Origin of the sequence: Streptomyces sp. NPDC020681 (assembly GCF_044334895.1) — a bacterium.
Taxonomy (GTDB): domain Bacteria; phylum Actinomycetota; class Actinomycetes; order Streptomycetales; family Streptomycetaceae; genus Streptomyces.
Genome location: NZ_JBIRTX010000001.1, coordinates 738,052 through 794,655 on the forward strand (window position 1 = coordinate 738,052; position 56,604 = coordinate 794,655).

56 protein-coding genes (2 of these 56 cut by a window edge) are annotated in these 56,604 nt (G+C 70.6%); 25 read left to right on the top strand and 31 right to left on the bottom strand.

All coding sequences use genetic code 11. The features are described 5' to 3' along the window. Positions 1–102, top strand: partial view of a CoA-binding protein gene (locus ACH4YL_RS03075; RefSeq protein ID WP_398504196.1) — the end only. Its footprint begins 306 nt before the window's first position; only the last 102 of its 408 coding nucleotides appear in the window; its start codon lies off the left edge, out of view; its stop codon occupies positions 100–102. Between the two features lie 72 nt (positions 103–174). Here the strand turns inward: ACH4YL_RS03075 and ACH4YL_RS03080 are convergent, their stop codons facing one another. Next, complete coding sequence (locus tag ACH4YL_RS03080) at positions 175–729, bottom strand: YbaK/EbsC family protein (RefSeq protein WP_398504198.1); 555 nt, start codon at positions 727–729, stop codon at positions 175–177. Positions 730–773: 44 nt separating this feature from the next. Further along, the gene (locus tag ACH4YL_RS03085) at positions 774–1,346 is read right to left on the bottom strand and encodes a helix-turn-helix domain-containing protein (protein ID WP_398504200.1); all 573 of its coding nucleotides are present in this window, start codon (positions 1,344–1,346) and stop codon (positions 774–776) included. Between the two features lie 109 nt (positions 1,347–1,455). Between ACH4YL_RS03085 and ACH4YL_RS03090 the strand changes: the two genes are divergently transcribed. After that, positions 1,456–2,322: an EamA family transporter gene (locus ACH4YL_RS03090; protein WP_398504202.1), complete on the top strand. Its 867-nt coding sequence runs from the start codon at positions 1,456–1,458 to the stop codon at positions 2,320–2,322. Between the two features lie 19 nt (positions 2,323–2,341). Here the strand turns inward: ACH4YL_RS03090 and ACH4YL_RS03095 are convergent, their stop codons facing one another. Beyond that, positions 2,342–3,079 (bottom strand): acyltransferase, encoded by a 738-nt coding sequence (locus tag ACH4YL_RS03095; protein WP_398504204.1) that lies wholly within the window; start codon positions 3,077–3,079, stop codon positions 2,342–2,344. A gap of 427 nt (positions 3,080–3,506) precedes the next feature. Between ACH4YL_RS03095 and ACH4YL_RS03100 the strand changes: the two genes are divergently transcribed. From ACH4YL_RS03100 to ACH4YL_RS03120, 5 genes are all read left to right on the top strand, one after another. Beyond that, positions 3,507–5,180: an ATP-binding protein gene (locus tag ACH4YL_RS03100; protein ID WP_398504208.1), complete on the top strand. Its 1,674-nt coding sequence runs from the start codon at positions 3,507–3,509 to the stop codon at positions 5,178–5,180. An 89-nt stretch (positions 5,181–5,269) separates the two neighbouring features. Then, positions 5,270–5,689: a roadblock/LC7 domain-containing protein gene (locus ACH4YL_RS03105; RefSeq protein WP_398504389.1), complete on the top strand. Its 420-nt coding sequence runs from the start codon at positions 5,270–5,272 to the stop codon at positions 5,687–5,689. Further along, positions 5,686–6,045, top strand: a complete 360-nt coding sequence (locus ACH4YL_RS03110; protein ID WP_398504210.1) for a DUF742 domain-containing protein — start codon at positions 5,686–5,688, stop codon at positions 6,043–6,045. Before ACH4YL_RS03105 ends, ACH4YL_RS03110 begins: the two co-directional genes overlap by 4 nt. After that, positions 6,026–6,643, top strand: coding sequence for a GTP-binding protein (locus ACH4YL_RS03115; RefSeq protein ID WP_398504212.1), 618 nt, complete (start codon positions 6,026–6,028; stop codon positions 6,641–6,643). The genes ACH4YL_RS03110 and ACH4YL_RS03115 overlap by 20 nt, the downstream gene beginning before the upstream one ends. Next, positions 6,640–7,899 (top strand): cytochrome P450, encoded by a 1,260-nt coding sequence (locus ACH4YL_RS03120; RefSeq protein WP_398504214.1) that lies wholly within the window; start codon positions 6,640–6,642, stop codon positions 7,897–7,899. Before ACH4YL_RS03115 ends, ACH4YL_RS03120 begins: the two co-directional genes overlap by 4 nt. 64 nt (positions 7,900–7,963) lie before the next feature. Here ACH4YL_RS03120 and ACH4YL_RS03125 read toward each other — a convergent pair whose 3' ends face one another. Both ACH4YL_RS03125 and ACH4YL_RS03130 read right to left on the bottom strand, forming a co-directional pair. Next, a complete protein-coding gene (locus ACH4YL_RS03125; protein ID WP_398504216.1) occupies positions 7,964–9,190 on the bottom strand; it encodes a cytochrome P450 in 1,227 nt (408 codons plus the stop codon). A 369-nt stretch (positions 9,191–9,559) separates the two neighbouring features. Further along, positions 9,560–12,388 (bottom strand): LuxR C-terminal-related transcriptional regulator, encoded by a 2,829-nt coding sequence (locus ACH4YL_RS03130; RefSeq protein ID WP_398504218.1) that lies wholly within the window; start codon positions 12,386–12,388, stop codon positions 9,560–9,562. A gap of 140 nt (positions 12,389–12,528) precedes the next feature. Here ACH4YL_RS03130 and ACH4YL_RS03135 point away from each other — a divergent pair, with 140 nt between their 5' ends. Further along, positions 12,529–13,080 (top strand): ATP-binding protein, encoded by a 552-nt coding sequence (locus ACH4YL_RS03135; RefSeq protein ID WP_398504220.1) that lies wholly within the window; start codon positions 12,529–12,531, stop codon positions 13,078–13,080. 119 nt (positions 13,081–13,199) lie between these two features. Here the strand turns inward: ACH4YL_RS03135 and ACH4YL_RS03140 are convergent, their stop codons facing one another. From ACH4YL_RS03140 to ACH4YL_RS03150, 3 genes are all read right to left on the bottom strand, one after another. Beyond that, positions 13,200–13,721 carry a gamma carbonic anhydrase family protein gene (locus ACH4YL_RS03140; RefSeq protein WP_398504222.1) on the bottom strand — a complete coding sequence of 174 codons (522 nt, stop codon included), beginning with the start codon at positions 13,719–13,721 and terminating at the stop codon, positions 13,200–13,202. Continuing rightward, on the bottom strand, positions 13,718–14,386 hold the full coding sequence (locus ACH4YL_RS03145) for a DedA family protein (protein WP_398504224.1): 669 nt from the start codon (positions 14,384–14,386) through the stop codon (positions 13,718–13,720). The genes ACH4YL_RS03140 and ACH4YL_RS03145 overlap by 4 nt, the downstream gene beginning before the upstream one ends. Positions 14,387–14,488: 102 nt before the next feature. After that, positions 14,489–14,926: a DUF4442 domain-containing protein gene (locus tag ACH4YL_RS03150; RefSeq protein WP_398504390.1), complete on the bottom strand. Its 438-nt coding sequence runs from the start codon at positions 14,924–14,926 to the stop codon at positions 14,489–14,491. Positions 14,927–15,033: 107 nt separating this feature from the next. Between ACH4YL_RS03150 and ACH4YL_RS03155 the strand changes: the two genes are divergently transcribed. Together ACH4YL_RS03155 and ACH4YL_RS03160 are read left to right on the top strand one after the other, a co-directional pair. Beyond that, the gene (locus tag ACH4YL_RS03155) at positions 15,034–16,050 is read left to right on the top strand and encodes a hypothetical protein (RefSeq protein WP_398504226.1); all 1,017 of its coding nucleotides are present in this window, start codon (positions 15,034–15,036) and stop codon (positions 16,048–16,050) included. A 48-nt stretch (positions 16,051–16,098) separates the two neighbouring features. Continuing rightward, on the top strand, positions 16,099–17,403 hold the full coding sequence (locus ACH4YL_RS03160) for an MFS transporter (protein WP_398504228.1): 1,305 nt from the start codon (positions 16,099–16,101) through the stop codon (positions 17,401–17,403). On the opposite strand, the gene ACH4YL_RS03165 is transcribed toward ACH4YL_RS03160, so the two are convergent. The 5 genes from ACH4YL_RS03165 to ACH4YL_RS03185 all read right to left on the bottom strand — a co-directional run bounded on the left by ACH4YL_RS03165 (position 17,365) and on the right by ACH4YL_RS03185 (position 21,355). Beyond that, positions 17,365–18,210 (bottom strand): spermidine synthase, encoded by an 846-nt coding sequence (locus tag ACH4YL_RS03165; protein ID WP_398504230.1) that lies wholly within the window; start codon positions 18,208–18,210, stop codon positions 17,365–17,367. The two genes, ACH4YL_RS03160 and ACH4YL_RS03165, sit on opposite strands and share 39 nt — an antisense overlap. Positions 18,211–18,231: 21 nt before the next feature. Continuing rightward, positions 18,232–19,080 carry a patatin-like phospholipase family protein gene (locus ACH4YL_RS03170; RefSeq protein WP_398504232.1) on the bottom strand — a complete coding sequence of 283 codons (849 nt, stop codon included), beginning with the start codon at positions 19,078–19,080 and terminating at the stop codon, positions 18,232–18,234. A 94-nt stretch (positions 19,081–19,174) separates the two neighbouring features. Then, positions 19,175–20,347: an elongation factor Tu gene (gene tuf / locus ACH4YL_RS03175; RefSeq protein ID WP_398504234.1), complete on the bottom strand. Its 1,173-nt coding sequence runs from the start codon at positions 20,345–20,347 to the stop codon at positions 19,175–19,177. A 117-nt stretch (positions 20,348–20,464) separates the two neighbouring features. Further along, entirely contained in the window at positions 20,465–20,590 is a 126-nt protein-coding gene (locus tag ACH4YL_RS03180) for a hypothetical protein (protein WP_398504236.1), read from the bottom strand. 66 nt (positions 20,591–20,656) lie between these two features. Continuing rightward, a complete protein-coding gene (locus tag ACH4YL_RS03185; RefSeq protein ID WP_398504238.1) occupies positions 20,657–21,355 on the bottom strand; it encodes a DNA alkylation repair protein in 699 nt (232 codons plus the stop codon). A gap of 49 nt (positions 21,356–21,404) precedes the next feature. Between ACH4YL_RS03185 and ACH4YL_RS03190 the strand changes: the two genes are divergently transcribed. The 11 genes from ACH4YL_RS03190 (at position 21,405) to lnt (ending at position 35,781) form a co-directional block, all read left to right on the top strand. After that, positions 21,405–22,109, top strand: coding sequence for a TVP38/TMEM64 family protein (locus ACH4YL_RS03190; RefSeq protein ID WP_398504240.1), 705 nt, complete (start codon positions 21,405–21,407; stop codon positions 22,107–22,109). Positions 22,110–22,316: 207 nt separating this feature from the next. Continuing rightward, a complete protein-coding gene (locus tag ACH4YL_RS03195) occupies positions 22,317–24,197 on the top strand; it encodes an ABC transporter ATP-binding protein (RefSeq protein WP_398504392.1) in 1,881 nt (626 codons plus the stop codon). A gap of 121 nt (positions 24,198–24,318) precedes the next feature. Beyond that, positions 24,319–25,194, top strand: coding sequence for an undecaprenyl-diphosphate phosphatase (locus tag ACH4YL_RS03200; protein WP_398504242.1), 876 nt, complete (start codon positions 24,319–24,321; stop codon positions 25,192–25,194). Positions 25,195–25,247: 53 nt separating this feature from the next. Further along, positions 25,248–25,421 carry a hypothetical protein gene (locus tag ACH4YL_RS03205; RefSeq protein ID WP_398504244.1) on the top strand — a complete coding sequence of 58 codons (174 nt, stop codon included), beginning with the start codon at positions 25,248–25,250 and terminating at the stop codon, positions 25,419–25,421. A 64-nt stretch (positions 25,422–25,485) separates the two neighbouring features. Further along, complete coding sequence (locus ACH4YL_RS03210; protein ID WP_398504246.1) at positions 25,486–26,643, top strand: methyltransferase; 1,158 nt, start codon at positions 25,486–25,488, stop codon at positions 26,641–26,643. Between the two features lie 162 nt (positions 26,644–26,805). Further along, positions 26,806–27,174, top strand: coding sequence for a hypothetical protein (locus ACH4YL_RS03215; RefSeq protein ID WP_398504248.1), 369 nt, complete (start codon positions 26,806–26,808; stop codon positions 27,172–27,174). Positions 27,175–27,324: 150 nt separating this feature from the next. Beyond that, entirely contained in the window at positions 27,325–31,218 is a 3,894-nt protein-coding gene (locus ACH4YL_RS03220; protein WP_398504250.1) for a helix-turn-helix domain-containing protein, read from the top strand. A gap of 222 nt (positions 31,219–31,440) precedes the next feature. Beyond that, positions 31,441–32,319, top strand: a complete 879-nt coding sequence (locus ACH4YL_RS03225; protein ID WP_398504252.1) for an NlpC/P60 family protein — start codon at positions 31,441–31,443, stop codon at positions 32,317–32,319. A gap of 157 nt (positions 32,320–32,476) precedes the next feature. Beyond that, positions 32,477–33,472 carry an aldo/keto reductase gene (locus tag ACH4YL_RS03230; RefSeq protein ID WP_398504254.1) on the top strand — a complete coding sequence of 332 codons (996 nt, stop codon included), beginning with the start codon at positions 32,477–32,479 and terminating at the stop codon, positions 33,470–33,472. 51 nt (positions 33,473–33,523) lie between these two features. Then, positions 33,524–33,982 (top strand): nuclear transport factor 2 family protein, encoded by a 459-nt coding sequence (locus tag ACH4YL_RS03235; RefSeq protein ID WP_398504256.1) that lies wholly within the window; start codon positions 33,524–33,526, stop codon positions 33,980–33,982. Between the two features lie 179 nt (positions 33,983–34,161). Beyond that, the gene (gene lnt, locus ACH4YL_RS03240; RefSeq protein WP_398504258.1) at positions 34,162–35,781 is read left to right on the top strand and encodes an apolipoprotein N-acyltransferase; all 1,620 of its coding nucleotides are present in this window, start codon (positions 34,162–34,164) and stop codon (positions 35,779–35,781) included. On the opposite strand, the gene ACH4YL_RS03245 is transcribed toward lnt, so the two are convergent. Together ACH4YL_RS03245 and ACH4YL_RS03250 are read right to left on the bottom strand one after the other, a co-directional pair. After that, positions 35,705–36,610, bottom strand: coding sequence for a Gfo/Idh/MocA family protein (locus ACH4YL_RS03245; protein WP_398504260.1), 906 nt, complete (start codon positions 36,608–36,610; stop codon positions 35,705–35,707). The genes lnt and ACH4YL_RS03245 overlap by 77 nt on opposite strands. A gap of 23 nt (positions 36,611–36,633) precedes the next feature. Further along, a complete protein-coding gene (locus ACH4YL_RS03250; protein WP_398504262.1) occupies positions 36,634–37,836 on the bottom strand; it encodes an FAD-dependent monooxygenase in 1,203 nt (400 codons plus the stop codon). Positions 37,837–37,927: 91 nt separating this feature from the next. Between ACH4YL_RS03250 and ACH4YL_RS03255 the strand changes: the two genes are divergently transcribed. From ACH4YL_RS03255 to ACH4YL_RS03265, 3 genes are all read left to right on the top strand, one after another. Then, positions 37,928–38,575: a TetR/AcrR family transcriptional regulator gene (locus ACH4YL_RS03255; RefSeq protein WP_398504263.1), complete on the top strand. Its 648-nt coding sequence runs from the start codon at positions 37,928–37,930 to the stop codon at positions 38,573–38,575. Next, positions 38,562–39,071, top strand: coding sequence for a DinB family protein (locus ACH4YL_RS03260; protein WP_398504265.1), 510 nt, complete (start codon positions 38,562–38,564; stop codon positions 39,069–39,071). Before ACH4YL_RS03255 ends, ACH4YL_RS03260 begins: the two co-directional genes overlap by 14 nt. Positions 39,072–39,145: 74 nt before the next feature. Then, positions 39,146–39,562 carry a hypothetical protein gene (locus tag ACH4YL_RS03265; RefSeq protein WP_398504267.1) on the top strand — a complete coding sequence of 139 codons (417 nt, stop codon included), beginning with the start codon at positions 39,146–39,148 and terminating at the stop codon, positions 39,560–39,562. Between the two features lie 17 nt (positions 39,563–39,579). Here ACH4YL_RS03265 and ACH4YL_RS03270 read toward each other — a convergent pair whose 3' ends face one another. The 16 genes from ACH4YL_RS03270 to ACH4YL_RS03345 form a co-directional block, all read right to left on the bottom strand. Next, positions 39,580–40,050 (bottom strand): hypothetical protein, encoded by a 471-nt coding sequence (locus tag ACH4YL_RS03270; protein WP_398504269.1) that lies wholly within the window; start codon positions 40,048–40,050, stop codon positions 39,580–39,582. Positions 40,051–40,238: 188 nt separating this feature from the next. After that, positions 40,239–40,922, bottom strand: coding sequence for a uracil-DNA glycosylase (locus tag ACH4YL_RS03275; RefSeq protein ID WP_398504271.1), 684 nt, complete (start codon positions 40,920–40,922; stop codon positions 40,239–40,241). A 79-nt stretch (positions 40,923–41,001) separates the two neighbouring features. Next, entirely contained in the window at positions 41,002–42,582 is a 1,581-nt protein-coding gene (locus ACH4YL_RS03280; protein WP_398504272.1) for an ABC transporter substrate-binding protein, read from the bottom strand. A 119-nt stretch (positions 42,583–42,701) separates the two neighbouring features. After that, the gene (locus tag ACH4YL_RS03285) at positions 42,702–43,460 is read right to left on the bottom strand and encodes an SDR family oxidoreductase (RefSeq protein WP_398504274.1); all 759 of its coding nucleotides are present in this window, start codon (positions 43,458–43,460) and stop codon (positions 42,702–42,704) included. 16 nt (positions 43,461–43,476) lie between these two features. After that, positions 43,477–44,238, bottom strand: coding sequence for a 3-oxoacyl-ACP reductase FabG (fabG, locus tag ACH4YL_RS03290; protein WP_398504276.1), 762 nt, complete (start codon positions 44,236–44,238; stop codon positions 43,477–43,479). Positions 44,239–44,404: 166 nt separating this feature from the next. Then, positions 44,405–44,788, bottom strand: a complete 384-nt coding sequence (locus ACH4YL_RS03295; RefSeq protein ID WP_398504278.1) for a DUF3037 domain-containing protein — start codon at positions 44,786–44,788, stop codon at positions 44,405–44,407. Further along, a complete protein-coding gene (locus ACH4YL_RS03300; protein WP_398504280.1) occupies positions 44,785–45,612 on the bottom strand; it encodes a HipA family kinase in 828 nt (275 codons plus the stop codon). The genes ACH4YL_RS03295 and ACH4YL_RS03300 overlap by 4 nt, the downstream gene beginning before the upstream one ends. A gap of 9 nt (positions 45,613–45,621) precedes the next feature. Next, positions 45,622–46,347 carry a 4'-phosphopantetheinyl transferase family protein gene (locus ACH4YL_RS03305; RefSeq protein WP_398504282.1) on the bottom strand — a complete coding sequence of 242 codons (726 nt, stop codon included), beginning with the start codon at positions 46,345–46,347 and terminating at the stop codon, positions 45,622–45,624. Then, entirely contained in the window at positions 46,348–47,922 is a 1,575-nt protein-coding gene (locus ACH4YL_RS03310; RefSeq protein ID WP_398504284.1) for a GMC family oxidoreductase, read from the bottom strand. Positions 47,923–47,924: 2 nt separating this feature from the next. Next, positions 47,925–49,166: a cytochrome P450 gene (locus tag ACH4YL_RS03315; RefSeq protein WP_398504286.1), complete on the bottom strand. Its 1,242-nt coding sequence runs from the start codon at positions 49,164–49,166 to the stop codon at positions 47,925–47,927. Positions 49,167–49,198: 32 nt separating this feature from the next. Next, entirely contained in the window at positions 49,199–50,629 is a 1,431-nt protein-coding gene (locus ACH4YL_RS03320) for a flavin monoamine oxidase family protein (protein ID WP_398504288.1), read from the bottom strand. A gap of 39 nt (positions 50,630–50,668) precedes the next feature. Continuing rightward, positions 50,669–51,568, bottom strand: coding sequence for an NAD(P)-dependent oxidoreductase (locus ACH4YL_RS03325; RefSeq protein ID WP_398504290.1), 900 nt, complete (start codon positions 51,566–51,568; stop codon positions 50,669–50,671). Positions 51,569–51,668: 100 nt separating this feature from the next. Beyond that, positions 51,669–52,847 carry an acyl-CoA dehydrogenase family protein gene (locus ACH4YL_RS03330; RefSeq protein WP_398504292.1) on the bottom strand — a complete coding sequence of 393 codons (1,179 nt, stop codon included), beginning with the start codon at positions 52,845–52,847 and terminating at the stop codon, positions 51,669–51,671. Positions 52,848–53,094: 247 nt separating this feature from the next. Continuing rightward, positions 53,095–53,940, bottom strand: coding sequence for a BTAD domain-containing putative transcriptional regulator (locus tag ACH4YL_RS03335; protein WP_398504294.1), 846 nt, complete (start codon positions 53,938–53,940; stop codon positions 53,095–53,097). A gap of 152 nt (positions 53,941–54,092) precedes the next feature. Then, positions 54,093–55,208 carry an IS701 family transposase gene (locus ACH4YL_RS03340; RefSeq protein ID WP_398504296.1) on the bottom strand — a complete coding sequence of 372 codons (1,116 nt, stop codon included), beginning with the start codon at positions 55,206–55,208 and terminating at the stop codon, positions 54,093–54,095. A 407-nt stretch (positions 55,209–55,615) separates the two neighbouring features. Beyond that, a complete protein-coding gene (locus ACH4YL_RS03345) occupies positions 55,616–56,254 on the bottom strand; it encodes a ScbR family autoregulator-binding transcription factor (protein ID WP_398504298.1) in 639 nt (212 codons plus the stop codon). A 125-nt stretch (positions 56,255–56,379) separates the two neighbouring features. On the opposite strand from ACH4YL_RS03345, the gene ACH4YL_RS03350 reads away from it, so the two are divergent. Further along, on the top strand, positions 56,380–56,604 hold the start of the coding sequence (locus ACH4YL_RS03350) for a ScbA/BarX family gamma-butyrolactone biosynthesis protein (RefSeq protein ID WP_398504300.1). 678 nt of this gene lie beyond the right edge of the window; 225 of the gene's 903 nt are visible here — the first part of the coding sequence; it begins with the start codon at positions 56,380–56,382; the stop codon falls past the right edge of the window.

The following is a 56,604-nucleotide window of genomic DNA, read 5'->3' on the forward strand; positions in this document are numbered from 1 at the left end:
CTCGGCGTCATCGACGAGGAGGCGTACGAGCGCACGCGTGCGGCCGGTCTCGACATGGTGATGGACCGCTGCCCGGCGATCGAGATCCCCCGCCACGGCTGAACGGACCGGCAGCCAGGGCCTGATCCGACAGATCAGGCTCTAGGGCCTTTCGCCTGATCCAGACGACAGCCTCTAGATCCCGAGGGCTTCGATGACCACCGCGCCCGGCAGCTGCGCGAACGCCTTGCCGGGGAGGATCAGCTTGCCGCGCCTGCGGCCGCTGCCGACGAGCACCCACTGCGTGTCGACCACGGCCGAGTCCACCAGCAGCGGCCAGTCGGCGGGCAGTCCGATCGGTGTGATGCCGCCGTACTCCATGCCGGTTTCGCCGGTCGCCGTGTCCATCGACGCGAACGAGGCCTTGCGGGCGCCGAGTTGCTTGCGTACCGCGCCGTTGACGTCGAGGCGCGTACTGGACAGCACGACGCAGGCGGCGAGTGTGGACCCGCCGCCGCGCTTGCCCGCGACGACCACGCAGTTCGCCGACTCTTCGAGGAGGTCCCGCCCGTAGTGCTCCACGAAAGCGGCGGTGTCCGCGATCTCCGGATCAGTGTCGACGTAGATCAGCTGCTCGGCGGGGACGTCGCCGCTCCAGGCGCGTACGGCGTCGGCCACCGGCGCGGTGAGCACGTCGAGGCAGTCGGTGGCGGGGCGGGCGTCGTCGAAAGTGCCGATGGGAGCGCGCATACGCGCCACGCTAACAGCGGCCGGACGCCTGCGGACCGGCCGTCTCAGCGGACGGGCGGGATGGAGACGGCCATCGTCATCTCGACCGTCTCCTTGCCGTCGTTGCGGTAGCCGTGCGGGACATTGGCCTCGAAGGTGGCGGAGGTCCCGGCGGGCAGGGTGTGCGGTTTGCCGTCGACGACGAGCGTGAGTTCACCGGCGGCGACATGGAGCAGTTCGACCGTGCCCTCGGGATGCGCGTCCGACTCGCTGGAGTCCCCGGGCATGAGCTGCCAGGCCCACAGCTCCAGCGGTCCGCGCTTCTCGGTGCCGACCAGCAGGGTCGTATGGCTGCCGGTCGATGTGGACCACATCCGTACGGCCTGCTCGGGAGGTACGAGGCGGACCTGCGAGCCCTGTTCGTAGTCGAGGAGCGTGGTGATGCTGACGCCGAGCGCGTCGGCGAGTTTCACCGTGGTGCCGACGCTCGGGTTCGTCCGCGCCTGCTCGATCTGGATGATCATGCCGCGGCTGACTCCGGAGCGGGCCGCGAGCGCGTCGAGCGTGAGCCCTCGCTCGCTGCGCCAGCGCTTGAGATTGCGGGCGAGCGACTGGGTCAGCTGGTCGAGGTCCGACACATTCCGTCCACTATGCGGGCCGTCCAAAATATTGGATGGCACAGTTGAATATATTGCACTACCGTGTGGTGCACTCCACCGTTCACCGCACTGTACTGCGAGGCTCGCCATGACCGCACTCTTCGCCCTGGCCACCAGCCTCCTGTGGGGGCTGGCCGACTTCGGCGGCGGACTGCTGACGCGACGCACCCCGGCGCTGACGGTCGTCGTCGCCTCGCAGACGGTCGCGGTGGTCGTGCTCGGCGCGATCGTGCTGGCCACCGGCGCTCTGCACGAGACGGGACCGCAGCTCTGGTACGCGGTGGCGGCGGGCGTGGTCGGCCCGGTGGCGATGCTCTCCTTCTACAAGGCGCTCGCTCTCGGACCGATGGGCGTGGTCTCCCCGCTCGGATCGCTGGGCGTCGCCGTGCCGGTCGGCGTCGGTCTGGTACTCGGTGAGCGGCCGGGACTGCTCCAGTTCGCGGGCATCGCGGTGGCCGTCGCGGGCATCGTCCTGGCCGGCGGGCCCCAGCTGCGCGGCGCGCCCGTGCAGCGTCAGGCGATACTGCTGACGCTGCTCGCGGCCTTCGGCTTCGGCGCTGTGATGGCGCTGATCGCGGAGGCGTCGACCACGATCACCGGGCTCTTTCTCGCGCTGTTCGTCCAGCGCGTCACCAATGTCACGGTCGGCGGCGCGGCTCTGTACGTGTCGGTGAAGCGCGGCGGGCGGGCCCTGCCGGAGGACGGCGGGATGCGCGTCATCTGGTCCTCGCTGCCGGCGCTCGCCTTCGTCGGACTGGCGGACGTGGCCGCCAACGGCACGTACTCCATCGCCGCGCAGACCGGTCCCGTCACCGTCGCCGCCGTGCTCGCGAACCTCTATCCGGTGGTGACCGTGATCGCCGCGCTCGTCCTGCTCAAGGAACGGATGCGGGTCGTGCAGGCGACGGGCGCGGGCCTCGCGCTGGTCGGCACGGTCCTGCTGGCCACCGGCTGACCGGCCCGGCGGCCCCCGGTCAGCTCTCCTCGAGCTCCGCGAGGGCCAGCAGCTGCTCCGGAGTGATGCCTTCGGGGATCGGCACGGGCGGCGGCGTACGCAGCGGGGGCTGCCAGCCGCGGACCGGGTCCCAGCTCCTGACGACACGGGCCGGAGCCCCGGCCACCACCGAGTGGTCGGGCACCTCGCCCCGTACGACCGCTCCGGCGGCGACGACCACATTGCGGCCGAGCCGCGCGCCCGGCAGTACGACCGAGCCCGTGCCCAGCCAGCAGCCGGCCCCGATCTCCACCGGCTCCATGCGCGGCCACTGCTTGCCGACCGGCTCGTGCGGATCGTCGTAGCTGTGGTTGGTCGAGGTGATGTACACGTACGGACCGCAGTACGTGTCCGGGCCGATGGTCACGCGAGTGTCGGCGATGACATGGCTGCCGCGGCCGAGGACCACGCCGTTGCCGAGCGTCAGGATCGGGTCGGCGCCGAGATCGAGGCCCGGCATCATGCCCGCGGTGAGCGTGACCTGTTCGCCGATGATGCAGTGGTCGCCGAGCTCGATCCACGGCTCGCCGAAGACGGTGCCCTGCGGGAAGGCGAGCCGGGTGCCCTTGCCCAGGCGACGGAAGCGCAGCCGCCCGGGGTGCTCGGCGGTGACGGCGCCGGCTTCCTGCACCCAGCGCCAGCCGCTGTGGACCGCACGTGCGAGAACGCCTCGCCACCAGGCAGCAGGCGATGAGAACGTGTTTCTGTTCTTGGGCACCCGCTCACGGTAGTCGGCCGTGCGTGGCGTGATCGGAACGGCGTCCTGTGATGTTCGCCCCACCCGCCCCCACGAGACGGATGGCCGAAAACAGCCGCCCCATCGCGTGATCGAGTTTCGTCGAATGTCATTCGGTCGGCCGTTTTTCCACCGCGGGCACCTCGACCGCTCCCCACCCGAGTCGGTCACCTCGCCGATCAGCAGCCCGCCGGCGGCCCATCAGCGCCCCCATCAGCGGTCCGGCGGAGAGCTCCTGCAGCAAACGCTGTCTATCACGATGGCCCACGGGTGACAGTGAGTTCGGGACTAAGTACGCCGTTGCCTGGTCGGCCAAGCCAACCGCACTCCTGGGGCCTCGGCGCGTGACTAGCATGAGCCGCGCATGCGTGCGGAAGATCACCGTCAACTTGCAGCGAGGGATCGCGGAATGCCAGTGCCAGTCGCCCCGAAACCGCACCGAACACGCACGCCACGACGGTTGCCCCCAGTGGTACCGCCGGCCTCGGTCGTGGTCGCAGCGGCGGTCGGCGGCGGAGTGATCGCGGCAGCTCCGAACGCGGCACGCGTCTGGGTCGCGGCCACCGTCGGGGCCGCATGGCTGTGGGTGGCGGTGACGGTCGCCGCGACCACACTCTCCTCGCGTCGGCTGCATGCCGCCGCAGCCAACGCGAGCGCCGAACTGCGCGCCGTACAGGCCAAGTCGGCGCAGACCGGAGCGGAGTCCGCGCATCTGGTGAATGTGACCCTCCCTTCGGTGGTCAAGCGGCTGCGCGACGGCGAGAGCGCCGAGGACACGCTCGCCTCCACGCCGTCGCCGTCCGATCCCCAACTGCGCCGGGTGCTCCAGGTGTTCGCCGGCGAGGTGAGCAGCAGTGAGCAGCGGGCCGAGAACTCGGCGGTCAACAGCGCTTCGTCCGTACGGCAGTTGACGCTGGCGGCCGACGATCTGGACCGGCTGACCACCGTCACGCTGCCCGCCGCGTTCGAGCACCTGCGCCGCGGAGCATCCGCCGACACTGTGCTCGCCGAGCTCGAACAGCCCACGGACGCAAGGCTTCGCGTCGTCCTCGACACGGTGGTACGCGAGTTCGCCACCAGCGAGCGGCGTGCGGCCGTGGCCCAGGGCGCGAGCGCCAAGGCTCTGAGCCGGGTGCAGGCCAAGGCCGTGAGCATGCTCGCCGATCTCCGGGAGATGCAGGACCGTCACGGCGAGGAGGTGTTCGGCGATCTGCTCAGGCTCGACCACAACACCTCCCAGCTGGGTCTGCTCACCGACCGGCTGGCGCTGCTGATGGGCGGCCGTTCCAGCCGCGCCTGGAACAAGCCGATCGGCATGGAGAGCATCCTGCGCGGCGCCGTCGGCCGGATCGCCGCGTATCAGCGCGTGCGGCTGCACTCGTCGAGCACCGCGGCGATCGCCGGGTTCGCCGCCGAAGGCGTGATGCATCTGCTGGCCGAACTGATGGACAACGCGGCGAACTTCTCGCCTCCCATCGACGAGGTCCATGTCTATGTCGAGGAGCGCACCGCCGGACTCGTCGTCACCATCGAGGACAGCGGTCTGAAGATGGCCGACGCGGCCATGCGGCGCGCCGAGGAGGCCGTCTCGGGTCAGGTCACCGACCTCGCCGCGCTCCAGGGCACCCGCCTCGGGCTCGCCGTCGTCGGCCGGCTGGCCGCGAAGTACAACATGAGCGTGAACTTCCGGCCCTCGTCCCGGGGCGGCACCGGCGTCGTGGTGCTGTTCCCGCCCCAGCTGCTGGCCCAGCGGCGCAGCGTGGTCGAGGAGCCGGTGACCCGCCCTCCGCTTCCCGACCCGGTCCGTGTACCCGACACCCCGGCCGCCGTGACCACGCCTTCGGCAACCGCTCCCGGGACGGCGATCCCGCCCCAGGCCGGACCGCGGCCGGCGACTCCGAACGGGCTGCCGGTGCGGCCGCCGGGGCGCACGATGGCCGCGGCCGACCGCGGCCGGCCGGAGCCCGGCGAAGAGGCCGAGACCACTGAACCGCCCGCCCGTGACGCGGGCTCGCAGTTCGGCGCGTTCCACCGTGCGCTCAAGGCCGTTGAGGACAAGCGCGGGACGTCGACCGAGCAGTGACCTCATGGCACCACTACCCGTACGAACCGTTCGACAGGAGGCACGGGCCGGTGACCGGATCAACCGGAAACACCCGCCCCACGCAGACGATGCAGACCACTGACAACAGCCTGACCTGGCTTCTGGAAAACCTTCTTGAGCGCACCCCCGGAACCAGGCACGCCCTGGTCCTGTCGCGCGACGGTCTGAAGCTGTGCTGGAGCCGGCACCTCACGGTCGACCAGGCCGATCAGCTCGCCGCGATCTGCTCGGGCATCCAGGCGCTGGCCCAGGGAGCGTCGGCCGAGTTCGGCAACGGCAGCGGCGGCGTACGGCATTCGATGACCGAGTTCCACGGTGGACTGCTGTTCATCGTGGAGGCGGGCGACGGCGCGCATCTGGCCGTCGTGGCCGAGGACGGCGCGGATCCCGGCGTCGTCGGCCATCAGATGACCGAGATGGTCGAGCAGATCGGCGAGCATCTGCGGGCCGAGCCGCGCGCGACATCCGCGGAGAGCCCGCTCTCATGACCCGCCGCCCCGTCGACACGGGAGATCCGGACCGGCTCTATACGGTCACCGGCGGCCGCAGCCGCGCCGACGACGACATGTTCGACCTGGTCACGCTGATCGTCAGCGAGTGCGAGCCGACGCCGGGCATGCAGTCGGAGAATGTGCGGATCCTCGAGATCTGCCGCCATCCGACCTCGGTCGTCGAGCTCTCCGCGGAGCTGAAACTGCCGGTGACGGTGGTACGGATCCTGCTGGGCGATCTCCTCGCGACGGGGCGCATCACGGCCCGCCATCCGCGGGCCGCCAAGTCGCTGGCCTCGCTGCCCGACTCGGCCCTCTTGAAGGAGGTGCTCCATGGACTCCGCAACCTCTGAACTTCCGTCGCGCACCCCGCTCGGCGACTCCGTCGAGACCGGACTGAAGATCGTGATCGTGGGCGGTTTCGGGGTCGGCAAGACCACTCTGGTCAAGTCGGTCAGCGAGATCCGTCCGCTCAACACCGAAGAGGTGATGACGCAGGCCGGCGTCGGCGTCGACGACAAGGCGGGGCTTGCCGCCACCAAGACCACCACGACGGTGGCCTTCGACTTCGGCCGGATCAGCCTCAACGACCGGATGGTCCTCTACTTGTTCGGCGCGCCGGGCCAGGAGCGGTTCTGGTTCCTGTGGGACCGGCTCTTCGCCGGCACGCTCGGCGCGGTCGTCCTGGTCGACACGCGGCGGATGAGCGACTCCTGGTACGCGATCGACCGGCTGGAGCACCACAAGACGCCGTTCGTCGTCGCGGTCAACCGCTTCGACGGCGACATGGCCACGTTCTCGCTCACCGAGATACGCCAGGCCCTGTCGCTGTCCGCACACGTGCCGCTGATCGACTGCGACGCCCGGGTCCGCTCGTCCGGGAAGCGTGTCCTGATCAGCCTTGTCGACCACCTCCACGAACTGGCCGTGGCCCGGGAGATGACACCATGACCGACCCCGCCCTCCCTGCCCGGTCCGCCCCGGCCGGCTGCCCCGCGCACGTCGGCGCGATCCCGCTCAGCGGACTGGAGTTCCAGCAGACCCCGTCGGAGATCTACCGCACCATGCGGCGGGAGCACGGCGCGGTCGCGCCGATCCTGCTCGACGGCGACATACCCGCCTGGCTGGTGCTCGGCTATGCCGAGGTCTCCTATGTGACCAGCCACGACGAGCTGTTCGCCCGGGACTCCCGGCGCTGGAACCAGTGGGAGTCGATTCCCGCGGACTGGCCGCTGATGCCGTTCGTCGGCCATCAGCCCTCCGTGCTGTTCACCGAAGGAGCCGAGCACCAGCGGCGCGCAGGTGTGATCACCGAGGCGCTGGAAGCGGTCGATCAGTACGAACTCGCCCACTGGAGCCGGAAGATCGCCGAGCAGCTCATCGACGACTTCGCCGGCAGCGGCCAGGCCGAGCTGATGTCCGCGTACGCGCACGCGCTGCCGATGCGCGCCGCCGTCCAGATGTGCGGAATGCCCGCCGGCGGCACCGACACCGAGGATCTGGTGCGCGATCTGCGGATCTCGCTGGACGCGGCCGAGGGCGACGATCCGGTCGCCGCGTACGTACGGGTCCAGGAGCGGATCCAGCGGCTGGTCAAGGACAAGCGGGGCACGCACGGCCCGGACGTCACGTCGCGGATGCTGGCGCATCCGGCCGGCCTGACGGACGAGGAGATCGTCCAGGACCTCGTCTCGATCATCGCCGCGGCCCAGCAGCCGACGGCCAACTGGATCGGCAACACGCTGCGTCTGCTGCTGACGGACGACCGGTTCGCGCTGAACGTCTCCGGCGGCCGCCTCAGCGTCGGTCAGGCGCTCAACGAGGTGCTGTGGCTGGACACACCGACGCAGAACTTCATCGGGCGGTGGGCGGTGCGCGACACCCAGCTCGGCGGCCGGCACATCAAGGCCGGAGACTGTGTGGTGCTGGGTCTTGCCGCGGCCAACACCGATCCGCAGATCTGGCCCGAGGGACACATCGGCGCCGAGAACTCCGCCCATCTCTCCTTCAGCAACGGCGAGCACCGCTGCCCGTACCCGGCGCCGCTGCTGGCCGACGTGATGGCCCGTACGGCGGTCGAGACGCTGCTGGAGCGGCTGCCGGACGTGGTGCTCGCGGTGGATCCGGCGGAGCTCACCTGGCGGCCGTCGATCTGGATGCGGGGCCTGACCTCGCTTCCGGTGCGCTTCACACCGTTCGTGCAGTGAAGGGTGCGGCGCCGAGGGCGAGCGGGAGCGCCGGGGCCTGAAGCACCAGGCCCCGGCCGCAGGCTCAGCCGCTGACGGGAGTGAACCGTACGGGCAGCGACTTGGGCCCGCGGGTGAAAACGCCCTGCTCGGACGGTTCGAAGCCGTCGGCGAGCCGCATGTCCGGCATGGCGTCCAGCAATTGGCCGACACCGGTCTCGACCTCTGCCTTGGCGAGCAGCGCGCCGACGCAGAAGTGCCGGCCGAGCGCGAAGGCCAGATGGTCGGCGGCCGCGGAGAACGCGGTGGTCGAGGTGAGATCGTCGCGGAAGATGTCGAAGCGGTCCGGGTCGCTGTACCGCTCGCCGTCGCGGTTCGCGGCGCCAATCAGACAGGTGACCGTGGCGCCTGCCGGGATGGTGCCGCCGCTGACGGTGACGTCGGCGGCGGTCTGCCGCATGATCATGTGGACCGGCGGCGTGTAGCGCAGCGTCTCCGCGAACGCCCGGTCGATCAGGCTCCGGTCCTCCCGCACGGCGGCCAGTTGCTCGGGGTTGACCAGCAGATTGGCGAAGATGCTGGCGATGGCCTTGTCGGTGGTCTCGCCGCCGGCCGCGAGCAGCAGACTGCAGAAGGCCTTGATGTCCTCGTCGTTCATCCGTACGCCGTCGACCTCCGCCGCGCACAGCGAGGACAGCAGGTCGTCGCCGAGGTGTTCGCGGCGCTCCTGGATGATCGGGATCATGTACTCGGCGAATTCGACTCGGGTGCGCTCGCCGGCCGCGGCGATCTCCGGGTCACCGGCGAGATTGCCGAGAAAGGCGATGACGCTCGTGTACCAGCCGTGGAAGCGGGCGTGGTCGGCCTTGTCGAGGCCCAGCATGTCGGCGATCACATTGACCGGAAAGGGGGTGGCGAAGGAGTCCACCAGGTCGGCCTCGCCCTTGTGCCGGATGCCGTCGATCAGTTCGCGCGCATTGCGCTCGATGACCGGCAGGAACTTCTCCTGGAGATCGGTGCCGCGGAACGCCGGCGCGACCAGCGCCCGGCGCACCGCGTGCTCCCGGCCGCTGAGCTGCAGGATCGTCCTGCCGTGCACGGGCTCGATCTGCCAGTCGTAGTTGTCGGTGGTGTAGACCGACTCCTTGTCCTTGAACGCGCGCTCGACGTCCTCGTAGCGCGAGATGAGGTAGCTGTTGGTGGGCTCGTGCCAGATCAGGGGGGCGCTCTCCCGCATGACGCGGTAGGCCGGATACGGGTTCGCGGCGAACTCCGGCGACAGAATGTCGGGGACCTGCTGAGCAGTGGCCATGAAGCTCCCTCAAGCGGCAATGGGCAAGTCGCTCAAGGTTATTGACCCTTCAAAGACCGAAACAGTCGGCTCTTGGCCGAATCTGATGCCCTGTTGTCGCTGCCGTACGTCACGCCGCTCAACCAGGGGCCGTACAACCGTGCCCGGGGCCGGACCCCCCTGCCTGGGCGGGCGGGAGCCACCGTGGTGGGGGATGTGGCGCACACTCGCCCTTCGTTCCGGCCACCGGGCACAGCACCGAGGGCGGGCACTCGGGTCACCGCATTCCGGACACGGTAACGGTGCATTCCGCTTTCGGTGAGAGGACGCTATGACCGTGTTCCGTCATCGTGCTATCCGGTTGCCGCGATCTACGGATACGCAAGAAATTCAGCCCGACCCCTTGTTGCGTGACCGGTTCAGCTGCTGGCGCGACTGCGACTCGAGCTTCCGCCTGGCCCGCGAGACATGTTGTTCCACCGTGCGCGGCGACAGATGCAGCGTCGCGGCGATCTCCCGGTTGGTGAGCCCTCCGGAGGCCAGATCGATGACCTCCTGCTCGCGCGGCGAGAGCTGGTCGCCGTAGCTGGGGCGGCCGCGGGGCCGCTGTTCGGCGGCCGGCTGGTGCGCGCGCAGCGTCGCCCGCACGCGTGCCGCGTCCCATCCGGCGCCGAGGTCGGTCAGCTGCTGTACGCAGGTGCTGAGGGACTCCACGGCGGTTGCCAAGGCCTCGGGTTCGGCGTCGTCGCCCGCTGCGAGAAGGCAGGACGCGGCCGCCTCGGCCGCGAGGACCGCGGCGTACGGCCTGGGCATCTCGGCGTACTTGTCGGCCGCGTCCCTGAAGTGCGGTACCGCTTCGGCCGGTTTGCCGGCGGTCTCCAGCAGGATGCCGCGGCACCAGTCGAGTGCGGCCGAGGCCGACGGCATGACATCGCTCTTCAGGCCCGCCTCGTACTCCTCCGTCATCCGCTCCGCGACCTCGTGGCGGCCCGCTCTGGCGGTCGCCTCGACGGCCCACGGCGCGAGTTCGGCCGCCCAGGGCCACACGCCCTTGTCGCGCAACCGGTCCCAGGCGGCGGCCGCCTCCGACGCGGCGGTGTCGGTGTCGCCGCGGGCGAGCGCCGTCCGCACGAGCGCGCCGGCCGCCGCGGCGACATGCGGCAACGGCGAACCGACGGGCAGCGGATGACCCTCGCCGGACAGCCAGGCCGCCATCTGCTGCCACTCCCCCTGCGCCAGCGAGAGCATGCCGAGGACTATCCGGGCGTCGGCGGCGGGGCCGGGCATGACACCGGTCTCCGCCACAAAGGCGCGCGCCCGCACCGCAAGTCCCTCCCACTGGCCCGTCACCCAGTCCAGCAGCAGCCCGGTCCCGCGGCCGTCCTGCTCGACATACGACGCTCCGCCGCGGGCCGCCAGATCAACGCCCTCCTCCAGCAGTTCGGCGACGCGCGGCAGATGACCGAGCCACAGCGCGGCGTCGGCCGCGTTCACCAGCCCGCGGGCCACGTGCGGGAGCAGTTCGGCGTGATCGGCCTCGCCGCGCAGCCGGTCCAGTACGTCCCAGGCCGACGAGTCGCCGGTCTCCAGCATCACGGCGACGCAGTTGGCGGCGACCGCGGCGCGCGCCTCCTCGTCGTGGCTCTCGGCCGCCACCTTCTGGACCCGCTCCAGCCAGTGCAGATTGCGTTCCAGCGGCACCGCCGACATCACCGGCATGGCCAGCGCGGACATCGCACGGGCGGCGAGCGCGGGCCGTTCGGCGGCCAGTTCGTCGACCGCCTGCTCCAGCTCCACCCAGCCTTCGAGGCCCATGCCGGCCTGGTTGTACAGAACCAGGCCGAGGTCGAGCCGGATCTGGCCGCGGACGGTCGGCGGCAGCGACTGCTCGTCGAGGATCTGCCGCAGCACCTGCACGGTCTGGTCGGTGTGCAGGCCCAGTACGGCGCTGTGGGCGAGCAGCCGGGCCAGCCGGGCGCGCGTGTCGCGCGGGACGGCGGGATACGACAGCGCCTGTTCCAGCAGGTCGATCGCCGTCTGGTGCTCGCCGGCCTCCGCGCACTGCAGAGCGGCCCGCTCGACCGCCTTCAGCCAGCCCCGGACCTGGCCGCCGCGGTACCGGTGCGCCGCCAGCCGGGCCCAGGGCACCGGCCGGCGGTGGGCGAGCACATCGGCGGCCCTGCGGTGCATGTCCTGCCGCAGCGGACCCGGTACCTCGCGGTAGACCGCGGCGCCGGCGAGCGGCGACGGGAAGCCGTACAGATCGCGGCCGCGCTCCTCGAGCACGGCGCCGCGCAGGGCGGCTATCAGGGCCTGGCGACCGTCGTCGGTGGGCAGCGCGCCGACGGCGTACAGCTCGTCGGCGCTGCTCGGCCCATCCAGGACGGCCGCGGCGCGGGCCACGGCCCGGTCGTGCTCCGGCAGCGCGGCCAGGCGGCCGATGATCAGCTCGGCGAGCCGTACGGGCGTGCCGGTCGCGTCCACGTCCTTGGCCGTGTACCGCTCCCGCGGGCCGTACGCGTCCTCAAGCTGGCGCACCAGGTCCACCACGACCTGTGGCACCCCGGCCGAGCGTTCATGGATCCGGGTGATGAGCTCGGGCGGGCAGCACTCGGGGCCCAGCCGGTCCTCCACCATCCGCCGTACGTCTTCCACGTCGAGCGGTTCGAGGCATATCCGCAGCACAGAGAGCCCGGCCGGATAGGCCACGGACCGCCCGAGCACCAGTCCGGGCTCCTCAAGATCCTCGGGACGGTAGGCGAGTACGGCCGCGAGACCGGTGGGCGGTCTTTCGAGCAGCCGCCTGAGCAGATCCCCGCTGCCCCGGTCGGCGCGGTGCACATCGTCGGCGACCAGCAGCACCGGGCCACCGGTCTCCAGCAGCGGAGCCAGATCCTCGGCGAGCGCCGCGGGCTCCTGGTACAGGCGCGGCGGCAGCGCGGGTGCTTCGAGGCGGGTGCGGCCCGCGGCCGGGCCGCCGCTCGGTTCCGGACGCGGCAGACGGGTCGCGTGGTGTGTCAGGGCGATACCGGAGGAGGTGAACGTCAGCACGACGCGTGGCCGGGGTCCGGGCTCGGCGAGTTCGAGCAGCCGGTCGACCAGTCTGGTCTTGCCTGTTCCGGCCCGCCCTTCCACCAGCAGAAGCGCGGGCTGCTGGGCGGTGTGCGCGAGTCGCTGATTCAGCCACCGTTCCCAGACTGCGTCACTGAGCGTGCTCACCGGCTCACTCTCCTCGACATTTCCGGGCATTTCATTTCTTTACGTATCCGTACTTCAGTCTCCCCAATTGCGCCGAGCTTGCCGCGACAGCGAGCGTAGTCGTGCTGGCCCAGGCGTCCACCTGGGCAGAAGGAGCCGACGTGATCGCATCAGAGGAGCCCTCCCAATCTCCGCCCACCGTCCATATGGCGCACGGCGGAAATGAGGGTCTCGCGCAGTGTGCGATGTCGGCGACTCCGGAATCAGCCCGGGTGCTGCGCCATTTCGCGCGCGCCGTGGCCCGCCGATGGCGGCTCCACGACGAGTGTCACGAGGCGCTTTCGGTGATCGTCACCGAGTTGGTCAGCAATGTTGTGCTGCACAGCGGCAGCACTTGGGTCGCGCTCGCCATCAAGGTCCGCGGGAACACGCTGACGACCGAGGTCAGGGACGGCGGCCGGTGGAAACACCGGCATACCCGACGACAAGAACCGCTGGACGCGCACGCGGAACTCGGCCGGGGTCTGCGGCTCGTGGACGCGTTCGCCACGCGCACGATGACGCGCCGGCATCCGGCGGGCAGTGTGGTCGCGGCGGAGATCGTCATGCCCGTGCGCACCGGCGGCGGCAGTGCATGGGGTGTGGGGCGTCAGCCCATGGCGGGCAGCGAACGGTTTCCGGACCTGGCGACCGAGCCGGATGGCTGTATCTGACAACGTTTCCCGGAGGGTGCGCCCTTCGGGCGCTGCTGCGCGCGCCTGAGCCGCGCAGTTCCGGGGCGGCGCCGGACGAGGTGCCTGGGCGGAGCCCGGCAAGATCCGGACGACAGGCCCTAGACCTCGCGGTGGCCCTTCGCCAGCTCGACATACGCCGCCGCGTTCAGCTTGATGCCCTCCCGCTCCTCCTCGGTCAGCTCACGCTTGACCTTCGCGGGCACGCCCGCGACGAGCGAGCCCGGCGGGACATGCATCCCCTGCGGGACGAGCGCCTGCGCCGCGATCAACGAACCCGCCCCGATGTGCGCGCCGTTGAGGACCGTGGCTCCCATGCCGACCAGCACGTCGTCCTCGACGGTGCAGCCGTGGAGCACGGCGTTGTGCCCGACCGAGACTCGTGCGCCGACCGTGACCGGGAAGCCTGGGTCGACATGGACCGTGCAGTTGTCCTGGATGTTGGAGTCGGCTCCGAGGACGATCGGGCCGCAGTCGGCGCGCAGCACGGTCTGGTACCAGACGCTGGAGCCCGCGGCCATGGTGACGTCACCGAGCACGACGGACGTCGGAGCGGCGAAGGCGTCCGGCGCGATGCTCGGCTCCTTGCCGCCGACGCCCGCGATCAACGCCCGCGACGTCATCGGACCGGCTCCGGCTCGGGCTCCGCAGCGGCCGCGGCCGCCGCGGTCGTCTCCGCCTGCGCCGCGGCCTTCTTCGCGCGGTTCTTCAGCACCAGCATCGACGTGAGACCGACCAGGACGGCGAGTACGAGGCCCATCCAGGAGAACCGCTTGAGCCAGGCCTCGGCGACGACGCCCACGGAGTAGATGACGGCGGTGGTGCCGCCGGCCCAGAGGATCCCGCCGAAGATATTGGCGATGAGGAACTTCCAGTACGGCATGCGCAGCACGCCCGCGAGCGGCCCGGCGAAGATGCGCAGCAGCGCGACGAACCGCCCGAAGAAGACGGCCCACATGCCCCACTTCTCGAACGAGCGCTCCGCCATCGCGATCTGGGCTTCGCCGAAGTGTTTGGGGAACCTGCCGCCGAGCCAGGCCAGCAGAGGCCGGCCGCCCTTGCGTCCGATGGCGTAGCCGATCGAGTCGCCGATGATCGCGCCGGCCGTGGCGCAGGCGCCGAGGATGTACGGATTGATCTCACCGTGCTGGGAGGCGAGCAGTGCCGAGCTGACGAGGACGATCTCACCCGGCAGCGGGATGCCGAGGCTCTCGAGCCCGATGACCACCCCCACCAGGATGTAGATGCTGACCGCGGGAACGGTCTCGAGCCACTCCTGGACGTGCAACGCCGGTTCCTCCCGTGTGTGCAGATACCGCTGCCCGGCGTGCGCCCCCTGCGGCGCACGCCGGGCAGCCTACCTGGTCGATCCACGGGCTCCGGACGAGGCTCAGGCGTTGGGGCGCAGCGTCCAGACGATGGTCATCTCGCCGGTCACCGCCCCGTCCGCGCGCTGGATCTCGATGTTGACGGGGAACTCCGGGCGCTCGCCGGCGTCCAGCTCCGCGACGACCTCGGCGACCGGCCGGCCGATGGTGGCGGTCGCGGTGACGACGCCCATCGCCAGCTTCTTGTAGCCGATTTCCGCCTTGACGGCGAGCGGCACGGCCCGCGACAGCTGGTCGCCGAAGGCGGCGAGGACGATGGCGCCGCTCGCGGACTCGGCGAGCGTGAACATCGCGCCGGCGTGCGGGCCGCCGACGTGGTTGTGGAAGTCGGGCTGGTCCGGCATGCGCAGCACCGCACGCTCGGCGGTGGTCTCCAGGAACTCCAGGTTGAGGGTCCGGGCCATGGGAACCGTGGCGGCGAGCATCTCGCCGACGGACATCTGATCAGCGCTCATGCCGCGATGTTACCCACGAGTAGCACGCTTGGGAATCCCCAGGCGGGGGCGGACGTGGAAGTGAACACGCCACACCTCTATCGTTACTCGCCATGTGGCCAGGACAGCAGCCGCCCGGGGGCGAGCAGAACCCGCAGGACCAGAACCCGTACCAGCAGCCGGGTTACCAACAGCCGAATCCGTACCAGCAGCCGGGGTACCAGCAGCCCAACCCGTACCAGCAGCCGGACTATCAGCAGCCGACCGCTCCGTACGGCATTCCCGGGCAGCCGCCCGGCGGGCCGCAGCCGCCGCAGGACGACAAGAAGAAGACGACGATCGTGGCGATCGTCGCGGCCACGGCGGTCGTCGCTGCAGCGGTTGTCACCGGTGTGATCGTGCTGAAGGACGACGACAAGAAGACGACGGCCGACGACGGCAAGGTCAGCGCCTCGAAGACGCCGTCGCAGACGCCCAGCCAGCCTCCGGCGTCGCCGACGGAGAACCCGCGCGGCGGCGAGGACGCCAAGCCGACGATCGCGGGGTGGAAGGTCGTCACCAACCCGAAGCACGGCACGCAGTTCGACGTGCCGCCCGGCTGGGAGGTGTCGGGCTCGGGCGTGAGCACCTTCTTCGAGGACGAGAAGAAGGGTGACGGCTCGCCCGTCGTCGTGATGTCGGCACCGGCGCACTACAAGTCCAAGTGGTGCACCTTCGACACCGACAAGGACGGCGACCTCGAGGAATGGGGCATGAGCACCGTCGGCACCAAGGGCGGCAAGGGCGCGAAGGACGCCTCGACGGCCGCGTACAACGAGGCCGGCAACTGGGTCTGGGCCGGTTACGCCCAGACCGAGCCCAAGGGCACGGTCAAGGTCAACAAGGCGACGCCCTACACCACCAAGTCGGGGCTCGCCGGCAGCATCGCCACGGCCACCGCGATCGGTGTGAAGAAGGACAACAAGTGCGAGACCGACGGCAAGGCGATCGCCTTCTCCTTCAAGGACGCCGCCGGTGAGTTCAAGTCGTGGGTCCTCTACTCCAACAAGGGCGTCCCGGACGAGGTCCCGGATGCGACGATCCAGCAGATCCTGAGCACGGTTCGGCTGGCGAAGACGTCCACCGGCTGACGCCGAGCCGGTTTGGCAAGTCGGCCGGGCGGCGGGGATAGTCCCCAGGTGAACAGTCCCGCCGCTCCGGCCCGCCGCCCCCGCCGACGTCCCGAGTGGGCGGGGCGCAACTACACCCTGCTGACCGCCGCCGCGGTCGTCACCAACCTGGGCAGCCATGGCGCGCTCATCGCGGCGGCGTTCGCGGTGCTCCAGTTCGGCGGGGACGCCGGCGACGTCGGTCTGGTCGCGGCCGCCCGCACGCTGCCGCTCGTACTCTTCCTGCTGATCGGCGGCGCGGTGGCCGACCGGCTGCCGCGGCATCGAGTGATGGTCGCCGCCAACGCCCTCAACTGTGTGTCGCAGGCCGTCTTCGCCGTCCTCGTCCTGGCCGGCGAACCGCAGCTGTGGCACATGATGCTGCTCAGCGCGCTCGGCGGCACCGGTCAGGCGTTCTTCAACCCGGCCGCCGAGGGCATGCTGATGTCCAGCGTCAGCGGCGAACAGGTCAGCCGGGCCTTCGCACTCTTCCGGATGGCGATGCACGGCGCGGCCATCGGCGGCGCGGCACTGGGCGGTGCACTGATCGCGGCCCTCGGGCCCGGCTGGGTGCTGGCCGTGGATGCCGCGGCGTTCGCCGTCGCCGGCGCCCTGCGCGGATTCCTCGACGTCAGTCATATCCGGCCGCGCAAGCCCGGCGGCGGACTGCTGTCCGATCTGCGCGAGGGCTGGCAGGAGGTCAAGGGCCGGCCGTGGCTCTGGGCCGTCGTCGCGCAGTTCTCGGTGGTCGTCGCCGTCGTCGGCGCCGCCGAGTCGGTGTACGGGCCGCTCGTCGCGCGGGACGAGCTCGGCGGCGCCGGCCCCTGGGGCGTGGCGCTCGCCGCGTTCGGCGTGGGCACGCTGGGCGGCGCGGTGCTGATGATGCGCTGGAAGCCGAGGCGGCTGCTGTTCGCCGGAACACTCTGCGTCTTCCCGCTCGCCGCGCCCTCCGCCGCACTCGCCGTGCCGCTGCCCGTCGCGTGGCTGGCGGTCGTGATGCTGCTGAGCGGTGTGGCGATCGAGGTGTTCGGGGTGTCCTGGATGACCGCGCTGCATCAGGAGATCCCTGAGGACAAACTCTCCCGGGTCTCCGCGTACGACTGGTTCGGCTCGGTGGCGATGCTGCCGCTGGCCACCGCGCTCGCCGGACCCGCGGAGGGCCTGTTCGGGCGGCGCGAGTCGCTGTGGGGATGTGCGGCGCTGGTGGTGCTGGTCACCGCCGCGGTGCTGTTCGTGTCCGACGTACGGAATCTGACCCGGCGCACCAAGCAGGTCGCGGGCGCCGCGGCGACGCCGTCAGCCGATGCTGAAGGCGCCGTCGGGCGGCTCGGGTGACGCCTGCGCGTCCGTGTCCCGTACCGGCGTCGCCGCTCCGATGAGCCGCCTCAGCGCAGGACCGTGCTCGACACGGGCCGGGAAGGCGTCGGCTGAGGTCAGGCGGGCCAGTGTCGCGATGTCGATCGGGGCGTGGGAAGCCAGCAGCAGCGCGTTGCCGAAGCGACGGCCGCGCAGTACCGCCGGCTCGGCGATCAGCGCGAGCTCCTCGAACACCGCGGCGAAGGTGGCGAGTTGGGAGCGGAGGAAGGCGAACGGCGCGCTGTCGGCGAGATTGGCGGCGTAGATTCCGACCGGCCGCAGAACGCGTTCCGCCGCCTGCGCGTATTCGAGCGAGGTGAGGTGGGCCGGGACGCGCGAGCCGCCGAAGACATCGGCGATCAGCACGTCCGCCGAGTCCGCGGGGGCCGCCTCGACCCAGGCGCGGGCATCCGCGCCGTGCACCTCGATGCCCGAGTCCGCGGGCAGCGGCAGATGCTCGGCGACCAGCCGGAGCAGTCCGCGGTCGGCCTCCACGACGTCCTGCCGTGAGCCGGGGCGGGTCGCGGCGGCATAGCGCGGCAGGGTCATCGCCCCGCCGCCCAGGTGCAGCAGATCGAGCGGCTCGCCCTCGTCCGCGAAGCTGTCGACGACATGCGCGAGCCGCCTCGTGTACTCGAACTCCAGGTGCGTGGGCGCGTCCAGATCGACGTACGACTGCGGCGCGCCGTTCACGGTCAGCAGCCAGGCCCGCTCGCGGTCGACGTCGGGCATCAGCTTGGCGGTGCCGCTGTCCAAGGCGCGCGTCACGGGTATCGGCTCGTCCACGGCTCCATTGTTTCAGCCGTTTCAGGAAGGTCCCCAGACGGCAGCGACCTGCTCCGCGTGCGCGGCGGCCTGCGCCAGGCCGGCCCGCGCCGCCGGAGCGCGCCGGGCCGGGTCCAGGACATTGCGGCCGAAGGCCTTCCGGGCCGCGCGGTCGGGCGTGATGAGGACGACCTTCGCGCCCTTGGCCCGCAGCTTCGCGGCCTGGACGCGGGGTGCCGGAATGGGCCCGCCGCCGACGGCGATCGGCGCGACGATGATCACCTTGCCGTGTCCGGCGGCGAGATCGGCGTTCGCCGACGAGCGCACTCCCCCGTCTATGAACCGCCGGCCGTCGATCGCGACGGGCGGCCAGATACCCGGCACCGCGCAACTGGCGGCCACCGCGTCGACGAGTCCGACGCCGCTGTCCCGGTCGAAGGCGTGGAACTCGCCGGTGGCGGCGTCGAGAGCCGTCACGACGAGCCGTCGCCGCACCGGCCACTCGTGGGACAGCAGCCGCCCTGCGATCACGTCCCGGCGGACGGACTGCTCCGGGGCGCGGGCATCGAGCGCCATGCGGCCCATCCGAACTCCGTAGGTCTGCGCGTTCTTCGAGCGCAGCACGATCCATGCGTACCTCGCGAGCATGGCCGGTCCCATGTTCGCGGCCATCTCCCCGTCGGGCGGCACGAGTTGGCGTGCGTAGAGTTCGTCGATGCCGAGCAGCCCGGAGGTGAACTGCGCGCCGACGACGGAGCCCGCGGAGGTGCCGATCACCGTGTCGGCGGTGCCGAGGTCCACTCCGGCCCGCGCCAGGCCGTGCAGGATGCCGACCTCCCAGCCGATGCCGGTGAGCCCGCCGCCACCGAGTACGAGTGCCGTGTCGCCCATCCCCGCCGCCTTCCGCCGTGGTGTGGTGGCAGCAGCGTAGGCACAGGCGGCTGTTCCACGTACCGATGAGTACGTGGAACAGCCGCAGGGCTCTCTAGCCGACGACCTCGGTCACCGTGCCCGCGCCGACCGTGCGGCCGCCCTCACGGATCGCGAAGCCGAGCCCCGGCTCCAGCGGGATGTCGCGGCCGAGCTCCACGGTCATGCCGACCGTGTCGCCGGGCCGGGCGACGGCGCGCTCGCCGAGGTCGACGTCGCCGACGACGTCCGCGGTGCGGATGTAGAACTGCGGCCGGTAGCCGGTGGAGACCGGCGTCGTACGACCGCCCTCACGGCCCGAGAGGACGTACACCTGCGCGGTGAAGCGCCGGCTCGGCGTGATGCTGCCGGGCGCGGCAACCACATGGCCGCGGCGCACCGCGTCCCGCGACAGACCGCGCAGCAGCAGCGCGACGTTGTCACCGGCCTCCGCGGACTCCATCGGCTTGCCGAAGGTCTCCAGGCCGGTCACGACCGTCTCGACGTCCGCGCCCAGCACCTGGACCCGGTCGCCGACGCGGACGGTGCCGCGCTCGACGGCGCCGGTGACGACCGTGCCGCGGCCGGTGATGGTGAGCACGTTCTCCACCGGCAGCAGGAACGGCGCGTCCGTGTACCTGACGGGCATCGGCACATAGGTGTCGACGGCGTCCAGCAGCGCCTCGATCGCGGCGGTCCAGCGCGGGTCGCCCTCCAGCGCCCGAAGCCCGGAGACCCGGACGACCGGCACGGCCTCGCCGCCGTAGCCGTGGGCGCTGAGCAGCTCGCGCACCTCCAGCTCCACCAGGTCGGTGAGCTCGTCGTCGCCCGCGTCCGCCTTGTTGAGGGCGACGACGATGTGGTCGACGCCGACCTGGCGGGCGAGCAGGACGTGCTCGGCGGTCTGCGGCATGACGCCGTCCAGCGCCGAGACGACAAGGATCGCCCCGTCGAGCTGCGCCGCCCCGGTGACCATGTTCTTGACGTAGTCGGCATGGCCCGGCATGTCCACATGCGCGTAGTGCCGGGTGTCGGTCTCGTACTCGACGTGCGCGATGTTGATGGTGATGCCCCGCTGCGCCTCCTCCGGCGCGCGGTCGATCCGGTCGAACGGCACGAACGTGCCGGTCCCGCGCTCGCTGAGGACCTTGGTGATGGCGGCGGTCAAGGTGGTCTTGCCGTGGTCGACGTGGCCCATGGTGCCGATGTTCAGGTGCGGCTTGGTGCGCACGTATGCCGTCTTGGGCATGGTTCTTCCTCGGAATTCGAAGCGTGATCTCGGCAGACGAGATCTCGAAGCGTGCTGAGGACCCCTGGGCCTTGCCGACCCTCCCCCTGCGGGGTCCGCCGGACGATCCGGGAAGGGTCAGCTTCGGGCGCCGCCGAGCAGCGCCGCTGCGGCGGCTGCGGCCGCTGCGATGAAGAGGAATGCGGCAGCCTTCGGCGCGTCCGCGACTGCGGACGGCGCTGCGGGGAAGGCGTACCGGAACATGCGTCGATGCTCGCTCACGGCGCTTCGCCGCGTCGAATGGTTTTCGCCGCCCGGAAGTTCAGCAGCTCACAGATTCTTCAGCGCTTCTCGTACGGACAGCGGCGCGAGCCGGTCGCGGGCACCGTCGACGAATGCGCGCACCGCGTCCGGATCGGTCTTGGCGTACTCGCGCAGCGACCAGCCGATCGCCTTGCGGATGAAGAAGTCGGTGTGGTCGGCGCGGCGCAGGCAGTAGCGGAACAGCCGATCGGCGTCGGTCGCCTCCTTGTAGCGGAGCTGGTGCAGCAGAGCGGTGCGCGCCACCCACAGGTTCTCGTCGTCGATCCAGCGGTCCATCTCGGACGTCAGCTTCGGGTCCGCGGCCACCAGCGGGCCGACGGTGTGCGAGGCGAGCGCGTCGACGGTGTCCCACCAGGAGACGGTGACCACGAGCCGGCCCGCGACCGGCAGAAAGCCGGAGGAGCAGCGCCCCACGTACCGGCGCAGATAGTCGACGGCGAAGTAGTGGTACTCGCGCTCCGGCAGCTCGAAGCAGCGCAGGGCGACGGCCGTGCAGTCCGGCTCGTCCGGCTTGGGCAGCCCGTCGAGCACGGAGCGGGACAGTGCGCGCCGGTCCGCGGTGTACAGGCCCAGGAAAGGCGCGATGCCCTTCATGTACGCGGCGGCCCCGGCGGCCCGCTCCGGGTCGGCGCCGGTGGGGTACAGGGCGGTCAGCCGTTCCATCACGGTGTCGGCGAGATCGCTCTGCGGCACTGCGGGCGTCATGAGACTCACACTACGGCGATCACATCCCCCTGTCGGTTAGTCTCCCCGGGTGTTCGAGCCCGCCCCCCGGCCCTCCGCCGGCCTTGCCGTCCGCTGCGCCAGCGCGCTGTTCTCGCCATGGTCGCGGCTGTCGCTGCTGGTGCTCCTGCTGGCTTCGGGAGCGGCGCTGGTGCTGCTGTACGAGCCGCAGCGGCTGCTCGCGGCGGGCTGGCCGCCGCAGCTGAGCGGTGCGGCGGCGGTGGTGCTGTTCGGTGTGGCGTACGGCGCGTGCACCGCGGCGTTCGTGCCACGGCCGCTGCTCAATCTGGCGGCAGGCGCGCTCTTCGGCTCACAGGCCGGACTGGTCTCGGCGATGATCGGGTCGGTGCTGGGTGCGGGCATCGCCTTCGGGCTCGGCCGGCTGCTCGGCCAGGACGCGCTGCGGCCGCTGCTGCGCGGCCGCTGGCTGAAGGCGGCGGACAGACAACTGAGCATGCACGGCTTCCGTTCGATGCTGGCGATCAGGCTCTTTCCCGGACTGCCGTTCGCCGGGATCAACTACTGCGCGGCGGTCTCACGCATCGGCTGGCTTCCGTATCTCCTGGCGACGGCCATCGGCGTGATCCCGAACACGGCGGCGTATGTGATCGCGGGCAGCCGGGCCGGTTCGCCGACCTCTCCGGCGTTTCTGGTGGCCATGGGCTTCATCGTGGTCACCGGGCTTGCCGCGGCCTGGTTGGCCTGGCGCAAACGGCACCGGCTGCCGGCCCGCTGACCGGCTGTTTCGCGACGGTCCTGGGCCACGGCGGGTCAGACTCGAAGTCTCGAGCCGTGCCGCTCGCCCGCCCGCCCCGCGACAGGAGCACCGATGGCGAAGCCCGCAACGCCCCACTCCTCTGCCGACAAGACGCCCGCCGACCAGCTCGACGTGGAGCCCTCCGAGTCCGAACAGCTGCTCTTCGGCGGGCCGCTGCGCTACGACATGGGCTGGAACAAGCACGAGGACGGCTTTCTCCAGCTGAACTTACGGTCCATGGTGACCCAGCTGCCCCATCTTCTCGCCCTCACCGGCCGGTTGGCGTGGGAGGCGGACCGCGGCGCGCTGCGTCTGGTGGCCTGCGCCGAATTCGGGCGGGGCGTCGGACAGGCGGTGGGGCTGATCGCCGCGAACCGGGTGCTCGCCCATCTCCTGGACGGTGGCAGCACTGCCGAGCGGCTCTCGGCGGCGGCGCCCGCGCTCTCCGTTGCCGCTTTCGTGGCCCTCGCGAACGCGGTGCTGCGCGCGATGTCGACCGCCGGCACCGGCCAGTTGGAGCCGAAGGTCGAGCGTGTCGCGACCGAGCGCTATCTGGCGCACACCGCGCGGGTGGAGCTGGAGGCGGTGGAGGACGAGGAGTTCCACAAGCTCCTGGACAGCGCCCAGTACGGGGCGAGTTCGGCCCGCCGCATGGTGAAGTACTGCGCCAATGTCATCGGTGCGCTGCTGTCGCTGATCGCCGCGGCCGGTGTGCTCGCCGTTCTCCACCCCGTCCTGCTGCCACTGCTCGTGGCGATGACGCTGCCGAGCGCGTGGGCGGCCCTGTCCGTGGCTCGCAGGCGCTATGTCTCGTTCCACGCCTGGGTGCAGCACGCCCGGGCCGGACAGCTGATCAGCGGGCTGCTGATCTCCACGGAGGCCGCGCCCGAGATCCGCGTCCACAATGTGGGGCCCTTTCTGCTGCACCACTTCCGGACGATGTCCGAGTCGCGGGAGGCCGAGCAGCGGCGGCTGGCACGGCTCGCGGCCCGTACGGGACTGATCGCGGCCGGGTGGACCGGGGTCGCGACGGCGGCCGCGTACGCCACGCTCGGCGGACTGCTGTGGACGGGCATGATGGCGCTGTCCGTCGGCGGCACGGCCGTCCTCGCCATCCGCGCCGGTTCGTCCAGCCTCGAAAACCTGGTCCTGCAGGTGAACTTCCTGCACGAGGAGAGCCTGTTCGTGGGCGACCTGCACCGGCTGTGCGAGGAGGCCGTCGAACGCGCCATCCCGGTCGGCGGACTGCCGTTGCCCGCCGAACCGGCCCGGATCACCTTCGAGGACGTCGTCTTCACCTACCAGGGCAAGGACAACAAGCGGGCCCTGGACGGCGCGAGCCTCACCATCCCGACGGGCAGGATCGTCGCGCTCGTCGGCGAGAACGGCAGCGGCAAAACCACACTGGTCAAGCTGCTCTGCGGGCTCTACCGCCCGGACGCGGGCCGCATTCTGTGGGACGACGTCGACGCCGCCGAGGCAGACCGCCAGGACCTGGTCTCCCGAGTGGCGGTCGTCGGCCAGGACTTCTACCACTGGCCCTTCACCGCCGAGGTCAACATCGCCATCGGCCGTCCCGACGCCCCGCCGAGCCGGCAGCGTCTCGAGGACGCCGTCCGGTACGCGGGCGCGGACCGGCTGATCGAGGAACTCCCGCGCGGCTGGAAGACCTTGCTCGCCCGCGGATACAAGGGCGGCCACCAGCTCTCCGGCGGCGAGTGGCAGCGTCTGGGCCTCGGCCGCGCGCACTTCCGCGCCGGGCAGATCCTCATCGTCGACGAGCCGACCTCCGCGCTGGACGCCAAGGCGGAGCAGCAGCTCTTCGAGCAGATCCGCCGGCTGGCCGACTCGGGTCAGACGGTCATTCTGATCACCCACCGGCTCGGCTCGGTCCGTGCGGCCGATCTGATCCATGTCCTGGACCGCGGCCGGGTCGTGGAGAGCGGCACCTTCGACGAGCTGCTGTCCGAGCGGACCCCGGGACCGAAGGTTTTCCGCGGTCTGTACGCGATCCAGGCGGCCCAGTACGCCACGGAGCGCACCGTGCTTCCGACCCAGCAGCAGTGACCCTCGGGCCCCGCGACAAGACCCTTATCGCAAGGACGCTAGGCTTCCGGAGCACTGGCGCATGATCGGGAACACCAACGCGCCATCTGACCGCGAGCATTCTTGGATGGCGTAGTTTTCCATGTCTTGGTTCGAATCATTCATCCTCGGACTCGTCCAGGGGCTGACCGAATTCCTGCCCATCTCCTCCAGCGCGCATCTGCGGCTCACCGCCGCGTTCGCCGGCTGGGAGGACCCGGGCGCGGCATTCACCGCGATCACACAGATCGGCACCGAGACCGCCGTCCTCATCTACTTCCGCAAGGACATCGTCCGGATCGTCTCGGCGTGGTTCCGCTCGCTCACCGACAAGTCGATGCGCAGCGACCACGACGCCCAGATGGGCTGGCTGGTGATCATCGGCTCGATCCCGATCGGTGTGCTCGGCGTCACGCTCAAGGACCAGATCGAGGGCCCGTTCCGTGATCTGCGGCTCATCGCGACCACGCTGATCGTGATGGGCATCGTCCTCGGCATCGCCGACCGGCTGGCCGCGCGCGACGAGGACGGCGGCAAGCACCGCGCCGTCAAGCAGCGCAAGACGCTGAAGGAGCTGAGCGTCAGGGACGGGCTGATCTACGGCCTGTGCCAGGCGATGGCCCTGATCCCGGGTGTGTCGCGGTCCGGCGCGACCATCAGCGGCGGTCTGCTGATGGGCTACACCCGTGAGGCGGCGGCCCGCTACTCGTTCCTGCTCGCCATCCCCGCCGTACTGGCCTCCGGCGCCTACGAGCTCAAGGACGCCGCCAACGGCGGGCACGTCTCCTGGCCGCAGACGGTCTTCGCGACGATCATCGCCTTCGCCGTGGGCTACGCCGTGATCGCCTGGTTCATGAAGTTCATCACTACGAAGAGTTTCATGCCGTTCGTGATCTACCGCATCCTGCTCGGAATCCTGCTGTTCATCCTGGTCGGAAGCGATGCGCTGAGCCCGCACGCCGGTGAGTCGGGCGGCTGAGGCCCGCCGTCGCGGGGAAGACGGCTGTCGTACCGAGGCCTTAGCCTGTCGGCATGTCCCTGCTTCCCCGCGAGTCTGAAACTGCTTCGTCCGCCGCCGAACTCAACGCCCGCATCCGTGAGCTGTGGGCCGACGGGCAGCTGCCCGACGAGCGGCGACCGGAGTACGAGGCACTTGTGGTGGAGTGGGCCGCGGCGGCGCTCGAGGACGTCCAGAGCGCGGCCTGAGCAGGTCTGCCGCCGTTGCGGCCGGGCGGCCGGTGCGCGCCCACTCGGCTAGCCTGACTCCACGATGAACCGTTTGACCACGTCATGGGGCGCTTTCGAGCTCGCCCGCTTCCCCGAGGACCCGCGCGAGACCCTCCGCGCCTGGGACGCCGCCGACGAATACCTGCTGCGGCAGCTCAAGGGAACCGAGAGCAGTGCTCCGGTCGACCTCTCCGGGGACGTGGTGATCGTCGGCGACCGGTGGGGCGCGCTCACCGCGTCGATCGCCCCGCACAGCCCCCTGCAGATCACCGACTCCTTCCTCGGCCGGCAGGCGACCCTGGCGAATCTGGCGCGCAACGGCATCGACGCCGGTGACGTACGGCTGCTGTCGGCCCGGGACGTACCGCCGGAGCGGATCGACGTGCTGCTCGTCCGCGTGCCGAAGAGCCTCGCGCTGCTCGAGGACCAGCTGCACCGGCTCGCGCCCGCCGTCCACGCCGACACCGTCGTCATCGGCGTCGGGATGGTCAGCGAGATCCACACCTCCACGCTGAAGCTGTTCGAGCGGATCATCGGCCCGACCAGGACCTCGCTGGCCGTGAAGAAGGCCCGGCTGATCTTCTGCACGCCGGATCCGGCCCTGGAGCGCACACCCAGCCCCTGGCCGCTGCGCTATGCGCTGCCGGACGACGTGGGCGTGGTGGCGGGGCGGCCGGTCACCAATCACGCCGGCATCTTCTGCGCCGAACGCCTCGACATCGGCACCAGGTTCTTCCTCCGGCATCTGCCGTCCGGCACCGGACCGCAGCGGGTGGTGGATCTGGGCTGCGGCAACGGCGTCGTCGGCACGGCCGCCGCGCTGGCCAACCCCGAAACCGAAGTGCTGTTCGTCGACGAGTCGTTCTCGGCTGTGGCGTCGGCCGAGGCCACGTACCGCGAGAACGTCACCACGGACGCGAAGGCGGAATTCGTCGTCGGCGACGGGCTGTCCGGGATCCCGGACGGTTCGGTCGATCTGGTGCTGAACAATCCGCCGTTCCACTCGCACCGGGCGACCACGGACACGACGGCCCGCCGGATGTTCGGCGGCGCCCGCCGTGTGCTGCGGCCCGGCGGCGAGCTGTGGGTGATCGGCAACCGTCACCTCGGCTACCACGTGCGGCTGCGCCGGCTCTTCGGCAACTGCGAAGTCGTCGCGAGCGACGCGAAGTTCGTGGTCCTGAAGGCCGTACGGACGTAGGGCCGAGGCTTTCGGCGTTGACCTCGTTCCCGTGAACGGCCTGGTCACAGGCGGTTTCCCGGCCGCTGCGCCGACGGTCAACAGGCAACCCGTCGACCCCGGTGCGCAGCGGGGACAGGCTGAGGTCGTCAGCACGAAGCAAGACCTTCCAGGGGGAAGTCAATGCGCAAGATGATGTCGACCGCCGCGGCGCTCGTGTTCGCCGCCGGCGCGGTGACGGTGGCCGGTGCGACCCAGGCCCAGGCCGGGGCCACTGACTACCACGGCTGCCCGGACGGGTACGTCTGCATGTACCCGGACGCCAGCTGGAACAACGACCGGCCGAGCCACAAGTGGTACACCTACGGGGCCCACAACCTCAGCAACGTGTACGGGGTTCACCGCATCGTCAACAACCAGACCGGCGGTGCGACCATGCAGACCTGTACCGGGTACAACGGCACGGGATGCGAGGGCTACCTGCCGGGCGGCGGCTGGTCGATCGACAAGAACATGACGCCGATCAACTCCATCCGCCTCAACCGGCCGTAACCACCTCCCCGCGTGGCCGGCTTCCGGAGCAGCCGTCCGGCTGCTCCGGAAGTTCCTGTTTTAGTCACACCAGCCGAAACGCTTCGTTGAACGTCCGACCCCCGCAGTAGCCTGGGCAACCGCCGTTTCACGGCCTGGGCGAACATTGCCATGGGGGATGCTTTGCGGGAGCAGCAGCACGGACACGAAGCCGAAAACCCGAGTGAACTGCCGACAGGGGCGACGCCCTCCTTCCCCGCACAGCTGAGACGGCTGCGCCAGCAGCGCGGGCTTTCGCTGGCCGACCTGGCGCGGCAGACGCACTACAGCAAGGGCTATCTGAGCAAGATCGAGACCGGTTCCAAGCGCGCGACCGTCGATGTCGCACGCCGCTGCGACCAGATACTGCGGGCAGAGGGCGAGTTGCTCCGGCTGCTGCAGGACACACCCTCGGGTGACTGCGGCACCGGGGCCGATGCCGCAGCGCCTGTCCCGCAGTCGGACGGCGAGTGTCCGTACCGCGGTCTGCCCGCGTTCACCCCGCAGGACGCGGGATGGTTCTTCGGCCGGGAGCGTGCGACGGCCGCGCTGGTCGAGCGGGTCTTCGAACGGATCGGGAGCGGACCGCTGATGCTGGTCGCCCCGTCGGGCGCCGGCAAGTCTTCCCTGCTCAACGCCGGGCTCGTACCGGCTCTCCGGCGCAGCGGCGGCTTCCCGATGCCGGGCGCCGACGGATGGCCGGTGGTGACGTTCACGCCGACGGCCCGTCCGCTGGACGAGCTCCTGGACTGTACCGCGAAGGTCCTGGGCAGCGATCTCGGCATCACCGCACGGGAGTTACAGGACCGGCCGGAGCGCCTGCTCGAGGCCGTCGCGGGATTGTCGGACAACTCCCAGGCGGGCCCCGGGGACCGGCAGCCGCCGCCCGTCCGTCCCGTGCTGATCGTCGATCAGTTCGAGGAGCTGTTCACCCTCTGCTCCGACGAGGACGAGCGACGCGCCTTCGTCGATGTGCTCTCCGCCGTGGCCACCTCCCGTCCCGCGGTGACCGGGCACGACCCCGCCGTCGTGGTGCTCGGCCCGCGGGCCGACTTCACCGGCAGCTGTCTGGAACTTCCCGAGCTGGCCCCGGTCTTCACCGACGGGCTGTTCGTGCTGCCCCCGATGTCCGTGGCGGAGCTGCGGGAGTCGGTCACCCGTCCGGCGGAGCTCGCCGGGGTCACGCTGGAACCGGGCCTGGTCCAACTGGTCCTGCGGGACGCCGGGTTGCGCGACGATCCGGGAACGGCGGCCGCCGGGACCGTGCCCGACCTCACGCCGTCCGGTGCGCTGCCCCTGGTGTCCCACGCGCTGATGGCCACCTGGCAGCGGCGCGAAGGCGCCACGCTGACCGTCGCCGGGTACGAGCACACCGGCGGGATCCAGGGTGCGATCGCGCGTACGGCAGAGAACGTGTTCGCCCGCCTGTACCCGGCCGAGCAGCGGACGATCCGCCGCATCCTGGTGCGGCTGGTCCATGTCGCCGACGGCACCGGCGCGACTCGGCGCCGGATGAGCCGGACCGACCTGCTGGAGCAGCTTGCCGACGCGGACGGCGCCGCGGCCGCGCTCGACGCCTTCGTACGGGCCCGGCTGATCACCATGGACAGCGACACGGTCGAGATCACCCACGAGGCCCTGCTGCACGCCTGGCCACGCCTGCACGGCTGGATCCACGCCGACCGGGCCGGGCTGCTGATCCACCAGCAACTGGCCCATGCCGCCGCCGAATGGGAGCGCGAGGGCCGTGATCCGTCCGTCCTGTACCGCGGGACCCGGCTGGACACCGTCCGCTCATGGGCCGACGACTTGGACGGCAGGAGCCGGATCGGCCCTCAGGAAGAGGCGTTCCTGCGGGCGAGCCAGGCCGAGGAGGACGGCCGGGAGAAGCAGGACCGGCGCCAGGTCCGGCTGCAGCAGCGGATGCTGGCCACGCTCGTCGTTCTGCTGGTCCTCGCCCTGGCCGCCGGGGGCCTGGCGTACCAGCAGCGAGCGGGCGCGCTCGACCAGGAGCGCGTGGCCCGCTCGCAGGCGCTGGCCGTGCAGTCCACATCGCTGGCCGCCGGTCAGCCGGAGGCGTCGATGCTGCTCGCCGAGGAGGCCTACCGGGCCGAGGCGACGACAGCGGCGCGCGGAGCGCTGCTGAGCACTCAGTCCCAGCCATTCTCGGCCCGGCTCGGCGGACACTCAGGGCCGGTCAACGCGGTGGCCTTCGCGCCGGGGAACCGCTTGCTGGCCACGGCCAGTTCGGACGGCACGGTGACCCTGCGTCGGCTCGCCGACCGCCGGACGGCCACGACGCTCACCGTCCCTGGGCGGGTGCGCTCGGTCGCCTTCAGTCCCGACGGCCGGACGCTCGCGGCGACCTCGACGGACGGGCCCGTACGGCTCTGGGACACCGCCGGCCACCGTCCGAAGGCGGTTCTCCCCGCGAGCACGAAGGCCGCCCGTGCGGTGGCCTTCGATCCGCGAGGTCGGACACTCGCCACCGCGGCCGCCGACGGGACGATCCAGCTGTGGGACACCGCCCGGGGCCACCGCGCCGTCGCGTCCCTCACCGGTCACGCCGGCCAGATCAACGCTCTGGCGTACGCCCCGGACGGCCGGATCCTGGTCTCGGCCGGCTCCGACCGGACCGTACGGCTGTGGGACGCGGTACGCGCCCGTCCGCTCACCGTGCTCCAGGGGCACACCGACGAGGTGCTGGGGGCGGCCTTCGCCCCGGACGGACGGACACTCGCCACCGGTGGCGTCGACCGGACCGTACGGCTGTGGGACGTGGCCGGACGCCGCACGACCGCGAAGCTGACCGGCCACAGCGACGACATCAACGCGGTGGCCTACACGCCCGACGGCACGACGGTCGTCAGCGCGGGCGGCGACGGCACGACCCGGCTGTGGGACGTGCGCAGCGGCCGGCCGACCGCGACGCTCTCCGGACACACCGACTATGTGCTCGGGGTGGCAGTGGACTCCTCCGGGACGGTGCTGGCCACCGCCGGGTTCGACCAGTCCGTGGTGCTCTGGGACCTGCGCGGTTCGGTGCTGACGTCGCGTCCGTTCACCGAGATCTGGCAGGCCGCGTACAGCCCGGACGGGAAGCTGCTCGCCACCGCGGACGCCGATCACACGGTGCGGCTGTGGGACGTGGCGGGGCGCCGGGTCCTGGCGACCTTCACGGGTCACCGCGGGACCGTGTTCTCGGTGTCCTTCGCGCCCGACGGGCGGACGCTGGCGTCGGCGGGCTCCGACGGCTCGATCCGCCTGTGGGACGTCGCCGGACGCCGTCCGATCGCCACACTCGACGGCCGCAGCGGGGACGTGTTCTCGGTGGTCTTCGCCCCGGACGGGCGGACGCTGGCGTCGGCGGGCTCCGACCGTACGGTCCGGCTGTGGGACGTGGCCGGACGGCGCCCGCTGGCCACGCTCACCGGCCACACGGACTTCGCCAACGATGTCACCTTCAGCCCCGACGGGCGCACCCTGGCGAGCGCCGGTGACGATCTGACCGTACGGCTGTGGGACGTGTCCCGGCGCCGCCCCGTCGCCACACTGACCGGCCACACCGGCGCGGTACGCGGTGTGGAGTTCAGCCCGGACGGGCGGATGCTCGCCAGCAGCGGAAACGACGGGACCGTACGGCTCTGGGACGCCCGGCGGCACCGCTTCGTGGCGGCGCTGACGGGCCACACCGGCTCCGCGCGGGGCATCGCCTTCTCCCCCGACGGCCGCACGCTGGCAAGCAGCGGCAACGACCGAACGGTCCGGCTGTGGGACGTGGCCGGCCGCCGGCTGTCGGCGGCACTGACAGGCCATACGAACGCGGTGTGGGGCGTCGACTTCTCCCCCGACGGCCGGACGGTGGCCAGCAGCAGCAACGACGGCACGGTACGGCTGTGGAACCTGGACGTCGGGGCCCGGCTCGCCGAGATCTGCCGACTGCGGGAAGGAATCGGCCCCAAGGAGCGGGAGACGCTCATGCCCGGCCGCCCCGTCTCCCCCGGCCCGGCCTGCGCGCGTGCGTGACGCGGACGGCCACGTGCGGGTGGCGAAGTGCCCTGCTCGGGAGGGGTTTCCCAAGGGTTTCCCGTTGCCCGTCCGGATGGGGTGACGCCGGACCCTCGCCGAACCGGGCCGCGGCCAGCAGGCTGCTTCATGCGTACCGGACGACCAACGGCACAGCGACCGACAGCAATTCGACCGACAGCAATGCGACCGACAACGGCAACAGGAAACGGGGGTCCTGGCATGCTCCGCCGGACCGGACTCATCGGCACACTCATCGGGTTACTCGCCGTCCTCCTCTGGACGCCGAGCACGGCAGCCGCCACAACCACGCCCGCGGCCACCGCAGTTCGCACGTCCGCCGCCGACGGCGAGTGCGCCGTGCTCGCACCGGGAGCCTCCGCGGCGGCCGAGCGAGCGATCGCCGCCGCCTGCGCGCAGGTGGCCGCGGACGTCTGGTACACGTGGGGCGGCGGTCACGGACCCCAGCCCGGCGCCACCTACGGGCAGGTGGACCCCACCGACCCGGCCAGCGAGCACGATCCCGAGCGGCTCGGCTTCGACTGCTCGGGTCTGGTCCGGTACGCCTTCGCCAAGGCCACCGGGTCGGACATGCTCAACGGGGTCGCCAGCGCCCAGTACTACACACACCGCGCCGCCGAACGCTTCACCGCGGACCAGGGCCTCGCCCCGCTGCTCCCCGGCGACCTGCTGGCCTGGGGCACCTCCCAGAAGCTGCACCACATCGCCATCTACCTCGGCGCGGGCAAGATGGTGGAGGCCAAGCAGTCGGGCACCAAACTCATGGTCAGCGACGTCCGGCTGAACGGCGGTTACTACGGAGCGGTCCGGGTCGACACCGGACCGGTGACCGGCCATGTCTTCCAGACCTGGGGCACCGGCGTGTGGACCAAGGCCGAGCCGTCCACCAAGGCCGCGCGCGTCTACGCATTCCCGCACTCGACGACCGTCCGGGTCAAGTGCCAGAAGCACGCGGAGCCGGTCACGGCCGAGGGCTACACGAACGACGCCTGGTCCTACCTGCCGGACTACAAGGCGTGGGTCACCAATATCTACATCAAGGGACCCGCGTGGCTGGAAGGTGTACCCACCTGCACCTGAGGGCCGCGCGCCGCGCCGCACCGGTGGTCCCCCACGGGGGAGGGACCGCCGGTGCGTCCGGCGTTCTCCTGGCCCGCCGCCGTTCCGGTCCAGGCCGCTGATGGCAAGCTGGTCGTCATCGGGGGCGGACCCGCCGCGCCGAGGGGAGAAACGGCAGATGACGTACGTCGCCGACGAAGGCCGGTACTCGGGCATGCGCTACCGGCGCTGCGGACACAGCGGCGTCAGGCTGCCCGAGATCTCGCTCGGGCTGTGGCACAACTTCGGCGACACCTCTTTGCTGGAGACCCAACGAGCCGTGCTGCGCCGGGCGTTCGACCTGGGAATCACGCATATCGACCTGGCCGACAACTACGGCACGCCCTTCGGATCCGCCGAGACGAATTTCGGCGCACACTTCCGGGCCGACTTCCGGCCCTACCGCGACGAGCTGTTCATCGCCACGAAGGCCGGCAACGAGATGTGGCAGGGCCCGTACGGCGAGTGGGGTTCGCGCAAGCATGTGCTGGCCGGCCTCGACCAGTCGCTGTGCAGGCTCGGCGTCGAGTACGTCGATGTCTTCTACTCGCACCGGCCCGATCCGGACACCCCGCTCGAAGAGACCATGGGCGCGCTGGACACCGCCGTGCGCCAGGGAAAGGCGCTGTACGCCGGTCTTTCCAACTACAGCCCCGAGGACACCGGACGGGCCGCCGCGATTCTCGCCGGACTCGGCACTCCGCTGCTGGTCAACCAGCATCCGTACTCGCTGCTCGAGCGCCGGATCGAGGACGGTCTGCTGGACGCGTCCGAGGCCGCGGGCGCGGGCCTGGTCGCCTTCTCGCCGCTCGCGCAGGGCCAGCTGACGGACCGCTATCTGACCGGCGTCCCGGCCGATTCGAGAATGGCGGCAGGACGCTACCTCACCCGCGACGTCCTCACCGACGACCGTCGGCAGCTGCTGCGCTCGCTGGACGCGCTGGCCCGTGACCGCGGGCAGACGCTGGCCCAGCTGGCGCTCGCCTGGCTGCTGAAGGACGACCGCGTCACCTCGGTGCTCGTCGGCGCCAGCAGTGTCCGCCAGCTGGAACAGAACCTGGGAGCGCTCGGCACGCCTGCCTTCTCGGACGCCGAACTGGCGGAGATCGACCATTTGCTGAGCAAGAGCGGGTGACTGGCATGCAGAGCTCTTGGCCTGGCGCTCGCACTGCCCGAGACTGAGCCGATGACGCAGCGCGTGGATCTCGCGACGATGATGGACCGGCTGGCCATCGACGAATTGGTCACCAATTACGCGGTGGCCGTGGACGACGCCGATTGGAGCGCATACCGGTCCCTGTTCACCCGGGACGGGCGGGCCGACTACCGCAGTTCGGGCGGGATCGAGGGGCCGGCGGCCGAGGTCGCCGACTGGATGGCCGAGACGATGCGGATCTTTCCCGTACGCCAGCACCTCATCGTCAACCGGCGGCTGAGCATTCAGGACCTCGGCGGGTATCCGGGCGACCGCGCGGAGGTGCGGGCCGACTATGTGAATCCGATGCGGCTGGAATCGGGCGACGACTTCGTTTCCGGCGGCCGGTACAGCTTCGGTGCGCTGCGTACGGAAGCGGGCTGGCGGCTGGGCAGCGTGGTGATCCAGGAGAAGTGGCGTCGCGGCTCGGGCTCGCTCAGCGACGGCTGACCCCGAGCGACGCTGAGCCCGCGCTCCCGCCGGTGCGGCCCTGCGGCAGGGGCGCCGGGACCGCGGGCTCCCGTCTGTGCGGGCGCCGGGACCGCGTGCTCTGTCGGTGTGGCGTCCGCTCCCGCACACTGGAAGAAACGCTGCTCGCGATCACTGCGAGGCGGACGAGGAGGCGCGGTATGCGGATTCCGGTCGGCCGGCCCGGCTGGGCCCGCGTGCGACAGCTCGCGGCGACTCCCCGCGGGCGGGCCGTCGCCGCCGTGGCGGCCGGTGCGCTGCCCGCGCTGGCGTTCCCGGAGCCTTCGCTGTGGTGGTTCGCGTATGTCGCGCTGGTGCCGTGGATGCTGCTGGTGCGCTCCGCGCCGACGGGCCGTCGTGCCGCGTTCGAGGGCTGGCTCGGCGGCATCGGTTTCACGATCGCCGTGCATCACTGGCTGGTGCCCAGCCTCCATGTCTTCATCGTGGTCCTGGCCGCGCTCCTGGGGCTGATGTGGGCGCCGTGGGGCTGGCTGGTCCGGTCGCTGCTGGGCGGGACACCGGCTCTGGGGCGCGCCGCGGCGGCGCTCGCGGTAGTGCCGTCGGGCTGGCTGATGATCGAACTCGCCCGGTCCTGGGAGGGTTTGGGCGGGCCCTGGGGTCTGCTGGGTGCGAGCCAGTGGGAGGTGACTCCCGCGCTGCGGCTGGCCTCAGTGGGCGGCGTGTGGCTGGTGAGCCTGCTGGTGCTGGCGGTGAACACCGCGGTCACCATCCTGGTCGCGGTGCCGAAGGCCCGTACCGCGGCGGTGGGCGGCGGCGTCATATGCGCACTGGTCACTACCGCGGCCTGGATATGGGCGCCGCGGCCCGACCCGTCCGGCCGGGCGAGGATCGCGGTGGTCCAGCCGGGCGTGGTCAACGGCATGGAGAGCATCGACCGGCGCTTCGCCCGCAGCGAGCAGCTCACCCGCGAACTGGCCGGGCAGGATCTCGATCTTGTCGTCTGGGGCGAGAGCAGCGTCGGGGCCGATCTCCGCGAACGCCCGGATCTCGCGGCGCGGCTCGCGGTGCTCTCCCGCTCGGTCGGGGCCGAGCTGCTGGTGAACGTGGACGCGCGGCGCGAGGCGTCGTCGGGCCGGAGCGCCGGGATCTTCAAGAGCTCTGTCCTGGTGGGCCCGCAGGGTCCGACCGGAGACCGCTACGACAAGATGCGGCTGGTCCCGTTCGGCGAGTACATCCCGGCCCGTTCGCTGCTCGGCTGGGCGACGTCCGTGGGCAAGGCGGCGGGCGAGGACCGGCTGCGCGGAACGCGGCCCGCGGTGATGGTGCTGCCGGGCGACAGCGACGGCGGGCTGCGGATCGGCCCGCTGGTCTGCTTCGAGTCGGCGTTCCCGGACATGAGCCGGCGGCTGACCCGGGACGGCGCGCAGCTGCTGATAGCGCAGTCGGCGACGTCCTCATTCCAGGACAGCTGGGCGCCGGAGCAGCATGCGTCACTGGCGGCGCTGCGGGCGGCGGAGAGCGGCCGGCCGATGGTGCATGCCACGCTCACCGGCGTCAGCGCGGTCTACGGTGCCGGCGGCGACCGGGTCGGCAGGCCGCTCGGCACGGACCAGAGCGCGGCGGCCGTCTACGACATCCCGCTGGCCCGCGGCACGACCTTGTACGTGCGGTACGGCGACTGGGCGGTGTACGGCGCGCTCGCCGTGCTGGCCGCGCTCTGCGCCGCGGAGGGGACGCGCTCGCTCAGGCGGCCTGCTCGAGGGCCCGCAGCACCACCTGTTCGCACAGCTCATGACTCCGCAGCGCGTCCCGCGCGCTGAGGAACTTGCCCGCGCGCACGGCGTCGAGGAACGAGAGCACGGACTGCTCGATGCCGCGCTGGCGCGCCACCGGCACCCAGTCGCCGCGCCGCCGCACGCTCGGCTGCCCCTTGTGGTCCACGATCTCCGCGAGATTGCGTACCTCGCGCTTGGTGTCCTGGCCCGACACCTCGAGGATCTCCTCGGTGGAGCCGCTCATCCGGTTCATGGTGCCGATCGCGGTGAATCCGTCGCCGGACAGCTGAAGCACGACATGGTGCATCAGTCCGCCGACCATCCGCGCCCGCACGTCGGTGTGCTCGACGGTGCCCGGGACGAGGAAGCGCAGCGTGTCGACGACATGGATGAAGTCGTCGAGTACGAGCGTGCGGGGGTCTTCGGCGAGGCCGACGCGGTTCTTCTGCATCATGATCAGCTCGCGCGGGTGCTCCAGGCACTGCGCGTAGCCGGGCGCGAGACGGCGGTTGAAGCCGACGGCGAGGCTGGTACCGCTGGACTCGGCGAGCTCCACGAGCCGCTGCGAGTCCGCCAGTTCGTATGCCAGCGGCTTGTCGACGAAGGTCGCCACACCCGCTTCGACGAGCCGGGTGACGATCTCGGCGTGCACCGAGGTCGGCGCGTGCACGAAGGCGGCGTCGAGGTCCTGGGCGAGCAGTGCGCCGAGGTCGGTGTGGCAGTGCTCGGCGGGGATGCGGTGGGTCTCGGCGACCCGGGCGAGGGTGGCGGGCGTGCGGGTCTGCAGATGCAGTTCGATCCCGGGCAGGGCGGTGAGCACGGGCAGATAGGCCTTCTGCGCGATATCGCCGAGACCGATGCAGCCGACCTTCACGAGGGGCCTCCCTGTTGTGTCACTCACCCGTTCCGTGCCCGGTCAGCATACGGGCGTTGATTTTGCGGCGGCTGCCAGTCGGCGATGCCGTCGAAGGTCCGGAGGACGACACCGGGCCCGAGGCGGGAGACGGCGGACATCATGGTGTTGCGTACGGCGACGGCGGGCCCGCTGGTCAGCGACATCAGCCGGGCGACCTGGGCGGCCTTGCGGACGATGGCGGTGGTGCGCGGCAGCCGTTGCGCGCTGTACGTGGCGAGGCCCGCGCCCAGGTCGACGCCGGGTGCCACGTGGTGGGCGAGGACGACGGCGTCCTCGACGGCCTGGTTGCCGCCCTGGCCGAGGGTGGGGGCCATGGCGTGCGCGGAGTCGCCGACGAGCACGGTCCGGCCGCGGTGGAAGGCGGGCAGCGGGTCGATGAGGTGGTGCACGTCGTTGCGCAGCACCTGGCCCGGTTCGGCGGCCGCGATGACGCCGGGGATCGGGTCGTGCCACTGGCCGAAGCGGCGCAGCAGTTCGGCCTTCTCGTCGTCGGCCGCGAGCGCTCCGGCGGGCACGACGGCCGCCGCGTACGCATAGATCCGGCCGTCCTTGAGCGGCTGCGTGCCCCACAGCGCGCCGGCACCCCATGTCTCGTGCGGCTCGAACGGCTCCTCGGGTGCGGGGACGACGACGCGCCAGGTGGTGAAGCCGGAGTAGGCCGGGCCCGGATGCCCGGGGAAGAGAGCGCGGCGTACCGCGGAGTGGATGCCGTCGGCGCCGATGACGAGTTCGGCCTCGAACTCCGCGTCGGCAGTCGTGACTCGGGCCGGCCGGCCGCCCGGCTCGCCGGGATCGGCGAGCTCGGCGGGGCTCGCGGTGTGCACGGCGCCGGCCGGCAGCCGGGACGCGATGCGGTCGATCAGGGTGGCGCGGTGGACGAGCACGAGGGGGCCGCCGAAGCGTTCGACCGCGGCGGCACTGTTCGTCCGGGCCAGCCAGCGGCCGCGCGGGGTGCGCATGCCTCCGTCGCCCTGCCAGGCGGCGAGGTCGCGGATCTCGTCGCCGAGGCCGATGACATCGAGTGCGCGCTGGGAGTTGGGGGCGAGTCCGATGCCCGCGCCGACCGGTTCCAGGGACGGGGCGCGCTCGAGGACGGTGACCTGCCAGCCGCTCTGGTGCAGGGCCACGGCGGCTGTGAGTCCGCCGATTCCGCTGCCGATGACGACGGCTCGGGGCTGGGGCATGACTTCTCCTCGGCATCGGATCCTCAGAAACTACACCTGTAGTGACACATCGAGCCTACTACAGCTGTAGTGACGGCGGTAGGTTGTGACCATGGCCGAACGCACCACCACCACTTCGCGTGCCGATCTGATCGCCGACGCCGCGCTGCGGCTGCTCGCCGAGCGCGGCATGCGCGGGCTCACCCATCGCGCGGTGGACGAGACCGCCGGGCTTCCGCAGGGGTCGACGTCCAACCACGCCCGCACCCGGCAGGCGCTCCTCGAAACGGCGGTACGGCGGCTGGCCGAGCGCGAGGCCGCCGTGCTGACTCCGGAGGAGATGCCGGTGCCCCGCGGCACCCCCCTGGACGGCCTGGTAGACGCGCTCGCGCTCGCGCTGCACCGCTATCTGACCCGCCACCGGGACCTGCTCGTCGCGCGCTACGAACTGGCGCTGGAAGCTACCCGCAGGCCGGAGCTGCGCGAGTTCTACGACGCCGCGGGCAGCAGGTTCCGCAACCCGCTCAACGCGCTCATGGCCGCGGCGGGCTCCCCCGAGCCGGAGCGCCACGCGCTGTCGCTGGTCGCCTGGTGCGAGGGGCTGATGTTCTCCTGCGCGGCAGGTTCGTACCACGCGGCGATGCCCGAACCCGCGGAACTGCGCACCGGATTCACCGAGCTGCTGCGCGGCATGCTCGGCGAAAAGCCCCTGGCGGCGGGGCATCCGGTCGTCCAGGATGACGGTCATGACCACGACTGAACGATCCGAACCCTCCACCACGGCCGGCGAGCGCGAGATGCTCGATGGCTGGCTGGACTACCACCGCGAAACGCTGGAGGCGAAGTGCGCCGGACTCAGCGACGAGCAGCTGCGGAAGCGGTCCGTGGAGCCGTCCGAGCTCTCGCTGCTCGGGCTCGTACGGCACCTGGCGGAGTGTGAGCGCGGCTGGTTCCGCAATGTTCTGGCCGGTGAGGACCTCCCCACGATCTACAGCGAAGAGGACAGGGACGGCGACTTCCACGCCACCGAGCAGGACACCTATGCGGAGGCGTACGCCACCTGGCAGGCGGAGATCGCGCGGGCCAGGAAGCTGGCGGCGACCTGCTCGCTCGACGACATCGGCACGGGCGAGCACCGCAGCGGCGACACGTTCAATCTGCGGTGGATCCTCACGCACATGATCGAGGAGTACGCGCGCCACAATGGCCACGCCGATCTCCTCCGCGAGCGGATCGACGGCGCGACGGGCGACTGACGGCGTCACCCGTACGAGCGCACCATGGCCCGCACGGTTGGTGAGCGTGCCCCGCGCACAGCAGAGTTGCGCGGGTGCACCGAACCTCAACCACCGCAACGGTCCTCGTAGGAGTGGCCGCCTGGGCCGTGTCCGGATGTGTGGCCGTTCAGCCGGGGCCCGTCCCCGGCCCTCCGTCTCAAGGCGGCCGACCGGCCCAGGTCGCGGAGCCGCAGATCGTCCCGGACCCGGCCCGAGAGGTCCTTGAGCCGCCGCCCGTGGCCCCCTCCACGTCAGCCCCCGCTCCCCCGCCCGAGACAGGAAAGCCCCCGGCCACACGTCCGCACAAGCCGCGGACCGCGGCCGACATGCCGCCCTCGCGGCAGCCGTCCCCACCGCCGGTGCTGCTTCCGGAGTTCCGGGCGAAGGTCTGCGAACTGGCCGAGGGGTACGGCGGCTGGGAGCCCGACAGCCCTCAGGCCCACACCTGCCGGAAGGCCTCCGGCAGTTGAGCCCGTCCGCGAACGCCTCATGCGCCGAGAGTGCGCTCCAGCCGGTCGATGGCCGCCCGCACTCCGTTGCCGTAGCCGTCGTCGCCCAGCGCGTCCGTCGCCTCGCGCGCACGGTCCAGGTGGGTGCGCGCGGCCCCCGGGCGCTGGAGCTTCACATAGTCGGCGGCGAGATTGAGATGCAGCGAAGGATAGAAGGCCCGCACGGCGAGGCCCGCCTCGTGCCGGGACAGCCGCTCCTCGCCGAGTCCTTCGGCCGCCGCCAGCGCCCGCAGGTCCCAGGCCAGCTCGTCGCCGGGATCGTCCTGGGTGTCCGCCATGTAGTGCGCGAGCGTGCAGCGGTGCAGCGGGTCGCCGGCCTCGCCGATCTCCGACCAGAGCGCGCCGAAGCGATTGCGCGCCTCTTCGCGGTCTCCGCCGTGCAGCAGCATGATCGCTTGCCCGATCCGGGTCATGACGGCGTCGTCCGACGCCTCCTGCTGCTCCGTCACTGCGGCCTCCCACGTCGGTGCGACTGATGGCGGCGATCGACTGATCACGGGGATCCGCGGATCACGACGCCAGGGTCTGATCGGCCGGACAGACCCTAGCCGCCGCCACCGGCAAAGCCGCACAGGCTCGGGCGGAGGCCCGAGCCTGTCAGCCGGGTGCCCCGCCGGACACCCCCGAACGCCGTGTCCTAACCGAGATCGGGGATGCGCCAGTCGATCGCCTCATGGCCCTGGGCGGCGATCGCCTCGTTGATCTGCGTGAACGGGCGCGAGCCGAAGAACTTCTTCGCCGACAGCGGCGAGGGGTGGGCGCCCTTCACCACCACATGCCGCGTCTCGTCGATCAGCGGGAGCTTCTTCTGCGCATAGGCGCCCCACAGAACGAAGACGGCCGGGTCGGGCCGGGAGTCCACGGCGCGGATGACCGCGTCCGTGACCTTCTCCCACCCCTTGCCCTTGTGGGAGTTGGCCTCGCCGGCCCGGACGGTGAGCACCGCGTTCAGCAGCAGCACGCCCTGCTCGGCCCACGGCATCAGATAGCCGTTGTCCGGGATCGGGTGGCCGAGCTCCGACTGCATCTCCTTGTAGATGTTCCGCAAGGAGGGCGGGGTCCTGACGCCGGGCCGGACGGAGAAGCAGAGGCCGTGCCCCTGCCCCTCCCCGTGGTACGGATCCTGGCCGAGGATCAGTACCTTCACCCGCTCGTACGGTGTCGCGTCGAGGGCGGCGAAGACCTCCTCGCGCGGCGGGTAGACCGGCCCCTTGGCCCGCTCCTCCTCGACGAACTCGGTGAGCTCCTTGAAGTACGGCTTCTGCAGCTCATCGCCGAGGACGCCGCGCCAGGACTCGGGCAGCATGTCGGTGTCGGTCACGTCAACAACCTCCGGAATGCGATCAGTTCTCGACCACAGAACCTACCGGGGGCCACTGACAACGCGGTCCGAACTGGCTCTACCAGCTGGCCTTGCGGTACAGCTCCCACATCTGCATGACCGTCTGCGGGTCGAGCGCGAGCTCACCGCCGCCGACCTCCTCGCTGGCGGCGACGTACAGCTTGCCCTGCCACAGCGGCAGCAGCCGCACATCGTCGACCAGGATCTCCTGCGCCCGCTCGAACTGCTTGGTGACCGCTCCGCGGTCGCTCTCGCGGCGGGAGGCGGGCAGCAGGTTGTCGGTGATCTCGGGGCTCTCGTACGGCGTGTTGAGCACGTTCTTCGAGCCGACGAACGGCGCGACGAAGTTGTCCGGGTCCGGGAAGTCGGGGAACCAGCCGCGGCCGAACACCGGGTACTCGCCCTGCTTCCAGCCGACCTGGAAGTCCTTCTCGGGCTTGCCCTGGAGCGTGATCTTGAACAGGCCCGAGGCCTCGAGCTGCCGCTTCAGCTCGGCGAACTCCAGCGCGGTGGCCGATCCGTACCGGTCCGTGGTGTACCAGAAGGTCAGCGGAACCGGCTTGTCGATGCCCGCGTCCTTGAGGATCGCCCTGGCCTTGCTGACGCTCGGCTCGCCGTAGCGGTCGAAGAACTCGGTCGTGTGGCCGGCGATGCCCTTCGGGACCATCGAGTACAGCGGCTCGGCCGTGCCCTTGTAGACCTTGTCGACCAGCACGCCGCGGTCGACGATCTGGGCGATGGCGCGCCGCACCGGGAGCTTGCTCGCCATCGGGTCCTTGGAGTTGAAGACCAGGTAGCGGATGTCGGCGCCGACGGTCTCGACCAGCTGGAGGTGTTCGTTCTCCGGCTTCTTCGACTCGAGCTCGACGACCTCCGGCGCGGTCAGACCGCGGTAGATCGCGTCGATGTCCTTCTTCTTGAGCGCGCCCATCATCACTTCCGAGTCCTGGAAGTACCGGATGGTGACGGCTTCGTTCTTGCGCTTGGCGAACCCCTCGTACTTGGGGTTCTTGGTCAGCTGGGCCTGCTTGCCCTTGTCGTACGAGTCCAGGACATACGGCCCAGAACCGGTCAGACCGCCGTCCTCACGGAGCTTGTCCGCCGGGTAGTCGTCCGGCGGGACGAGGGACATGGCAGGGGTGGCCAGTATGAACGGGAACGTGGCGTCCGCGTCCTTGAGGCGGAACTTCACCACCAGGTCGCCGGAGGTCTCGACCTTCTCCAGCGAGCCGAGCAGACCGTTCGGTCCACCCTTCACGTCGATCTTCTGGACCCGCTCGATGGAGTGCTTGACCGCCGCCGCGTCGAGCTTGTCCCCGTTGGAGAACGTCAGCCCCGGACGCAGCTCGCACTCGAAGAGCGTGTTGTTGGTGTCGGTGAACCGGCAGCTCTTCGCGGCGTCGGGCTGCGGCGTCGTACTGCCGGTCGGGAAGCTGACCAATGTCTGGAAGACATTTCGGAACAACTCCCACGAACCGTCCCAGGCAGCGGCAGGATCGAGCGTGGTGGGCTCACTCATCGTGCCGACTGAAATCTTCTGCTCGCGGTCCGCATCCTCATCGGCGAACAGACCACATCCGGCCAGCAGAGATATGGACGCTAGGGCTGCAGCGGCCTGCAGACAGGTCCGGTAGAACACGTGCACGCTCCTCGTTCAGCCATGGGTCGGCCGACCATACCGCAGCGCCCTGCCGGGTCAACCTGTAGGCCCGGCAGGGCACTTGACACATTCAGTACAAAACGGCTCAGGGTGCTCGGTCACACCCCCGCGTTGAGGAAGATACCGCCGTCCACGACCAGCGTCTGCCCCGTGATCCAGTCCGATTGGTCGGACGTGAGAAACGCGGCCGCTCCGCCGATGTCCTGCGGCACCCCCAGCCTACCCAGAGGGTACGCTGCGGCCGCCTCGGCCTCCCGGCCTTCGTACAGAGCCTCCGCAAACTTGGTCTTGACCACGGCCGGAGCGATCGCGTTGACCCGTACACCGGGCGCGAACTCATGCGCCAGCTGAAGGGTCAGATTGACCATGGCGGCCTTGCTCATGCCGTAGGCGCCGATGAAGGGCGAAGGAGCGATGCCGGCGACGGACGCGATGTTCACGATCGCGCCGCCGTTCTCCTTCTGCCAGGCCTTCCAGGTCTGCTGCGCGAAGCCGAGCGCCGAGATCACATTGGTCTCGTACACCTTGCGCGCCACATTCAGGTCCAGCTCGGCCATCGGCGAGTACACCGGGTTCGTGCCGGCGTTGTTCACCAGGAAGTCGACGCGGCCGAAGGCCTCCATGGTGCGCTCGACGGCGACGGCCTGGTGCGCCTCGTCGTGGGCCTTGCCCGCGACGGCGATCACCCGGTCCGCGCCGAGCCTCTCCACGGCCTCCTTGAGCGCGTCCTCACCACGGCCGGTGATGCACACCCGGTCGCCGCGCGCGACGAGCGCCTCGGCGACTCCGTAGCCGATGCCGCGGCTCGCGCCGGTGATCAGCGCGACCTTTCCGCTGTCAGGTACCTCTGCGGTCATGTTGTCGCCTCCCGGTTCAGTTGAGCGGTCCGCCGGCCACGTACATGACCTGGCCGGAGATGAAGCCGGCGTCGTCGCCGGTGAAGAAGGCGATGGCGCCCGCGACGTCCTCGGGACGCCCGACGCGCTGGACCGGGATCTGGGTCGCGGCGGCGGCCTGGAACTCCTCGAAGCCCATGCCCATGCGGGCGGCCGTCTGGGCGGTCATCTCGGTGACGATGAAGCCCGGAGCGACGGCGTTCGCGGTGATGCCGAACTTGCCGAGCTCCTTGGCGAGGGTCTTGGTGAAGCCCTGGAGACCGGCCTTGACGGCGGAGTAGTTGGCCTGGCCGCGGTTGCCCAGCGCGGAGCTGGAGGAGAGCGAGACGATACGGCCGAAGCCCGCGTCCACCATGTGCTTCTGGCAGGCCTTGGCCATCAGGAAGGCGCCCTTGAGGTGCACGTTCACGACGGTGTCCCAGTCGGACTCGCTCATCTTGAAGAGGAGGTTGTCGCGGAGCACTCCGGCGTTGTTGACGAGGATCGTCGGCGCGCCGAGCTCGGCGGCGACGCGCGCCACGGCGGCCTCGACCTGGGCGCTGTCGGAGACGTCGCAGCCGACAGCGATGGCCTTGCCGCCGGCGGCGGTGATCTTCTCGACGGTGTCCTTGCAGGCCGCCTCGTCGAGGTCGAGTACGGCGACGGCGCGGCCCTCGGCCGCAAGTCGTACCGCGGTGGCGGCGCCAATGCCGCGCGCCGCCCCGGTCACGACGGCGACTCGCTGCTCGGTGGTGGACATGCTGGTTCTCCTCGCCCTTGGATGCGGCCCACCCCGTCCGGACGTCCCGTCCGCGGATGAGCGACCGCTTAGTACCTTCAGCAGACGAGACGCTAGAAGCCCTGGCACTCGGTGTCAACGGCCGACCGCGTGCACCCGGTCACTCAGGGTCCCCGATGCGCCATTCTCAGCGCACCAGCAGTGCGAGCAGCCGTTCGACCTCGGCCGCGGGATCGGCGGTCAGTCCGGTGTGGACCGGGCCCGGCTGTACGACGGTGGAGCGCGGCGCGATCAGCCAGCGGAAGCGGCGTCCGGCATCGTCACGGGCCGCCTGACCCGCGTCCGTACCGCCGCGGCAGACGCCTTCGACGGCATGCAGCGCGGCCCGTACACCGGTCACGTCGGCGTGCGGATCCAGCGCCTTGAGCTTCTCCTCGTTCAGATACGTCCGGGCCGCGACGAAGGACCGGGCACGGCAGTAGACCACCACACCGGCGTTGAAGCACTCGCCGCGCTCGACCCGCGGCACCACGCGCAGCAGCGCGTACTCGAAGACCTGGCGCTCGCTCACTTCGCGCCCTCCTGGTGCGGCCAGGGGCCGGTCAGCCAGCCGGGCGCCTGAGACGGGCCGCCCTTGCTCGGCTGGCCGAGGGTGATCCGCTCGTGGATGGTCGCGGCGCGCGGCAGCAGGGCCTCCACATAGGCGCGGCGCAGTGCGTCGGTGGTCCCGAAGCCCGGCTCGTCGACCAGCCACTCGTCGGGGACGTCTGCGGCGACCTCGGTCAGCAGCTCCTCGGTGACCAGCGGCGCGAGCTCGGCCGCGGCCGCCGCGATGTCCGGCGCGAAGCGGGCCAGCGCGTGGTCGGACGCGTCGTACGGCTTGGCGGCGGAGGCTGCCGCGCCCGGCCAGTTGTGGTGCCAGATCATCGTCGCGCCATGGTCGATCAGCCAGAGATCGCCGTGCCAGACCAGCATGTTGGGGTTGCGCCAGGACCGGTCGACATTGTTGATCAGCCCGTCGAACCAGACGACCTTGCCGGCCTCGGCCGCGTCCACCTCATAGGCGAGCGGATCGAAGCCCAGCGAACCCGGCAGGAAGTCCATCCCGAGATTCAGCCCGCCGCTCGCCTTCAGCAGCTCCTGGACCTCCTGGTCGGGCTCGCCGAGCCCGATCACCGGGTCGAGCTGGACGGCGACAAGATCCGGCACGCGCAGCCCCAGCCGCCGCCCCAGCTGTCCGCAGACGACCTCGGCGACCAGCGTCTTGCGGCCCTGTCCCGCGCCGGTGAACTTCATGACGTACGTACCGAGATCGTCGGCCTCGACGATGCCCGGGAGCGAGCCGCCTTCACGCAGGGGCGTGACATAGCGGGTCGCTGTGACCTCTGTCAGCATTTCGCCAGGCTATCCGGTGGCTCGACCCGCCTCCGGCACGAAGTGAGCGTAGTGATCAAGTACGGTCGTCGGCGTCAGAGGCGACGGCCACCTGTCGGTCCTGTCGTCCGCCTGGATGGCGAATGCTCCGGCGTACCCCTCCGGCACCACCACATCGCCAAGTACCCAACCCTGTGGTCCGCGTCCGGACAGCGCGCCCGTACCGACGTAGTCCAGAGCGGGGTCACGTGAGAGGCCGGTACCAATCCCCTTCAGGTAGGCCTCCTTGCGCGCCCACGCGCGGGCGAAAGCCTGCGACTTGGTGTGATCGGGCTCCTGGGAAAGTTCCGCCTCCTCCACCGGATGCAAGGAGGACGCAAGCCGCGCAACGGTATCCGGACGCGGAGTCCGCTCCACATCCACGCCCACCGGATTGTCGGCGATCCCGATCAACACGACATCGCCACTGTGGGAAAGCGAGAAGTGAACACCTCCACCCTGCACCGCAGGACGCCCGTGCAAGTCGCCGCAGGAGGGGCACGGTTCTCGAACCAGCCGCACCGCACCGGCGGCGGTTCCCAGATGGGCACCGAGCAGCAGCCGAAGCGCCACATGCGCAACGACGTAGCACCGGCGATCTGCGCTCCGTTCGAAGGCCGCCGCACGTTCCCGCTCACCGTCGTCAAGGACTTCAGGAGCGAGACGAGCAGCGCTGTCCCCCTGACTCAGAGCATCCACGACGTGCAGCGACAGCAACTATCGGGCCTCGCCGCGGACCAGGTCCGCGGCCCGTTCGGCCAGCATGACGGCGGGGGCGTGGGTGTGACCTCGGATGATGCGCGGGATCACGGAGGTGTCCACGATGCGCAGTCCAGGAACATGACGGACCCTCAGTTCGTGGTCGACCACCGCGGTTTCGTCGTCCGGCAGGCCCATACGGCAGGTGCCGACCGGGTGGAAGAGCGTGCCCGTGTGCTCCCGTGCGTGCTGGAGCAGGGCCTCGTCGCTCATCCCGTCGGCCCACGGGGACATGGCCCCGCCCACCAGGGCCCGCAAGGCGTCGGTGGTGAAGAGGCGTTCGGCGAAGCGGGCCCCGGCCGCGAGTCGGTGGAGGTCCTCCTGGGCCGACAGGTACCGCGGGTCGATCAGGGGTGGCGTGGCCGGGTCGGGGCCCTGGAGGGTGACGGTGCCCCGGCTCTCTGGTTGCAGGAGCACAACGCCCACGGTCAGCCCGTCGGCGAGGGCATCGTCCTGGAACGCGATGGGCGCCCAGATGACTTCGAGGTCGGGTGGGCCTGGGCGGCCGTCGCTGCGGAAGAATCCGACAGCCTCGGCGATGTTGGAGGTCAGCGGTCCGAGCCGGTCCTCCTCGAACTGCTTTTGCGCATGGGCGGTTTCGGCTTCCGCGAGGCGTACGGGGGTGACCGCGTGCCGGATGACATCGAGTGTCACGTGGTCGTGCAGATTGCGGCCCACTCCGGGAAGGTGGACGCGTGGCTCGACGCCTGCCGCCCGCAGTTCTTGCTCGTCGCCGATGCCGGACAGCATCAAGAGGTGCGGTGAACCGACGGCGCCGGCGCTGAGGATCACCTCGCGGCGTGCCGTGAGCCGGGCCGTGGCCAGCTCCACGCCGCGGGCGTGTCCGTTCTCCAGCACGATGCGCCGGGCTTGTTGTCCGGCGAACAGGGTCAGGTTGTCGCGCTCGAGGGCCGGGCGCAGGTAGCCGTCGGCGGAGCTCCACCGGGTGCCGTTGCGCTGGTTGAGCGGGGTGAGTGCGCTGCCGGTCAGGTGCGGACCGCCGAGGCCGCCCGGGACGGGCCCGAGTCCGAGTTCCGCGCAGGCTCGCAGGAAGTGGGCCGTGGACGGGTCGGGGTCGCGGGGCGGCGAGATCCACAGAGGGCCGTCGTCACCGTACGAGGTGCCCTCGGCCGCGGCTCCTGCCCAGCGTTCCGCCTTGCGCAGGTAGGGCCGGACGGTGTGCCACGACCAGGTGGGGCCGGCCGTGCGCCCCCATGCGTCGTAGTCGTCGGCGGAACCCGGTATCCACATCTGGAAGTTGAGCGACGAGGAGCCGCCCAGGACCTTGCCGCGAGGCCAGTCGACGCTGCGGTTGCCGATGCCGGGCTGGGGCACGGTCTCGTAGCCCCAGTCGAGTTCCGTACCGAGCAGGGCGAGTGAGGCGCCGGGAATGCGGATCGCCGGGTCGGAGTCGGGTCCGCCCGCCTCGACCAGTGCGACACGCACGGCCGGGTCCTCGGTGAGCCGGGCGGCCAGTACGCATCCGGCCGACCCGGCGCCCACGATCACGTAGTCGAACAGCTCGTCGTCCATGGTCAGACCTGCTTCAGGAAGACGGGCAGCGCGCGGTGTCCGTTGGACACGAACGACTCCAGGGGCTGGAGCCGGTCCGTCGTGACGGCCAGGCTGATGTCGGGGAAGCGGCTGAAGAGTTCGGGCAGGGCGAGCGAGGCCTCCAGGCGGGCCAGTGGAGCGCCGACGCAGCGGTGTACCCCGTGCCCGAAGGAGATGTGGTCGGTGCGCGTGGACCGGGTGATGTCGAAGGCGTCGGCCTCGGCGCCGTGGACGGCCGGGTCCCGGCCGACGGCGCTGTACGAGATGATCAGGGCGTCGCCCTTGGCGATCGTCACCTCGTCGGCCTCGATGTCCTCGACGGCGAAGCGCATGGGCAGGTTGGCGATGGGCGCCTCGTGGCGCAGCGCCTCGTCGATCGCGTCGTCCCAGGATGCGTCGCCGTCCCGGATGAGACGCAACTGCTCGGGATGGGTGAGCAGGGAGTGGATGGCGTGGTCGAGCAGATTGACCGTGGTCTCGTGGCCGGCGCCGATCATCAGCAGGACCATGTCCACGAGTTCGGTCTCGTCCAGTCCGGCGGATTCCTCGTCGTCGCGCGCGGCGATGAGTGCGCTCACCAGGTCGTCGCCGGGCGTCCGGCGCTTGTGCGCGATGAGCGCGGTCATCAGGCCGTGCAGCTCCTGCCCGGTGGCCTGCACCTCCTCCAGGGTGGCGGAGGTACGGAACATGTCGGCCACGACCCGGAAGAGGTCGTCGCGCATGCCCTGCGGGATGCCGAGGAGTTCGCAGATCACCCGGATCGCGAGGGGGTAGGCGAAGGCGCCGCGGATGTCGACGGGCCGGCCGGGTGCCGTGGAGGCCATGTCGTCCAGCAGGTCCGAGACGAGGGTCTCGACCGTGGGGCGCAGGGCGGCGGTGCGGCGGGCGGTGAACGCCTTGGCGATCAGCTTGCGCAGCCGCCGGTGGTCACCGCCGTAGGCGTTGATCATGCTGCGTTCGGCCACCCACGAGGCAAGCGGCCAGCTGCGGGCGAGTTCGCCCTCGCCGTTCTCCCAGGCGGGCCAGTGCAGATAGGCGTCCTTGGAGACCCGGTCGTCGGTCAGCAGGCTTTTGGCCAGGGCGGAGTCGGTCACCACCCAGGCGGTCACTCCGCCGGGCAGCTCCGCCTGTGCGGCGGGTCCCCGTGCGCGGAGCAGCGCGCCCTCGTCGTGGATGGCGCTGCCGCTGGGGTCGATTCGAAGAGGTGCTGGTTGCTCAGTCATCGGTTCTCCGGCACGGTCGCGTGGGTGGGTGTTCACCGGTCGAGGACCTGGCCCGCGGCGCGCAGGCCCGACTCGATGGCGCCGTCGACCCAGCCGCTCCATCCGGTGGCGATGTCGCTGGTGGCGAAGGAGAGACGGCCGACGGGGCGCTGGACGGTGCGCAGCGGACCCGTGAGCTGGCCCGGGCGCTTGTATGTCCAGCCGCCGCGCGCATAGGGGTCGTTGCCCCAGTCGTGCCCCCTGACGGCGAGGACCTCGGCGTCAGGGGCCCAGCGCCGCAGCGATGCCTGGATCTGCTCGCGGTTGGTCACGTCGAGCGCGGGGTCGGCGCTGAAGGCGAAGGCGAGGTGGCCGTCGCCGAGGCGCTGCGTGGGTATGACGTCCCCGAGACCGGGCACGCCCTCCGCTCCGGCGGCGTAGAACAGGCCCTTGTCGCTGCGGATGTGGAGCCAGATCTTCTTGGCCGACGGGACGGCGACGGTCTCGTCCGCGAGGCCGCGGTATGCCTGGGGCAGTCCGGGCGCGAACGTAATCCGGTTCCAGACGTTGACGGGTACGGCGACCACGGCCGCGGCGGCGCGGTAGGTCGTCCCTCTCCTGGTCGTGACGCGGACGTGGCTGCCGTTGTCCTCGATCCTCGTCACGGGCGAGTTCAGGCGCAGGTCCGCGTCGGCGTCGGCGAGCATGGCCTCGATGAAGGCGGCCGTGCCGTGGACGAGACGGGAGGACGTGGCGCTGGAGAACTTGTCGTAGTTCCAGTCGGACAGAGCCCACCACTGCGCCATCTGCGTCAGCGAGCCGCGGGCCGAGCCACCCGAGAGGCCACCGAGGTTGCCGGTGACCCAGGCCCGGTCCACCGGTGGGAGGTTCAGGGCGTCGATCCGTTCGATCAGGGTCGTCCGGTCGAGCGGACGCACCAAGTCCTCACGGGCGAACGGGTCGAGGGGGCGCGGGAAGTACTGCTCGGAACCGTCGAAGACGGGGGTGACGAGTTCGGCGAGCCGGCCGAATCCCTCGGCCGGGGTGTAGGCGCGATAGCCCTCCTCGGCGGGGAAGAACGCGACGTCCGGCGCCTCGTCGGTGGTGCGCTGCACGTTGTAGTGCAGCAGTTCCTTCCACGCGTGCGGGTGCCCCTCGTCGAACCAGGCGCCGCCGAGTTCGACCTTCTCGCCGGCGAACTCGGCGGTGTAGGTGCGGCCGCCGATGCGGTCCTGGGCCTCGAGGACGAGCGGCCGCAAGCCGTTGCGCCGCAGTTCGCGTGCGGCGGTGACACCCGCGAAGCCGGCGCCGATGACGATGACGTCGTGACCGCCCGCCTCCGCGGGTTCCGCGGCCGCCCTGGAGACGCCCGTCGCGCCGAGCAGTGCCGTCAGGCCGGCCGCCTTGAGTACGGTTCGTCGTCCGGCGCCGGTGGCTGCGACCGCCGGTATCGCGGGGTCACCAGGACGGGTGTCGGGGCTCACGGTGTCTCCTTGATGGTCTTGAGTGCGGACGGAGGTTCCTCAGGCGGACGGTTTGCGCAGTTCCTCGATGAGGCTCGACAGGCTGTCGGAGCCGTGTCCGCGCGCGACTCGTCGTTCGATGAGGGCCTGGACGGGAAGCAGGAGGTCCGGGCTGACGCCCTGGGAGCGGGAGGCGCTCACCAAGTGCGCGATGGCTTCCTTGTTGACGTTGAGCGTGGAGATGTCCGTGGTGTAGTCCTTCCGGTCCACCTCTTCGGCCAGCCGCGGCAGGTAGGGCACGGCCACGTGGTTGAGCCAGCCGGTGGCGTACGGCAGGAAGGCCTCGGCGGTGACTCCCTCGGTGGCGACGAGTGCCAGGGCGTGGATGTTGCCTGCGACGGTCGACCAGAGGATGCCGAGCAGGGCCACGTCGTAGAGCGAGGGGAGCCCCGTGTCGCTGCCGAGGTAGGTGGTCGCGCCGCCCAGGACGCGGAGGGTTTCCTCATGGTCGGAGTAGGCGCGCGAGGAGCCACCGTAGAAGATGAGCGCCTGGGGCTGTCCCACCAGCGGCGGGATCGCCATGATCGCGCCGTCGAGGTACTCGATGCCGTGCCGTTCCGCCCAGGCAGCGGTGGTGCGGGCCTCTTCGGGAGTGCTCGACGTCAGGTTGACGAGCACGCGGCCCTTGAGGTTCTCGCTCTCGGAATCGAGGACCTGGTGCACCGCTTCGTCGTTGGACAGGCAGACGACCACGAGAGGGCCGGCAGAGACGGCTTCGCCGACGGTGTCGGCGCCCAACGCGCCCTGGTCGGTGAGCAGTTCGGTCTTGCGGGGCGAGCGGTTCCACACGGTCGTCGGGTGGCCCTGGCCGAGGAAGGCGGCGGCCAGGGCGGTGCCCATCATGCCCAGACCGATGACGGTGACCGGTGTCCTTGTGGTCGAGGCGGTGTTCGTGCTCATACTCGGAGTCCTCCGGCACAGCCGTGCGGCGGGGCGCTGTGCGTGGTCGATGCGACGGTTCCTGGGGGTGCCGTCCGGCCGGGCCGGACGAAGGGCGGCCTTACAGCAGCGGTGTTTCGGGGTCGAGGCCGAGCAGGACCCGCCCGTGCAGTTCGAGGTTGGTGCTCAGCAGCAGGAAGCCGTGCAGGGAGAACCCCTCGACGTCCCGGAAGAAGCGCTGCAGGGGAACGCTGCGCTGGATGACCGAGGCGCCGCTGGTCCGGTAGAGGATCTCGACGGCTTCCTTGGCGAGCTGGACGGCGTAGGCGCCCTGGCCGCGGATGGTGGCCTTCTCCTCCAGGGTCGGCTGCTCGCCGGCGTCGGCACGGTCCTGAAGGACCTTCAGCCACACCGATTCGAGGGCCTTCGCAGCCGCGATCTTGTTGGCGGCCTCGGCCACCTGAATCTGCGTCAGCGGATGCAGAGCCTGGTTCTCCCAGGAGGTGTACGCGATGGCCCGGCCCGGGATCCGCTCCAGGAACAGCTCCAGGGCGCCCTGGGCGGTGCCGAGGAAGGTGGCTACGGTCTCCGCCATCACGAAGGCGAAGAGCCCGTAGTTGCGGCCGTTCGCACCGGTGTTGGTGCGGTCCGGCGTGGCGTTGAAGATCGCGTCGCCGAAGTCGACGACCCGGTGGGCCGGTACGAACACGTCCTTCGCGGTGCTGGTCGAGCTACCGGTACCGGAGGCCGCGGAGGTGTGCCAGTCGTCGGCGATCGTGAACTCGGACATGGGAACGATGGCGATGACCTCGGCGTGCGTGCCGTCGGGGTTCTCGAGGATGGTGGCCGCGATGTTCCAGTCGGCGCCGCGGCAGCCCGTGTTGAAGCGCCAGCTGCCGTTGAGGACGTAGCCGCCTTCGGCCGGCTTGAGCGTGCCGGTCGGCGTGAAGCCGCCGGAGACGCGTACGGAGGGCTGGGCGAAGATCTCCTCCTGGGCGCGGTCGGGAAACAGGGTGGCCAGCCAGGTGCTGGACACCCATACCGAGGCGACCCATCCGGTCGACGGGCAGCCGCGCGCGACCTCCGCCAGGATCTTCGTCTGTTCGGCGACCGGCAGGTCGAGCCCGCCGAAGCGCGACGGCGTGGCGATGCGGAACACGCCGGTCTTCTCCAGGAGGTCGATGTTCTCCTGCGGGATCCAGCGCTGTTCCTCGGCCTGCTGTCCGTTCTCACGAAGCTTGGGAACGATGTCCTGGACGGCGTGCACGACGGACTGGGCGTCGATGGCTGCGGTGGTCACCACGTCTCCTTGTTCTGGTCTGGGTTGCGGGGTCGCGACAGTGAGCCGCGGAGGTGCCGCGGGGTCGCGCTACGGGTGTCTCGGAGGTCGGCGGCGGCCGCGCGCCTCGGTCTCGGTGACGGCTTTGGCGTCGCCGGAGTTGGGATACGAGCACGCTAACGGGGCCTGCCGAACCGCCCGCGCATCGTGCGGTAACGGGCCGCTCACTGACGTGATGGAGGCAGCGGGCGGCGGCGACGGTTGGGCGTCAGCCTGCGACGACCGTGGGGTGCGCGGGGGCGATCACAGTCCCCGCGCGGCCCTCGATGCGCAGACGCAGGGGCAGGTGCGGTTCGGGACTGGCGGAGCTGAGGATCTGCGCCTGGAGACGCTGCAGTTCCACCGATGGCACCAGGCCCAGCTCGCGCTTGAGGATGCGGTAGAGGTTCTGGTACGCCTGCAGGGCCTCGGCCCGGCGCCCTGAGCGGTGGAGCGCGGTGATGAGCTGGCCGTGCAGCCACTCGTGCAGTGGGTGGCTGTTGACCAGCGACCGCAGTTCGGGGAGGAACTCCCGGTGCCTGCCGAGTCGTAGTTCGGTCTCCGCACGCAGTTCGAGAGCGCGGATCTTGAGTTCTTCCAGCCTTGCCACCTGACCGACGAGCACGTCTCCGGCGGGGACGTTACTGAGCGCCGGGCCGCGCCACAGGGACATGGCCTGCTTCAACTCCCCGGCCGCCCGCTGGGGGTCGCCTTCGGTGAGTTCCCACTGAGCCCGCTGGACCAACCGCTCGAAGCGGCAGACGTCCACCTCTTCGTCCTCGACGTCGACGCGGTAGCCGGGTGCCTGGGTGGCCAGCAACTGACGGTCGGAAGTGGCCACTTGCAGGTCGGACAGCATGCGGCGGGCGTGATAGATGTGCGTCTGGAGGGTCCGGGCTGCGCCGGCGGGGGCGTCGTCGCCCCACAGCTCCCTGATGAGGGTGCCCGTCGCCACGGCCTCACGCGGCTGCAGCGCCAACACGGCCAGGAGCTGACAGAGCTTCGGCGCGTTGGGAGCAAAGGTCCGGCCGTCGTCGGTGGCTATCTCGAAAGGGCCGAGAAGGCTGATCTGCACTACGCACACTCCTGGTTCCGGGTCGTTCTGCGGCGAGCGTCGGGGCTTTGGTGCGGCGTTTCCGACAGTAGAAAAGAGATTCGAGCCGAAGACGTTGCGTGCGCAGAGAGTGTCAAGTTACCGGATGGTAGGTAGGTTCTGTGTGGCCGACCTCATACGCCGACTGCGGTCCGCCTCGGCCAGGCGGCGATGCAGTGGGCGACGGACGCCAGGGTGACGTGCCGGTGCCAGCCCGGGTAGGACCGCCCGGCGAAGTCCCTCATGCCCACGCCTTCGGAGATCGCGTCGAAGTCCCGCTCCACGACGTCCGGAAGACGGGTGAGCGCGAGGACCGGGGCGAGTGACGCCGCCGGGGAACCCGTCAGCCAGAGCCGGCCGCCGGAGCGCCCGTCCTTGGCCCACTCGCCCACCAGCAGCAGGCCGGTCTCGTCCGACGACGCCCGTCGCGGCCCGACGACCGGAATGGCCGCTGCCAGAGTCGGACCGTCACCCGGATTGACCGCCCGCCGAAGGCGGGTCAGCGTCTTCGCGAGCTCGCCCGCGGTGCGCAGCCGGCCCCCGTACATGGGCAGTTCGTGCGGGTCCAGACGCAGTTGCTCGGCCGGGTCGACACGCACGAGAAAGGACAGTCCCAGCGAGGCGAGATGACGGGCCAGCCCCACGGCATCGGTGAGCTCCGCGTCCACGACGACCGGGATGCGAGGGACCTGGCCCGCCTCCAAGGCGTCGGCCACCACCCCGCGGACGCAGTCGTCGAGGGTGCCCGCCGCGGCTCCCGACGGGATGTTGGCCCGCTGCCGCAGCGGGGCCCGCATCCAGCGGTCGGAGAGCAGCAGACGCCAGCCGACGGGAATGGCGCAGTGATTGGAGGCCAGCCACGCACCCACCGCCTGCTGGCCGTTGACCGCCTGCCCCAGCCGCGGCACATAGTGCTCGTCGACGCCGATCGTGTGGCTGCCGACCTTGGGAATCACCGTGGGCCTGATCACCAGGGCGAGCGGGTCGAAGGCTTCGTGCACGCACCGGGCGAGCGCGTGACGCACCGGCATCCACTGCCACGGGGACGCGGTGATGAAGTGATGGACGCTCTGCTGCGCAGCCGCGCCCTCGAACTGTGCTGCGACGTTGCGCAGAGTCTTGCGTCCCGGCAGGACGAGCAGGCCGCAGACGTACTGCTGCGCCTTGACGCGTTGCTCCCTGCGGCGCAGCGAGGCGAACAGCAATGAGGCGAACTCGCCGCAGAAGCGGTGGGACGACTCAGGCGTCAACGTGCCCCCGGCGCCCGTGGATTGAGACAGCTTTCCGCCCATCGATCCCCCTGTTGTGGACGGCGGCCGCAGCCGCGACCGCACCTCGGTCTACCGCTGGTCTCTTGTCATCCACCCCGAGAAAGCGACCAGCTGTCCGGTTCCTGTGCGCACCCCTCCTGAGCTCTGGAATCGCCTCTGGTCAGGCAAAACACAGATCTCAGCAAAGGCAGGTACGGCGCCTGCGGGACCACCCACGCTCAGAACCGAGCCGGGAGGCCTCAGAAACCGGACGTAAGTCATCCTAAGCGAAAGGTGTGGATCGCGTGAGGGGCGGGAGAACGCGGCGAGGCTCTCCGACGGCGAACGAGCCGAGCAGAAACCGTATTTGCGTCCGGTTCCTGCTCGTCACCCGGCTCCGACGCGTGCTAGACGGCCTGCGAGCGCACCATCCCCAGGAGGCGTTCCGCCCGGTACGGGGACGTGTCCAGTCTCGCAAGCACGCCGCTGGAGGCGATGTTGGGCAGGATCAGCGCGAACAGGCTGGATATCTCCTCGGACAGACTCCGCTCCGGGATCACCTCGGTGACCAGCTGCACCCCGGTCCAGGCGCCCACCAGCAGCCGCGCCGTCTCGGCGGGATCCACGTGAGGAAGCAACTCCCCCTTCTCCTGGGCCTCGACGAGCAGGCGGTGGCCCACCTCGACCCAGTCCGGCCACCGGGTGCCGAACAGGCTGCGCGACAACGGGTCGACCGACAGCCGTATCGAGGCGCGCAGCAGGGGCTCACGGGGGACCCGGTGGGCCAGGATGAGGGCGATGTCCACCCATTCCTGCAGCTTGAAGACCTGGGGATGGACACCGTCGAGCGTGACGGCCTCGTCGAGCACCGCGCGTGCCAGCTCCTCCTTCGTGGTGAAGTGGAAATAGAGGCCGCCCCGGGTGAGGTTGATGCGCTCCAGCAGTGCACCGATGGTGGTCGCCTCGTACCCCACCTCGTTGAACAGCACAGAGGCCGCCTCCAGGATGGCCCTCCGGGTACGGATCGCGCGTTCCTGTCTCGCCAACGTGCCCTCCTGGTCAGTTCTTTACTAGTGCTTGAAGTCACATTTACTCTCGGCCGAAAACCGACCGGAGGGCCGGTACTTTACAAGTAGAACTCACTAGCTCCGCGCTTGGACCTGGGGGAACCTTGCACAAGCACAGTGAACAGCTCCGGCCTGCCCTGGGCCGGACGGATCGGCTGCGCGACTACACCCATCTGCATCACGGCCCATCGGTACTCGTCACCGGCTGGAATCGGATCACCGACCACAGCTTCGAACTGACCGCCCGCTGGCCGGCATCCTACGAGAAGTGGCCCTACGACCCTCGGCTCCTGACCCAGACCATCAGGCAGAGCGGGTTGATCGTTGGT

Coding starts and splice junctions, on each gene's coding strand:
- ACH4YL_RS03180 (WP_398504236.1), bottom strand. CDS start 20,590: ATGTTCCGGTACGCCTTCCCCGCAGCGCCGTCCGCAGTCGCGGACGCG.
- ACH4YL_RS03250 (WP_398504262.1), bottom strand. CDS start 37,836: ATGCCCCAGCCCCGAGCCGTCGTCATCGGCAGCGGAATCGGCGGACTC.
- ACH4YL_RS03255 (WP_398504263.1), top strand. CDS start 37,928: ATGGCCGAACGCACCACCACCACTTCGCGTGCCGATCTGATCGCCGAC.
- ACH4YL_RS03125 (WP_398504216.1), bottom strand. CDS start 9,190: ATGGCCACTGCTCAGCAGGTCCCCGACATTCTGTCGCCGGAGTTCGCC.
- ACH4YL_RS03080 (WP_398504198.1), bottom strand. CDS start 729: ATGCGCGCTCCCATCGGCACTTTCGACGACGCCCGCCCCGCCACCGAC.
- ACH4YL_RS03200 (WP_398504242.1), top strand. CDS start 24,319: ATGTCTTGGTTCGAATCATTCATCCTCGGACTCGTCCAGGGGCTGACC.
- ACH4YL_RS03195 (WP_398504392.1), top strand. CDS start 22,317: ATGGGCTGGAACAAGCACGAGGACGGCTTTCTCCAGCTGAACTTACGG.
- ACH4YL_RS03300 (WP_398504280.1), bottom strand. CDS start 45,612: ATGCTGACAGAGGTCACAGCGACCCGCTATGTCACGCCCCTGCGTGAA.
- ACH4YL_RS03140 (WP_398504222.1), bottom strand. CDS start 13,721: ATGACGTCGCGGGCGTTGATCGCGGGCGTCGGCGGCAAGGAGCCGAGC.
- ACH4YL_RS03260 (WP_398504265.1), top strand. CDS start 38,562: ATGACCACGACTGAACGATCCGAACCCTCCACCACGGCCGGCGAGCGC.
- ACH4YL_RS03230 (WP_398504254.1), top strand. CDS start 32,477: ATGACGTACGTCGCCGACGAAGGCCGGTACTCGGGCATGCGCTACCGG.
- ACH4YL_RS03205 (WP_398504244.1), top strand. CDS start 25,248: ATGTCCCTGCTTCCCCGCGAGTCTGAAACTGCTTCGTCCGCCGCCGAA.
- ACH4YL_RS03170 (WP_398504232.1), bottom strand. CDS start 19,080: ATGGGCGACACGGCACTCGTACTCGGTGGCGGCGGGCTCACCGGCATC.
- ACH4YL_RS03210 (WP_398504246.1), top strand. CDS start 25,486: ATGAACCGTTTGACCACGTCATGGGGCGCTTTCGAGCTCGCCCGCTTC.
- ACH4YL_RS03225 (WP_398504252.1), top strand. CDS start 31,441: ATGCTCCGCCGGACCGGACTCATCGGCACACTCATCGGGTTACTCGCC.
- fabG (WP_398504276.1), bottom strand. CDS start 44,238: ATGTCCACCACCGAGCAGCGAGTCGCCGTCGTGACCGGGGCGGCGCGC.
- ACH4YL_RS03310 (WP_398504284.1), bottom strand. CDS start 47,922: ATGGACGACGAGCTGTTCGACTACGTGATCGTGGGCGCCGGGTCGGCC.
- ACH4YL_RS03185 (WP_398504238.1), bottom strand. CDS start 21,355: ATGACGCCCGCAGTGCCGCAGAGCGATCTCGCCGACACCGTGATGGAA.
- ACH4YL_RS03105 (WP_398504389.1), top strand. CDS start 5,270: ATGCAGACCACTGACAACAGCCTGACCTGGCTTCTGGAAAACCTTCTT.
- ACH4YL_RS03100 (WP_398504208.1), top strand. CDS start 3,507: ATGCCAGTGCCAGTCGCCCCGAAACCGCACCGAACACGCACGCCACGA.
- ACH4YL_RS03315 (WP_398504286.1), bottom strand. CDS start 49,166: ATGACTGAGCAACCAGCACCTCTTCGAATCGACCCCAGCGGCAGCGCC.
- ACH4YL_RS03155 (WP_398504226.1), top strand. CDS start 15,034: ATGTGGCCAGGACAGCAGCCGCCCGGGGGCGAGCAGAACCCGCAGGAC.
- ACH4YL_RS03115 (WP_398504212.1), top strand. CDS start 6,026: ATGGACTCCGCAACCTCTGAACTTCCGTCGCGCACCCCGCTCGGCGAC.
- lnt (WP_398504258.1), top strand. CDS start 34,162: ATGCGGATTCCGGTCGGCCGGCCCGGCTGGGCCCGCGTGCGACAGCTC.
- ACH4YL_RS03220 (WP_398504250.1), top strand. CDS start 27,325: ATGGGGGATGCTTTGCGGGAGCAGCAGCACGGACACGAAGCCGAAAAC.
- ACH4YL_RS03090 (WP_398504202.1), top strand. CDS start 1,456: ATGACCGCACTCTTCGCCCTGGCCACCAGCCTCCTGTGGGGGCTGGCC.
- ACH4YL_RS03110 (WP_398504210.1), top strand. CDS start 5,686: ATGACCCGCCGCCCCGTCGACACGGGAGATCCGGACCGGCTCTATACG.
- ACH4YL_RS03150 (WP_398504390.1), bottom strand. CDS start 14,926: ATGTCCGTCGGCGAGATGCTCGCCGCCACGGTTCCCATGGCCCGGACC.
- ACH4YL_RS03235 (WP_398504256.1), top strand. CDS start 33,524: ATGACGCAGCGCGTGGATCTCGCGACGATGATGGACCGGCTGGCCATC.
- ACH4YL_RS03120 (WP_398504214.1), top strand. CDS start 6,640: ATGACCGACCCCGCCCTCCCTGCCCGGTCCGCCCCGGCCGGCTGCCCC.
- ACH4YL_RS03325 (WP_398504290.1), bottom strand. CDS start 51,568: ATGAGCACGAACACCGCCTCGACCACAAGGACACCGGTCACCGTCATC.
- ACH4YL_RS03215 (WP_398504248.1), top strand. CDS start 26,806: ATGCGCAAGATGATGTCGACCGCCGCGGCGCTCGTGTTCGCCGCCGGC.
- tuf (WP_398504234.1), bottom strand. CDS start 20,347: ATGCCCAAGACGGCATACGTGCGCACCAAGCCGCACCTGAACATCGGC.
- ACH4YL_RS03285 (WP_398504274.1), bottom strand. CDS start 43,460: ATGACCGCAGAGGTACCTGACAGCGGAAAGGTCGCGCTGATCACCGGC.